The sequence below is a fragment of the Amycolatopsis sp. NPDC033938 genome (assembly GCF_055575975.1).
The window spans coordinates 226830-284374 of record NZ_JBVIRO010000011.1 but is presented as its reverse complement, the minus strand read 5'-3'; the positions used below and the strand labels follow the sequence as shown (position 1 = coordinate 284374).

51 protein-coding genes and 1 tRNA gene are annotated in these 57545 nt (G+C 68.8%); 27 read left to right on the top strand and 25 right to left on the bottom strand.

Going from position 1 to position 57545, the window contains the following annotated elements; genetic code table 11:
- Positions 1-74: 74 nt before the first annotated feature.
- The 4 genes from ACZ5ZX_RS26665 to ACZ5ZX_RS26650 all read right to left on the bottom strand — a co-directional run bounded on the left by ACZ5ZX_RS26665 (position 75) and on the right by ACZ5ZX_RS26650 (position 1724).
- A complete protein-coding gene (locus tag ACZ5ZX_RS26665) occupies positions 75-605 on the bottom strand; it encodes a phosphoribosyltransferase family protein (protein ID WP_465504702.1) in 531 nt (176 codons plus the stop codon).
- A gap of 38 nt (positions 606-643) precedes the next feature.
- Positions 644-718: transfer RNA gene (locus ACZ5ZX_RS26660), tRNA-Val, on the bottom strand.
- A gap of 36 nt (positions 719-754) precedes the next feature.
- Positions 755-1216: a peroxiredoxin gene (locus ACZ5ZX_RS26655; RefSeq protein WP_465504701.1), complete on the bottom strand. Its 462-nt coding sequence runs from the start codon at positions 1214-1216 to the stop codon at positions 755-757.
- Between the two features lie 76 nt (positions 1217-1292).
- Complete coding sequence (locus tag ACZ5ZX_RS26650) at positions 1293-1724, bottom strand: DUF3052 domain-containing protein (RefSeq protein ID WP_061984298.1); 432 nt, start codon at positions 1722-1724, stop codon at positions 1293-1295.
- A 402-nt stretch (positions 1725-2126) separates the two neighbouring features.
- Here ACZ5ZX_RS26650 and aceE point away from each other — a divergent pair, with 402 nt between their 5' ends.
- Together aceE and ACZ5ZX_RS26640 are read left to right on the top strand one after the other, a co-directional pair.
- Positions 2127-4922 (top strand): pyruvate dehydrogenase (acetyl-transferring), homodimeric type, encoded by a 2796-nt coding sequence (gene aceE, locus ACZ5ZX_RS26645; protein WP_465504700.1) that lies wholly within the window; start codon positions 2127-2129, stop codon positions 4920-4922.
- 122 nt (positions 4923-5044) lie between these two features.
- A complete protein-coding gene (locus ACZ5ZX_RS26640) occupies positions 5045-6256 on the top strand; it encodes an alpha-hydroxy acid oxidase (protein WP_465466534.1) in 1212 nt (403 codons plus the stop codon).
- 17 nt (positions 6257-6273) lie between these two features.
- Here ACZ5ZX_RS26640 and ACZ5ZX_RS26635 read toward each other — a convergent pair whose 3' ends face one another.
- Together ACZ5ZX_RS26635 and ACZ5ZX_RS26630 are read right to left on the bottom strand one after the other, a co-directional pair.
- A complete protein-coding gene (locus ACZ5ZX_RS26635) occupies positions 6274-6915 on the bottom strand; it encodes a nicotinamide mononucleotide transporter family protein (RefSeq protein ID WP_465504699.1) in 642 nt (213 codons plus the stop codon).
- Positions 6916-7141: 226 nt separating this feature from the next.
- Positions 7142-7879: a mechanosensitive ion channel family protein gene (locus tag ACZ5ZX_RS26630; RefSeq protein ID WP_465504698.1), complete on the bottom strand. Its 738-nt coding sequence runs from the start codon at positions 7877-7879 to the stop codon at positions 7142-7144.
- 329 nt (positions 7880-8208) lie between these two features.
- Here ACZ5ZX_RS26630 and ACZ5ZX_RS26625 point away from each other — a divergent pair, with 329 nt between their 5' ends.
- The 5 genes from ACZ5ZX_RS26625 to ACZ5ZX_RS26605 all read left to right on the top strand — a co-directional run bounded on the left by ACZ5ZX_RS26625 (position 8209) and on the right by ACZ5ZX_RS26605 (position 13517).
- A complete protein-coding gene (locus ACZ5ZX_RS26625; RefSeq protein WP_465504697.1) occupies positions 8209-9423 on the top strand; it encodes a PucR family transcriptional regulator in 1215 nt (404 codons plus the stop codon).
- A gap of 582 nt (positions 9424-10005) precedes the next feature.
- The gene (locus tag ACZ5ZX_RS26620) at positions 10006-10932 is read left to right on the top strand and encodes an ACP S-malonyltransferase (RefSeq protein WP_465504696.1); all 927 of its coding nucleotides are present in this window, start codon (positions 10006-10008) and stop codon (positions 10930-10932) included.
- Positions 10929-11912, top strand: coding sequence for a beta-ketoacyl-ACP synthase III (locus tag ACZ5ZX_RS26615; protein WP_465504695.1), 984 nt, complete (start codon positions 10929-10931; stop codon positions 11910-11912). The genes ACZ5ZX_RS26620 and ACZ5ZX_RS26615 overlap by 4 nt, the downstream gene beginning before the upstream one ends.
- Before the next feature lie 68 nt (positions 11913-11980).
- Positions 11981-12226 carry an acyl carrier protein gene (locus ACZ5ZX_RS26610; protein WP_004559006.1) on the top strand — a complete coding sequence of 82 codons (246 nt, stop codon included), beginning with the start codon at positions 11981-11983 and terminating at the stop codon, positions 12224-12226.
- A gap of 40 nt (positions 12227-12266) precedes the next feature.
- Positions 12267-13517: a beta-ketoacyl-[acyl-carrier-protein] synthase family protein gene (locus ACZ5ZX_RS26605; protein ID WP_465504694.1), complete on the top strand. Its 1251-nt coding sequence runs from the start codon at positions 12267-12269 to the stop codon at positions 13515-13517.
- Between the two features lie 89 nt (positions 13518-13606).
- Here the strand turns inward: ACZ5ZX_RS26605 and ACZ5ZX_RS26600 are convergent, their stop codons facing one another.
- From ACZ5ZX_RS26600 to ACZ5ZX_RS26585, 4 genes are all read right to left on the bottom strand, one after another.
- Complete coding sequence (locus ACZ5ZX_RS26600) at positions 13607-15967, bottom strand: cation-translocating P-type ATPase (RefSeq protein WP_465504693.1); 2361 nt, start codon at positions 15965-15967, stop codon at positions 13607-13609.
- Between the two features lie 66 nt (positions 15968-16033).
- A complete protein-coding gene (locus ACZ5ZX_RS26595) occupies positions 16034-16627 on the bottom strand; it encodes a hypothetical protein (protein ID WP_465504692.1) in 594 nt (197 codons plus the stop codon).
- Between the two features lie 41 nt (positions 16628-16668).
- Complete coding sequence (locus ACZ5ZX_RS26590; protein WP_145926758.1) at positions 16669-17172, bottom strand: DUF3145 domain-containing protein; 504 nt, start codon at positions 17170-17172, stop codon at positions 16669-16671.
- Between the two features lie 223 nt (positions 17173-17395).
- On the bottom strand, positions 17396-18868 hold the full coding sequence (locus tag ACZ5ZX_RS26585; protein ID WP_465504691.1) for a S8 family peptidase: 1473 nt from the start codon (positions 18866-18868) through the stop codon (positions 17396-17398).
- A gap of 192 nt (positions 18869-19060) precedes the next feature.
- On the opposite strand from ACZ5ZX_RS26585, the gene ACZ5ZX_RS26580 reads away from it, so the two are divergent.
- Positions 19061-20554, top strand: coding sequence for a hypothetical protein (locus ACZ5ZX_RS26580; RefSeq protein WP_465504690.1), 1494 nt, complete (start codon positions 19061-19063; stop codon positions 20552-20554).
- 4 nt (positions 20555-20558) lie between these two features.
- Here ACZ5ZX_RS26580 and ACZ5ZX_RS26575 read toward each other — a convergent pair whose 3' ends face one another.
- On the bottom strand, positions 20559-21932 hold the full coding sequence (locus tag ACZ5ZX_RS26575) for a dihydrolipoyl dehydrogenase family protein (RefSeq protein WP_465504689.1): 1374 nt from the start codon (positions 21930-21932) through the stop codon (positions 20559-20561).
- A gap of 157 nt (positions 21933-22089) precedes the next feature.
- Here ACZ5ZX_RS26575 and ACZ5ZX_RS26570 point away from each other — a divergent pair, with 157 nt between their 5' ends.
- On the top strand, positions 22090-22794 hold the full coding sequence (locus tag ACZ5ZX_RS26570) for an Lsr2 dimerization domain-containing protein (RefSeq protein ID WP_465504688.1): 705 nt from the start codon (positions 22090-22092) through the stop codon (positions 22792-22794).
- Between the two features lie 164 nt (positions 22795-22958).
- Here ACZ5ZX_RS26570 and ACZ5ZX_RS26565 read toward each other — a convergent pair whose 3' ends face one another.
- From ACZ5ZX_RS26565 to ACZ5ZX_RS26545, 5 genes are all read right to left on the bottom strand, one after another.
- On the bottom strand, positions 22959-23714 hold the full coding sequence (locus ACZ5ZX_RS26565; RefSeq protein WP_465504687.1) for a lipoate--protein ligase family protein: 756 nt from the start codon (positions 23712-23714) through the stop codon (positions 22959-22961).
- Positions 23711-25096: an NAD(P)(+) transhydrogenase (Re/Si-specific) subunit beta gene (locus ACZ5ZX_RS26560; RefSeq protein WP_465504686.1), complete on the bottom strand. Its 1386-nt coding sequence runs from the start codon at positions 25094-25096 to the stop codon at positions 23711-23713. The genes ACZ5ZX_RS26565 and ACZ5ZX_RS26560 overlap by 4 nt, the downstream gene beginning before the upstream one ends.
- A complete protein-coding gene (locus ACZ5ZX_RS26555; RefSeq protein WP_037313815.1) occupies positions 25093-25392 on the bottom strand; it encodes an NAD(P) transhydrogenase subunit alpha part 2 in 300 nt (99 codons plus the stop codon). The genes ACZ5ZX_RS26560 and ACZ5ZX_RS26555 overlap by 4 nt, the downstream gene beginning before the upstream one ends.
- Positions 25392-26498, bottom strand: coding sequence for a Re/Si-specific NAD(P)(+) transhydrogenase subunit alpha (locus ACZ5ZX_RS26550; RefSeq protein ID WP_465504685.1), 1107 nt, complete (start codon positions 26496-26498; stop codon positions 25392-25394). Before ACZ5ZX_RS26550 ends, ACZ5ZX_RS26555 begins: the two co-directional genes overlap by 1 nt.
- Positions 26499-26723: 225 nt before the next feature.
- Positions 26724-27380 (bottom strand): TetR family transcriptional regulator, encoded by a 657-nt coding sequence (locus ACZ5ZX_RS26545; RefSeq protein WP_465504684.1) that lies wholly within the window; start codon positions 27378-27380, stop codon positions 26724-26726.
- A 103-nt stretch (positions 27381-27483) separates the two neighbouring features.
- Here ACZ5ZX_RS26545 and ACZ5ZX_RS26540 point away from each other — a divergent pair, with 103 nt between their 5' ends.
- Genes ACZ5ZX_RS26540 through ACZ5ZX_RS26520 form a run of 5 tightly spaced genes read left to right on the top strand, consistent with a single transcriptional unit; the run spans position 27484 to position 31890 of the window.
- On the top strand, positions 27484-28575 hold the full coding sequence (locus tag ACZ5ZX_RS26540; RefSeq protein ID WP_465504683.1) for a ferredoxin reductase: 1092 nt from the start codon (positions 27484-27486) through the stop codon (positions 28573-28575).
- 13 nt (positions 28576-28588) lie between these two features.
- Positions 28589-29704, top strand: a complete 1116-nt coding sequence (locus tag ACZ5ZX_RS26535) for a fatty acid desaturase family protein (protein ID WP_465504682.1) — start codon at positions 28589-28591, stop codon at positions 29702-29704.
- Positions 29705-29714: 10 nt separating this feature from the next.
- On the top strand, positions 29715-29918 hold the full coding sequence (locus ACZ5ZX_RS26530) for a hypothetical protein (protein ID WP_037313821.1): 204 nt from the start codon (positions 29715-29717) through the stop codon (positions 29916-29918).
- Positions 29919-29965: 47 nt separating this feature from the next.
- Complete coding sequence (locus ACZ5ZX_RS26525) at positions 29966-31231, top strand: sensor histidine kinase (protein ID WP_465504681.1); 1266 nt, start codon at positions 29966-29968, stop codon at positions 31229-31231.
- 14 nt (positions 31232-31245) lie between these two features.
- Positions 31246-31890: a response regulator transcription factor gene (locus ACZ5ZX_RS26520; protein ID WP_465504680.1), complete on the top strand. Its 645-nt coding sequence runs from the start codon at positions 31246-31248 to the stop codon at positions 31888-31890.
- Positions 31891-32391: 501 nt separating this feature from the next.
- Here the strand turns inward: ACZ5ZX_RS26520 and ACZ5ZX_RS26515 are convergent.
- Positions 32392-32922, bottom strand: coding sequence for a GNAT family N-acetyltransferase (locus tag ACZ5ZX_RS26515; protein ID WP_465504679.1), 531 nt, complete (start codon positions 32920-32922; stop codon positions 32392-32394).
- Between the two features lie 31 nt (positions 32923-32953).
- On the opposite strand from ACZ5ZX_RS26515, the gene ACZ5ZX_RS26510 reads away from it, so the two are divergent.
- The 4 genes from ACZ5ZX_RS26510 to ACZ5ZX_RS26495 are packed head-to-tail and all read left to right on the top strand — an operon-like array spanning position 32954 to position 34352.
- Positions 32954-33517: a helix-turn-helix domain-containing protein gene (locus ACZ5ZX_RS26510; protein ID WP_465504678.1), complete on the top strand. Its 564-nt coding sequence runs from the start codon at positions 32954-32956 to the stop codon at positions 33515-33517.
- Between the two features lie 10 nt (positions 33518-33527).
- Positions 33528-33788: a DUF3626 domain-containing protein gene (locus ACZ5ZX_RS26505; protein WP_465504677.1), complete on the top strand. Its 261-nt coding sequence runs from the start codon at positions 33528-33530 to the stop codon at positions 33786-33788.
- The gene (locus tag ACZ5ZX_RS26500) at positions 33775-33936 is read left to right on the top strand and encodes a hypothetical protein (protein ID WP_465504676.1); all 162 of its coding nucleotides are present in this window, start codon (positions 33775-33777) and stop codon (positions 33934-33936) included. Before ACZ5ZX_RS26505 ends, ACZ5ZX_RS26500 begins: the two co-directional genes overlap by 14 nt.
- Positions 33937-33941: 5 nt before the next feature.
- Positions 33942-34352: a secondary thiamine-phosphate synthase enzyme YjbQ gene (locus ACZ5ZX_RS26495; RefSeq protein WP_061984342.1), complete on the top strand. Its 411-nt coding sequence runs from the start codon at positions 33942-33944 to the stop codon at positions 34350-34352.
- Here ACZ5ZX_RS26495 and ACZ5ZX_RS26490 read toward each other — a convergent pair.
- Positions 34290-35294, bottom strand: a complete 1005-nt coding sequence (locus ACZ5ZX_RS26490; protein ID WP_465504675.1) for a YhgE/Pip domain-containing protein — start codon at positions 35292-35294, stop codon at positions 34290-34292. The genes ACZ5ZX_RS26495 and ACZ5ZX_RS26490 overlap by 63 nt on opposite strands.
- 127 nt (positions 35295-35421) lie before the next feature.
- On the opposite strand from ACZ5ZX_RS26490, the gene ACZ5ZX_RS26485 reads away from it, so the two are divergent.
- The 4 genes from ACZ5ZX_RS26485 to ACZ5ZX_RS26470 all read left to right on the top strand — a co-directional run bounded on the left by ACZ5ZX_RS26485 (position 35422) and on the right by ACZ5ZX_RS26470 (position 40176).
- Positions 35422-36108: a haloacid dehalogenase-like hydrolase gene (locus ACZ5ZX_RS26485; protein WP_465504723.1), complete on the top strand. Its 687-nt coding sequence runs from the start codon at positions 35422-35424 to the stop codon at positions 36106-36108.
- 9 nt (positions 36109-36117) lie between these two features.
- Entirely contained in the window at positions 36118-37038 is a 921-nt protein-coding gene (locus ACZ5ZX_RS26480; RefSeq protein WP_465504674.1) for a DUF8017 domain-containing protein, read from the top strand.
- Positions 37035-37898 (top strand): DUF8017 domain-containing protein, encoded by an 864-nt coding sequence (locus ACZ5ZX_RS26475; RefSeq protein WP_465504673.1) that lies wholly within the window; start codon positions 37035-37037, stop codon positions 37896-37898. Before ACZ5ZX_RS26480 ends, ACZ5ZX_RS26475 begins: the two co-directional genes overlap by 4 nt.
- 70 nt (positions 37899-37968) lie before the next feature.
- Entirely contained in the window at positions 37969-40176 is a 2208-nt protein-coding gene (locus ACZ5ZX_RS26470; protein ID WP_465504672.1) for a bifunctional lysylphosphatidylglycerol flippase/synthetase MprF, read from the top strand.
- 625 nt (positions 40177-40801) lie between these two features.
- Here ACZ5ZX_RS26470 and ACZ5ZX_RS26465 read toward each other — a convergent pair.
- Both ACZ5ZX_RS26465 and ACZ5ZX_RS26460 read right to left on the bottom strand, forming a co-directional pair.
- Positions 40802-41755, bottom strand: a complete 954-nt coding sequence (locus ACZ5ZX_RS26465) for a DUF8017 domain-containing protein (protein ID WP_465504671.1) — start codon at positions 41753-41755, stop codon at positions 40802-40804.
- Positions 41755-43503, bottom strand: coding sequence for a proline--tRNA ligase (locus tag ACZ5ZX_RS26460; RefSeq protein WP_465504670.1), 1749 nt, complete (start codon positions 43501-43503; stop codon positions 41755-41757). Before ACZ5ZX_RS26460 ends, ACZ5ZX_RS26465 begins: the two co-directional genes overlap by 1 nt.
- A gap of 126 nt (positions 43504-43629) precedes the next feature.
- Between ACZ5ZX_RS26460 and ACZ5ZX_RS26455 the strand changes: the two genes are divergently transcribed.
- Positions 43630-43986 carry a VOC family protein gene (locus ACZ5ZX_RS26455; protein WP_465504669.1) on the top strand — a complete coding sequence of 119 codons (357 nt, stop codon included), beginning with the start codon at positions 43630-43632 and terminating at the stop codon, positions 43984-43986.
- A gap of 28 nt (positions 43987-44014) precedes the next feature.
- Complete coding sequence (locus ACZ5ZX_RS26450; protein ID WP_465504668.1) at positions 44015-44917, top strand: 2-hydroxyacid dehydrogenase; 903 nt, start codon at positions 44015-44017, stop codon at positions 44915-44917.
- Positions 44918-45581: 664 nt separating this feature from the next.
- Here ACZ5ZX_RS26450 and ACZ5ZX_RS26445 read toward each other — a convergent pair.
- Together ACZ5ZX_RS26445 and ACZ5ZX_RS26440 are read right to left on the bottom strand one after the other, a co-directional pair.
- Positions 45582-46517: an aminoglycoside phosphotransferase gene (locus ACZ5ZX_RS26445; protein WP_465504667.1), complete on the bottom strand. Its 936-nt coding sequence runs from the start codon at positions 46515-46517 to the stop codon at positions 45582-45584.
- Between the two features lie 72 nt (positions 46518-46589).
- Positions 46590-47558 carry a GNAT family N-acetyltransferase gene (locus tag ACZ5ZX_RS26440; RefSeq protein ID WP_465504666.1) on the bottom strand — a complete coding sequence of 323 codons (969 nt, stop codon included), beginning with the start codon at positions 47556-47558 and terminating at the stop codon, positions 46590-46592.
- A gap of 59 nt (positions 47559-47617) precedes the next feature.
- On the opposite strand from ACZ5ZX_RS26440, the gene yaaA reads away from it, so the two are divergent.
- On the top strand, positions 47618-48373 hold the full coding sequence (yaaA, locus tag ACZ5ZX_RS26435; RefSeq protein ID WP_465504665.1) for a peroxide stress protein YaaA: 756 nt from the start codon (positions 47618-47620) through the stop codon (positions 48371-48373).
- 87 nt (positions 48374-48460) lie between these two features.
- Positions 48461-49912 carry a trypsin-like serine protease gene (locus ACZ5ZX_RS26430; RefSeq protein WP_465504664.1) on the top strand — a complete coding sequence of 484 codons (1452 nt, stop codon included), beginning with the start codon at positions 48461-48463 and terminating at the stop codon, positions 49910-49912.
- Positions 49913-49968: 56 nt separating this feature from the next.
- On the opposite strand, the gene ACZ5ZX_RS26425 is transcribed toward ACZ5ZX_RS26430, so the two are convergent.
- The 3 genes from ACZ5ZX_RS26425 to ACZ5ZX_RS26415 form a co-directional block, all read right to left on the bottom strand.
- Positions 49969-51492: a phytoene desaturase family protein gene (locus ACZ5ZX_RS26425; protein WP_465504663.1), complete on the bottom strand. Its 1524-nt coding sequence runs from the start codon at positions 51490-51492 to the stop codon at positions 49969-49971.
- A 72-nt stretch (positions 51493-51564) separates the two neighbouring features.
- Positions 51565-53112, bottom strand: a complete 1548-nt coding sequence (locus ACZ5ZX_RS26420; RefSeq protein ID WP_465504662.1) for a S8 family peptidase — start codon at positions 53110-53112, stop codon at positions 51565-51567.
- Positions 53112-54275 (bottom strand): S8 family peptidase, encoded by a 1164-nt coding sequence (locus ACZ5ZX_RS26415; protein ID WP_465504661.1) that lies wholly within the window; start codon positions 54273-54275, stop codon positions 53112-53114. The genes ACZ5ZX_RS26420 and ACZ5ZX_RS26415 overlap by 1 nt, the downstream gene beginning before the upstream one ends.
- A 270-nt stretch (positions 54276-54545) precedes the next feature.
- Between ACZ5ZX_RS26415 and ACZ5ZX_RS26410 the strand changes: the two genes are divergently transcribed.
- Entirely contained in the window at positions 54546-57410 is a 2865-nt protein-coding gene (locus ACZ5ZX_RS26410; protein ID WP_465504660.1) for an ATP-binding protein, read from the top strand.
- Positions 57411-57545: the final 135 nt, after the last annotated feature.

Sequence of the window (57545 nt, the reverse complement as noted above, 5' to 3'; positions counted from 1 at the left end):
GGTTTTCGGTGACCGGATTCGGCATCGCTTATCGGCTGTCATCCGGCAACGCCACCCCGCAGGCGACTGTGCCATCAGGCATCAGGGAGTTCTTCGCTGGTCACGAGTGCACGAAAGCTCCCCAGCATCGCTTTGGCGTCAGAGCCCATCTGGTCGACGACAACAGCACATCCGGTCAACTCGGCACCCGCAACCTCCACCAGCTCTCGAACCGCGAGAGCTTGGCTTCCGGTCTCGATCCAGTCGTCCACGAGCAGGACTCGGTCGGCCGGCCCCAACGACGCCCGCTGGATCCGCAGCGAGTGCCGGAACCCCCGATAGTCCGGCTCCGTTTCCCGGACGAGCTTCTCGCCAGGGAACATCCCGGCGGCCTTACGCACGGGCACAAAGCCCACGCCGAGTTCCAACGCCGCAGCCCCTCCGAGCAGAAATCCCCGCGACTCGATCCCGCATACAGCCGTGACTCCCGTGTCACGGAACGGCGCCACCAGAGCTCGGACGATCACCTTGAAGGCATCGCCATCCCGGAACAGCGGGCACATGTCCGCATGCCCACCAAGCCACCGGAACCGCTCCAGCACAAGATCACGCGCAAGGATCGTCACGACGCTGGAGCCTCACACACTCGTCGGCACAAAGCGACTGGTGGGCGCAGTAGGGATCGAACCTACGACCGCTCGGGTGTAAACCGAGTGCTCTCCCGCTGAGCTATGCGCCCGGGAGGTGGCACCGCGAGGGTGCCACCGGTGAAGACTCAGGCCAAGGAGGCCACGGCCTTCTTCCACGCCTGCTGGTCGCGAGCCTCGCCGGGCTGGTTGACCTCGGCGAACTGCACGACGCCGTTCTTGTCGATCAGGAAGGTGCCACGGGTGGCCAGGCCGGCCGCCTCGTTGAAGACGCCGTAGGCCTTCGCGACCTCGCCGTGCGGCCAGAAGTCCGAAAGGAGGGGGAACTGGTAGCCCTCCTGCTCGGCCCACGCCTTGAGCGAGAACGGCGTGTCCACGGACACACCGATCACCTGGACGCCCTGACCGTCGTAGTCCGCGAACTCGTCACGGAGCTGGCACAGCTCGCCGGTGCAGATACCGCTGAACGCGAACGGGTAGAACACGAGCAGGACCGGCTTCTCGCCCTGGAAGGACGACAGCGTCACGGCCTGCTTGTTGTAGTCGTTGAGCGTGAAGTCCGGGGCTTGCGATCCGACCTCGACGGCCATACCGGCGGTTTCCTCTCAAGAGCGAACAGGGGCCTGCGTCGACAACCCTATCGTGTCGATCGCACGGCCTTCGAGGTCACCGCTTGGTCTTGGACGACTTCGGCGACACCAGCCGGGTACCCGCCCACTTGGGGCCGGCGCTGATGTTGGCCGTCTGCGCCAATCCGACCTGCGGCACCGCTTCGGCGATCTCGCTCGGCTCGACATGTCCGGGCTGTCCCGTCTTCGGGGTCAGCACCCAGATCACGCCGTTCTCGTTCAAGGGGGTCCGGACCTCGATCAGCGTGTCTCCGAGATCACCGTCGTCTTCGCGCCACCACAGCAGCACCACGTCGATGACCTCGTCGGCGTCCTCGTCGAGGATGTCGCCACCGATCTGCTCCTCGATCGCCGCACGAAGATCGTCATCGACGTCCTCGTCCCAGCCGATCTCCTGGACCACCATGTCCGGCTTGATCCCAAGCCTTTCGGCGACGCTGTTCTGATCAGCGTCTCCCGCGGCGACCACTGCTGTCACTCCTCCAACTACGACGGAGCGTGATGTCGCCTCGGCCGGATCGACCGGGCGGGCACCACACTCGGGTACACGATGCCCGTTAGCGAACACTGGTGAGGCGCTGCGCGCAACCGTCCACACCGGATCTTGAACAACTCGTGTCGCAGCGTACGGACATTCGGCCTACTCGCGCGAGGCGAATCCAGGCGCACTTGGGCACCCCGGAGAGCCCTGCTTTAGGGTGGGGGAGAAAACGCGCGCGCGAATACAGGCGCGCGCGAGGCGTGTCGCAATCGGGTCCGCGAACGTTACCGATCAGTAGCGGTGACGTGAACGGAATCCGAGTACGACGATGGAAGGCGAACACGCCCGCGTACGAGCACAACCAGCTACCACCTTTCGCAAGGAGACCCCTTGGCCCCGCAGAACGACGGCGCCTCCGGCAAGGAGACCCCGGCACGCGTCCGCGTCATCCGTGACGGATTGGCGGCGCACCTGCCCGACATCGACCCGGAGGAGACTGCCGAATGGCTGGACTCCTTCGACGAGGCGCTGGCCAGGGGTGGTCAGCAGCGCGCCAGGTACCTGATGCTGCGCATCCTCGAGCGGGCCAGGGAACGCCACGTCGGCGTTCCGGCGCTGACGTCGACCGACTACGTCAACACCATCCCCACCGAGAACGAACCCTGGTTCCCCGGTGACGAAGAGATCGAACGCCGCTACCGCGCGTACATCCGGTGGAACGCCGCGATCATGGTGCACCGCGCGCAGCGTCCCGGTGTGGGCGTCGGCGGGCACATCTCGACCTACGGCTCGTCCGCGGCGCTGTACGAAGTGGGCTTCAACCACTTCTTCCGCGGCAAGGACCACTCCAGCGGCGGCGACCAGATCTTCATCCAGGGTCACGCCTCCCCCGGCATCTACGCCCGCGCGTTCCTCGAGGGCAGGCTGACCGAGAGCCAGCTGGACGGGTTCCGCCAGGAGTACTCGCACGCCGGTGAGGGCGGCGGCCTGCCGTCGTACCCGCACCCGCGGCTGATGCCGGAATTCTGGGAAAACCCCACAGTGTCCATGGGGCTCGGCCCGATGAACGCGATCTACCAGGCGCGGTTCAACCGCTACCTGCGCGATCGCGGCATCAAGGACACCAGCGATCAGCACGTCTGGGCGTTCCTCGGCGACGGCGAGATGGACGAGCCGGAATCGCGCGGCCTCATCCACGTGGCCGCGGGCGAAGGCCTCGACAACCTGACCTTCGTGATCAACTGCAACCTGCAGCGGCTCGACGGTCCGGTGCGCGGCAACGGCAAGATCATCCAGGAGCTGGAGTCGTACTTCCGCGGCGCCGGCTGGAACGTCATCAAGGTCATCTGGGGCCGCGAGTGGGACTCGCTGCTGCACGCCGACCGTGACGGCGCGCTGGTCAACCTGATGAACACCACGCCGGACGGCGACTTCCAGACCTACAAGGCCAACGACGGCGCCTTCGTCCGTGAACACTTCTTCGGCCGCGACCCGCGGACGAAGGAGCTGGTCAAGGACCTCTCCGACGCCGACGTCTGGAACCTCAAGCGCGGCGGGCACGACTACCGCAAGGTCTACGCGGCCTACAAGTCGGCGCTGGAGCACCACGGCCAGCCGACGGTGATCCTGGCCCACACCATCAAGGGGTACGGCCTCGGCCCGTCCTTCGAGGGCCGCAACGCCACGCACCAGATGAAGAAGCTCACCCTCGACGACCTCAAGCTGTTCCGGGACGCCCAGCGCATCCCGATCAGCGACGAGGAACTCGAGCGCGACCCGAAGCTGCCGCCGTACTACCACCCGGGCAAGGAATCGCCGGAGATCGAGTACATGATCGGCCGCCGCAAGGCGCTCGGCGGGTTCCTGCCGGAGCGCCGCCCGAAGGCCGCGAAGGCGCTCGTGCTGCCCGGCGACAAGGTCTACGAAGGCATCCGCAAGGGCTCGGGCAAGCAGGAGGTCGCCACCACGATGGCGTTCGTCCGGCTCGTCCGCGAGCTGGCGAAGGACTCCGAGATCGGCAAGCGGATCGTCCCGATCATCCCGGACGAGGCGCGCACCTTCGGCCTCGACTCGATGTTCCCCACGGCCAAGATCTACAACCCGCACGGCCAGACCTACACGTCGGTCGACGCGAGCCTGATGCTGGCCTACAAGGAGTCCGAAAAGGGCGTCATCCTGCACGAGGGCATCAACGAGGCGGGTTCGACCGCGTCGTTCACCGCCGTCGGCACCTCGTACGCCACACACGGCGAGCCGATGATCCCGATCTACATCTTCTACTCGATGTTCGGGTTCCAGCGGACCGGTGACGGCCTCTACGCGGCGGCGGACCAGATGGCCCGCGGGTTCGTGCTCGGCGCCACCGCCGGCCGCACCACGCTGACCGGTGAGGGCCTGCAGCACGCCGACGGGCACTCGCTGCTGCTGGCGGCGACCAACCCGGCCGTCGTGGCCTACGACGCGGCGTGGTCCTTCGAGATCGCCCACATCGTGCGGGACGGTCTCCGCCGGATGTACGGCGAGACCGGGCCGGACGGCAACGGCGAGAACATCTTCTACTACATGACGATCTACAACGAGCCGTACCAGCAGCCCGCCGAGCCGGAGAACCTCGACGTCGACGGCCTGCTCAAGGGTCTGTACCGCTACGCCGAGGCCCCGTCGGGCGACGGTCCGGAGGCGCAGATCCTGGTGTCCGGCGTGACCATGCCGGACGCGCTTCGCGCCCAGCAGATGCTGGCCGAGGAGTGGGGCGTCCGCGCGGCCGTGTGGTCGGCGACGTCGTGGACCGAGCTGCGGCGCGAGGCCGTCGAGGTCGACCACGACAACCTGCTCCACCCGGGCGACTCCCCGCGTGTGCCGTATGTCACGCAGAAGCTGTCCGGCGTGAACGGCCCCGTCGTCGCCGTGTCGGACTGGATGCGCGCGGTACCGGATCTGATCCGCCCGTGGGTGCCTGCCGACATGCTGACGCTGGGCACCGACGGGTTCGGGTTCTCCGACACCCGCCCGGCCGCCCGGCGGAAGTTCCTGGTCGACGCGCAGTCGATCGTGGTCGGCACGCTGAGCGCGCTCGCCAAGCGCGGCGAGTTCGACCAGGCGAAGGTGGCGGAGGCGGCGCGCAAGTACCGCCTCGACGACGTCGCCGCCGCGGGTCCGCAGTTGTCGGACTCCGGCAGCGCCTAGCCATGTTATGAACGGGACTTTCATTGCAAATTTTGCAATGAAAGTCCCGTTCATTGCATCCGGCACCGGACCAGCTAGGCTGAGACATCGGATGTTTACTGGAAAGCGGGAAGGGTGAGCGTGTGACCAAGCGTCGACTGCCGAAGCCGAGTGAGCTGAAGCAGATCCTGCGGCCGAAGCCGATCGTGCTCAACCCGACCGAACGACGGCTGGCGAGCGCGCACACGATCGCCGACCTGCGGATGATCGCCCGCAAGCGGACACCGCGGGCGGCGTTCGACTACACCGACGGCGCCGCGGAGCTGGAAGACAGCCTCCGCCGCGCCCGGCAGGCCTTCCGCAGCGTGGAATTCCACCCGAACGTCCTGCGCGGCGTGTCCGATGTGGACACGAGCAGGGAGATCCTCGGCAAGCGTTCGGCGCTGCCGTTCGCGTTCGCGCCGACCGGGTTCACGCGGATGATGAACCACGAAGGCGAGTCCGCGGTGGCCCGCGTCGCGCAGCGCAACGACATCCCGATGGGATTGTCGACCATGGCGACGACGTCGATCGAAGACCTCGCGGCGGCCGCGCCCGAGGCCCGCAAGTGGTTCCAGCTCTACGTCTGGCGCGACCACAAGGCGGGCGAAGATCTGATGAATCGCGCCTGGGCCGCCGGGTTCGACACGCTCATGCTGACGGTGGACACCCCGGTCGCGGGCGCGCGGCTGCGCGACGTCCGCAACGGGCTGACCATCCCGCCCGCGCTCACCCTCAAGACGTTCGCCGACGGCGCGATGCATCCGGCGTGGTGGTTCAACCTGCTGACCACCGAGCCGCTGACCTTCGCGTCGTTGAGCAACTTCGACGGCACGGTCGCCGAGCTGCTCAACAAGCTCTTCGACCCGACCCTGAACTTCGACGACCTCGACTGGGTCCGCCAGACCTGGCCGGGCAAACTCGTGGTCAAGGGCATCCAGAACGTCGACGACGCGCGTGACGTGGTCAAGCACGGCGCCGACGCGGTCCTGCTGTCCAACCACGGCGGCCGTCAGCTCGACCGCGCGCCGACCCCGATCGAACTGCTCCCGGCGGTACTCGACGAGATCCAGGGCACCGCCGAGGTGTGGGTCGACACCGGCATCCTCTCCGGCGGTGACATCGTGGCCGCGATCGCGCGCGGCGCCGACGCGGTGCTCATCGGGCGCGCGTTCCTGTACGGCCTGATGGCCGGTGGCGAACGCGGGGTCCAGCGGTGCGTGGACATCCTGCGCGCCGAGATCGTCCGGACCATGCAGCTGCTGGGCGTCCGTACCCTCGCCGACCTCAAGCCCTCGCACGCGACCATGCGCTGACCCTCACGCGTTGCGGGTCAGGCGGAGGCCGTGGTGGCGCTGGAGGGGGCGGTGCGGACCTGCTTCGCCGTGCGGTTCCAGCTCCACCAGCCGTGGACGACCAGACCGGCGAACACGATGTACACCGCGGCCGAGAAGTACAGGCCCGAGGAGAGCTGCAGCGGCACGCCGATCGCGTCGACGACCAGCCACACCAGCCAGAACTCGACCAGACCCGCGCCCTGCGCGGCGAAGGCGACCAGGGTGCCGACAAAGATCGCGGCGTCCGGCCATGGTGCCCAAGAGGCGTCCAGCGCGTCGAGGACCAGCGCCATCGCGGTGGTGCCGATCGCGAACGCCCCGAGCATCGCCAGCCGCTCGGAGAGTCGTCCCTTGCGGACGACGACGCCATAGATCGGATCGCTGCGGCGGGACCAGGCCCACCAGCCGTAGATCGAGATGAGGAGGATCGCGACCTGCCTGGTGGCGAGCCCGCCGAGATGCGCCGAAAGGTAGACCGAGAACAGCAGCACGGTGGCGCCGACCTGGACCGGCCAGGTCCACAGCGTGCGGCGTTGTGCCAGGAAGACCACGGCCAGCGCGAAGATCTGCCCCGCCAGCTCGGCGAAGGAAATCCACTGTCCGAGCACCGTGACACCGTTGTGCAGCAGGAAGTCCACGTCCGCGCCCCTCTCCGTCTACCGCTCCAACATGCTCCGCCGCGTCGCCATTCCCTAGGGAGTGTGAGGTGCGGAACAGAGAACCGGCTGGAGAGCCGCTGAAGTGGCGTAGCCGAGCCCCGCCCAGTACGACGAAGGGGCCCTCTGCCGCGTGTTGAGCGGCGAAGGGCCCCTTCGGGTCCACACGGGCCCGGTGCCTTCCTCGATCACCGGGCCCGCGGGATGCTCAGGAATCTACGCGACCGATGCCCACGGGTGACGTCGGCGGTTCCGAACGGACTTCCCGCTTGCCCGCCGGGGGCTCCAGCTGGCCCTGCAGGTTGGCCAGCCAGCCCTGCCAGCGCTCCTGTGCCGGTTTGATCAGGCCACCGCCGAAGCCGACGACGATCACGCCGCCGATGGTGGCGAGCACGGCGACCAGAACCGGCCCGGTCACGGCTGTCGCGATGTTCACCTGGCCGAGCGCGGCGATGACGCCGAACGCGACGATCATCCAGTACGCGATGGTGCCGAGCAGCCGTCCGGCGGGGCGGGTCGACAGCGCGCCGGTCACCAGGTCGCGGACGACCTTCGCGACGGCGGCCGCGACGATCACCAGCACCAGCGCCACCAGGATCCGCGGCAGGAACGCGATGATGTCGTTGAGCAGCGCGCTGACCGGATTGCTCTCACCGAATACACCGAACGCGAGTTGCAAGGCGATCAGGAGAATGAAGTAGTACACGAGTTTGACGAGGATCCCACCGGCGTCGACATTCGCTTGTTTCAGCGTTCCGGTGAGTCCGGTCTTCTCGATGAGCTTGCCGAAACCGATCTTCGACAGAACCAGTCCCAATGCCTTTGACACGGCCTTCGCGATCAACCATCCGATGAGCAGGATGATCAGGAAACCGACCAGTTTCGGCACGAAGGTGGCGACAAGGTTCCATGCTTGCCCCAGACCGTCTTTCAGCTGCTCGCCCACGGCGAACTCCCTCCTCTGCGATCCGCGCCGCACCTGGCGCGGCTTGCGAGGGATCGTTGATCACGAGCACCTCACCGGCAACTCGGCACCCCACGATCGAGTGAGTGAACTAGCGGGAAAAGATCCACAAGTCCCATACTTGTTCTACCGGTGGGGACCGGGGAGACGAGGCCGTCCGGCGCAGCGAAAAACGCTTGCGTCGGGCGGCCTCGAGTTTTATGCAAACACCTTTCACAATTCGCTCACCGTGACTGTCCACTTCGGACAATCAGGCGGAAAGGCCGCAGGACGACGGGCATCAGGACCGGTCGGACTAGGATCGGCTGACCATGGCTGATGCGACTTCCGGACGGCGTGTGCCCAAGCACCACGGGCTGTCCGCCAAGACCCTCCGGCGGCTCGACCACGCCTCCGGCCGGCTCGCGAGCGCGAGCGTGGCGGTGATGGAGGAACGGCTGAGCTGGTTCGCCCGCCTTCCCGCCGACCAGCGCGCGAGCGTCCTGCTGATCACCCAGGCGGGTGCCGCCGGATTCGTCGACTGGCTCCGCGACTCGAAGGAGGCCCTCTCCCTCACCACCGAGGCGTTCCGCGAAGCGCCCGCCGAACTGTCCCGCTGGGTGAGCCTGCGGCAGGCGGTCGGCATGGTGCGGCTCGCGATCGAGGTGTTCGAGGAGCAGCTGCCGGAATTCGCCGCGAGCGAAGCGGAGCGTGCCGCGCTGATCGAGGGGATCCTGCGCTACGGCAGGGAGATCGCGTTCGCCGCCGCCAACTCCTACGCGGCCGCCGCCGAGGCGCGCGGCGCCTGGGACGCGCGCCTGGAGGCGCTGGTCGTCGACGGCATCGTCCGCGGTGACGCCGAGGAGGCGGTGCTCTCCCGTGCCGCCGCGCTCGGCTGGGATCCGGCCGCGCCCGCCACCGCGCTGGTCGGCACCCCGACCTCGGACGACCCGCCCGCGGTCGTGTTCGAGGTCCGCAGCCGCGCCGCGCGGGTCGGCCGCCCCGTCCTCCTTTCCGTACAGGGATCCCGGCTGGTCGTGGTCGTCGCCGGGCCGACGGACGGCAGCGTCAAGGACCGCGAAATCCTGACCAAGCTCTCCGTCGCCTTCGCCGAGGGGCCGGTCGTCGCCGGCCCGACGGTGCCCACCCTCGCCGAGGCGCACCACAGCGCCACCGAAGCGCTCTCCGGCCTGCGCGCCGTCGTCGGCTGGCCCGGTGCGCCGCGGCCGGCGAGATCGATCGACCTGCTGCCGGAACGCGCGTTGTCCGGCGATCCCGAGGCAGAACGCCTGCTCGTCGAGCAGATCGCCCGGCCGCTGGAGGAGGCGGGCCCGGCACTGCTGCGGACGGTCGAGACCTATCTCGACAGCGGCGGCGTGCTGGAAACCTGCGCGCGGACGCTGTTCGTGCATCCGAACACCGTCCGGTACCGGCTGCGGAAGGCGGCCGAACTCACCGGCCGCCACGCCGCCGAATCACGCGACGCCTGGGTGCTGAAGGTGGCGCTGACCGTCGGGCGCCTTGCCCGGGCGCGAGGGCTCTGGTGACCGGGTCACGTTGGTCGTGAGTGGTCAATGAGGGTTATTGAGGGGTAAGTCAAACGTGGCGTAATCGGCTCGCTGCCTGGCGGCAGGCGAGGACCTCCCCGTTGAGGCGGGGGCGTCGCGCGACTGTCCACAAGGGACACCTTTCGGAGATTTGGCGTCCGATTGATGACGCTATGTGCGGTTCCGCGTGGCGTCGTGAGTGGCAAATAGGGTTAGAACCCTCATTGCCACTCACGACGGTCCAGCGACCCAGGCCGACGTGACCGAAGCTGAGGCGACCAAGGTCTTTTGATCTTTTGAGGTGCCGCGTTTTGCCCGAAGGGCTCGCGAACAGGGCGGCGGGCCGCCTCAGCACCCGCTCCAGCCGACCCCGCAAAGTCACGGCCCGGCGACGTGTTCGTGATCGCGGCATAACCAGTCCAGTGACGGACTTCATAGCGAAAGCTGATTGAACCCGACAAGGCTTTTGGGTTAAGAGCGGAGATCAGGAAGAGCCTTTTGGAGGGTTTCTACAATTACCTCGGCCGGACTTGGTGAGCGTCGGCATCACGACCATGGTGGCCGAGAGTGTTCCCTTGAGAGGTGACAGCAGCAGTCCTCGCCCCCGGTCAGGGTTCCCAAGCCCCAGGCATGCTCTCCCCTTGGCTCGAGCTCGACGGTGCCCGCGCGCGCGTCGAAGCCTGGTCCGAGCGCGCCGGTCTCGATCTCGTCCGTCTCGGCACCGAAGCGGACGCCGAAGAGATCCAGGACACCGCGATCACGCAGCCGCTGATCGTGGCGCTGTCCCTGCTGGCGTTCGAGCACCTGCAGCGTGAGGCGCCGGTCGCCGCGGACGCGCCGGTCGCCGGTCACTCCGTCGGCGAGCTGGCCGCCGCCGCCATCGCCGGGGTACTGAGCCCTGAGGACGCCGTCGCGCTGGCCGCCGTCCGCGGCGCGGAGATGGCGAAGGCGTGCGCGCTGGAGCCCACGAGCATGGCCGCGGTCATGCTCGGCGACCCGGAGCAGGTCGTCGCCTGGCTCGAAGGTCACGGTCTCGCCGCGGCGAACCGCAACGGCGCGGGGCAGATCGTCGCCTCCGGCTCCGCCGACGCGATCGAGAAGATCGTGGCCGAGCCGCTCGAAGGCACCAAGGTCCGCGCGCTCAAGGTCGCCGGCGCGTTCCACACGTCGTACATGGCACCCGCGCGTGAGGCGCTGGCCGCCCACGCTGCGAAGATCACCCCGGCGGACCCCACCCGTCCGCTGCTGTCGAACGCCGACGGCCAGGTCGTCACCGGCGGGGCCGAATACCTCGACCGGCTGGTCAAGCAGGTCACCAGCCCGGTGCGCTGGGACCTCACCATGGACGGGCTGGTTTCCTTGGGTGTCACTTCGACGCTCGAACTGCCGCCGGCGGGGACGCTGACGGGACTGGTCAAGCGACAGCTCAAGGGAACCGTGACCACCACCATCGCACTGAAGACGCCCGCCGAGCTGGCGAAGCTTCAGGGGCAGGAGGACGCTTCGTGACCGACCGATCCACCTTGCGGCAGGCGCCGGGCGCCGCCGGGACCCGCATCCTCGGGGTCGGGAGCTTCCAACCCGAGAAGATCGTGACCAACGACGATCTCTCGAAGATCATGGACACCAACGACCAGTGGATCCGCGACCGCGTCGGCATCATCGAGCGCCGGTTCGCCGAAAAGGACGAGTCACTGGTCGACATGGCGGTCAAGGCAGGCACGGCCGCGCTGGCCGACGCCGGCGTCGATCCGTCCGAAGTGGACACGGTCATCCTGCCCAACTGCACGATGCCCACCCAGATCCCGAACGCCGCCGCCCAGGTGGCCGACCGGATCGGGATCACGCATCCGGCCGCGTTCGACCTCAACGCCGCCTGCGCCGGCTTCTGCTACGGCCTCGGCGTCGCCTCGGACCTGATCCGGGCGGGCAGCGCGAAGAAGGCACTCGTCATCGGTGCCGAGAAGCTCACCGACCACGTCGACCCGGTCGACCGCGCGAACGCGATCATCTTCGCCGACGGCGCCGGTGCCGCGGTGGTCGGCGCGGCCGACACCCCGCAGATCGGCCCGGTCGCCTGGGGCAGCGCCGGCGAGCACGTCGACCTCATCTACATGCGCGACGACAAGTGGATCTACCAGGAGGGCCAGTCGGTCTTCCGGTGGGCGACCACCCAGATCGCGCCGATCGCGCTGCGGGCACTGGAGCTGGCCGGGCTCGAACCGTCCGATGTGGACGTGCTGATCCCGCACCAGGCCAACCTGCGCATCGTCGAAGCCATCGCCAAGAAGCTGCGTGCCAAGGGCGGCCGCGAGGACATGGTCGTGGCCGACGACATCAAGTACTCGGGCAACACCTCGTCCGCGTCCATCCCCCTCGCGCTGGACCACATGCGCAAGGCGGGCACCGTGAAGTCCGGCGACGTCGTACTCGCCGTCGGCTTCGGGGCCGGACTCTCCTACGCGGGCCAGACCTTCATCTGCCCGTGATGAATACTTCCCCTGCGGACGCCGTGTCCGCGGGGCAGCCGAAAGCATCACCGAGAAGGGAACAACCAGTGGCAGACAACGCAGAGATCCTCGCCGGCCTCGCCGAGATCGTCGAAGAGGTCGCCGGTGTGGCGCAGGACGACGTGACCGCCGAGAAGTCCTTCGTGGACGACCTCGACATCGACTCGCTGTCCATGGTGGAGATCGCTGTTCAGGCCGAGGACAAGTTCGGCGTCAAGATCCCGGACGACGAGCTGGCGAACCTGAAGACCGTTGGCGACGCGGTGAACTACGTGTCGGCCAACTCCAAGTAATTCCCAGTTCTTGATTGGCGCCGACCTTGGGGAGACACCAATGAGCAACATCGACGTCGTGATCACCGGGATGGGCGCCACCACGCCGCTCGGCGGGGACGTCGCGTCCACGTGGGACGGTCTGCTCGCCGGGGCGAGCGGGATCCGCCGCATCGAAGCCGACTGGGTCGACGAACTCGACCTGCCGGTGAAGATCGGCGCCATGCTCGCCGTGGACCCGTCCGAAGTCCTGCCTCGGGTCCAGGCTCGCCGTCTGGACCGCTGCGAGCAGGTGGCCCTCATCGCCGCACGTCAGGCATGGGCGGACGCGGGGTTCACGCAGCCGACCGATGAACATCAGGACGTGGTCCCCGAGCGCCTGGGGGTGACCATCGGCACCGGTGTCGGCGGTCCGGTCACCCTGATCTCCCAGAACGACCTTCTGCACAAGCAGGGACTCCGCAAGGTTTCCCCGCTGACCGTGCCGATGCTGATGCCGAACGGCCCCGCCGCGCACGTCGGGATCGACCTGAAGGCCCGCGCCGGTGTGCACTCGCCCGCGTCGGCCTGTGCGTCGGGCGCGGAAGGCATCGCCGCCGGCTACGAGATGATCCGCTCGGGCCGCGCCGACGTCGTGGTCGCCGGTGGTGCCGAATCGTGCATCCACCCGATCACCCTCGCCGGTTTCGCGCAGGCGCGGACGGTGTCCACCCGCAACGACGATCCGACGAAGGCGTCCCGGCCGTTCGACGTGAACCGTGACGGTTTCGTCCTCGGCGAGGGTTCCGGTGTCGTGATCCTGGAGCGGGCGGACCGGGCGAAGGCCCGCAACGCGCGGATCTACGCGCAGCTGAGTGGCTACGGGATCACCTCGGACGCCTACCACATCACGGGCAACCACCCGGAGGGCATCGGCCAGATCGCCGCCATGCGGCAGGCGATGACGATGGCCGGGGTCTCCCCGGCCGACGTCGGCCACGTCAACGCGCACGCGACCTCCACGGTCGTCGGTGACGTCGGCGAGGCCGCGGCGATCCGCAACGCCATCGGCGATCACACCGTGGTGACCGCGCCCAAGGGCGCGCTCGGCCACCTGGTCGGTGGTGCGGGCGCGGTCGAGGGCATCGCCACGATCCTGGCGATCTACCACGGCCTGATCCCGGCGACGCTGAACCTCGAGGACCTGGACCCGAAGGTGCAGCTCGACGTCGTCTCCGGCGAGGCCCGCAAGGTCGAGCTGGGCGCGGCGATCAGCAACTCGTTCGGCTTCGGCGGCCACAACACGGCGCTGCTGTTCACTCCGGCGGCCTGAGGCCGGTTGTAAGTACGTGAAGGCCCCTTCACTGCGTCTAGCGCAGTGAAGGGGCCTTCACGTACTTCTGGGCCGCGGCAAAGGGACGGTCAGGCTTCTGAGCGCTTCACCAGATGCCGCCCGATCCACCAGGCCGCTTCCACCAGCACGATCCCCACCCCGGCACAGGCGAACGCCGAGAGCGTGTACGCGCTGACACTCGGGTCCAGCGCGAAGAACTTCTGCGTGAACGGGATCAGGAACAGCGCGAGGGTCAGCACGACCATCCCGCCGATCAGGCCGATCTTCCACCACCGGTACGGCCGCGCGACGATCCCGAGCACCCACAGCGCGATCGTGATGAGCGTGATCAGCGCTGTCGTCCCCGCCTGGATCTTGTCCACTTCGGACTGTCCCGATCCCTTGTAGACCAGCAGGTAGCTGACGAACGTCGCGGCGGCGATGACCAGCCCGGCCGGTACGGCCATCCGCATCACCCTGCCGACGAACCCGGTGCGGGCGCGTTCGTTGTTCGGCGCCAGCGAGAGCACGAAGGCGGGCAGGCCGATGGTGAACCACGCGGTGATCGTGATGTGCCGCGGCAGGAACGGGAACGGCACCTGCGCGATGCCGACCATCAGCGCCAGCAGCACCGAGTAGACCGTCTTGGTGAGGAACAGGTTCGAGACACGCTCGATGTTGCCGATCACCCGGCGCCCCTCGGCGACGACGTGCGGCAGGGTGGCGAACTTGTCGTCCAGGAGCACGATCTGCGCGACCGCGCGGGTGGCCGGGCTGCCGGCACCCATGGCGACGCCGATGTCCGCGTCCTTCAGCGCGAGGACGTCGTTGACGCCGTCGCCGGTCATCGCGACGGTGTGCCCCTTCGACTGCAGCGCACCGACCATCGCGCGTTTCTGCAGCGGCGTCACCCGGCCGAAGACGGCGCGATCTTCCACCGTCTCGGCCAGCTTTTCGGCATCGTCCGGCAGCTTCCGCGCGTCGACGGGCTTGTCCGCGCCCGGCAGATCGAGGGTGCCCGCGACCGCGCCCACCGAGATGGCGTTGTCGCCGGAGATGACCTTGACCGCGACATCCTGATGCGCGAAGAAGTCCAAAGTGTCCTTCGCGTCGGCGCGCACCTTCTGCTCCAGCACCACGAGTGCCACCGGTTCGATGTCGCCGGGGCCCTCGGCCGCGTCGACGGCCCGTTCGGCCCGGCCCAGCAGCAGGACACGCAGACCACGCGAGCCGATCTTCTCGGCCTCCGCCCGGTGTTCCCCTTCGGGCAGCAGGACGTCGGCCGCGCCGAGCACCCAGTCGCCGTCACCGCCGAACGACGCGCCACTCCACTTGCGTGCCGAGGAGAACGGCATCGTCGTGGAGACCCGCCAGCCCGGATCGGCCGGGTACGCCTCCGCGATCGCCTGCAGGCTCGCGTTCGGCCGGGGGTCGGCGGCGGCGAGCGCGGCCAGCACGGTGTCCACCGGATGTCCCGGGGTGATTTCCCGGACCTCGGAAAGCCGCATGGCGTTCTCGGTCAGCGTGCCGGTCTTGTCCGCGCACACCACGTCGACCCGGGCGAGTCCCTCGATCGCGGGCAGTTCCTGCACCAGACACTGGCGCTTGCCCAGCCGGATGACGCCGACCGCCAGCGCGACACTGGTCATCAGCACCAGGCCCTCGGGCACCATCGGCACGAGCGCCGCGACCATGCCGCGCAGCGCGTCCGGCCACGCCTGGTCGCCCGCGAGCTGGTTGTAGATGGTCAGCGCGCCCGCCGGAATGAGCAGGTAGGTGATGAACTTGAGGATCTTGTCGATGCCCTGCCGCAGTTCCGACTTCACCAGGGTGAACTTGCTGGCCTCCGCGGCCAGTTTCGCGGCGTAGGACTCGTCGCCGATGATGTCCGCGCGGTAGGTGCCGCTGCCGGCGACGACGAAGCTGCCGGAGAGCACCTTGTCGCCGGGCTGCTTGACCACGGGATCGGATTCGCCGGTGAGCAGCGACTCGTCGACCTCCAGCGCTTCGGCCGTCAATGTCGGACCGTCGACGACGATCTTGTCCCCCGGCCCCAGTTCGACGAGGTCGCCGAGTACGACGTCCTCCGGCGCGATCTCGGCACTCTGCCCGTCACGACGGACGGTCGGTTTCGCCTGTCCCACGATCGCGAGCCGTTCCAGCGTCCGTTTCGCCCGGAGCTCCTGGATGATGCCGACCGCGCTGTTCACGATGATCAGTCCGCCGAACAGCCCGTCGATGAAATACCCCGTCGACAGGATGAGCACGAACAGGACCCCGTAGATCGCGTTGATCCGGGTGAAGACGTTCGCGCGGACGATCTCGCCGGTGGTCCGGCTGGTCTTCGTCGAGACCGAGTTCGTCTGGCCCGCGGCGACCCGCTGGGCGACCTCTTCGCTGGTGAGCCCCCTCGAGGCGTCGGTCAGCAAGGCCGGCTGATCAATTGCCATGCCCGCGACTCTATTCCGCCTCCGCCCGCGCACGCGTCAGCCTGAGGGACCATGTCGCCCCTTACTTCAGCATCTTTCGTGTTCGGGATTGGTACCGCCATCGGTGGTGTCCACGCGCCAGGTTCCGTTCTCCAGCCGCAGCGGCAGCACCAGCCGCCAGCGGATACAGCCCTCCGGCAGGTACACCGGCGCGTCGTCGACGTCCTGCGTACTGGTGAAGGCGACGAGTACCCGGAGCGAGCCCGGCGAGCCCGGCTCGATGCGGTAGACGAGGATGCTGCCGTCCCGAGTGGACTGATAGTCGTTCTTCCACTCCGAGGAGGTCTTGGTCTTGGCCCGTTCCCGGCTGACCACCGAAGTCCACTTCGGATAGTCGCGATTGTTGATGGAGTCGAAATACCCCTGCAGCACCTGACGGACGCTCTGGTACTGCGGATGCGCGAAGACGTCGGGCGTGACTTCGACGACAGGCGAACCAGGCTGTGCCTCCGGGGCGACCGGCGACGGCGAGTCGCTGACGACCGGATCGGTGGACGCGGCCTCGGGACGGCGGTAGAGCTCGCGCGCCAGCAACCCGATGCCGACGGTCAGGGAGATCACCACCACGAGGACGGGGATCAGCCACCGCTGGCGAGAGGTGGGGCGAGGCTGGGCGGTCACCCTGAAAGGTTAGCCGCCCGCCTCTTCCGTCTTCACGCCGTCTACCCGACCTGATGCAGCCAGGTGACCGGAGCGCCGTCTCCGGCGTGCCGGTACGGTTCGAGCGCTTCGTCCCAATTGGCGGCGAGGAGCTCGTCGAGCTTGTGCGCCAGGGATTCACCGGTGCGGACCTTGCTCACGAGAGCGCGCAACTGGTCCTCACCCACGACGATGTCGCCGTTGGCACTGGTCCTGCCGTGCCACAGGCCGAGGCCGGGGGCGAAACAGAACCTCTCACCGTCGACCCCCGCACTGGGCTCTTCGGTGACTTCGAACCGGATCATCGGCCACGCCTTGAGCGCGGACGCCAGCTTCGCGCCGGTGCCCGAAGGCGCGCGCCAACCACATTCGGCGCGGAGCTGTCCTGGACTGGCGGGCTGCGCCGTCCACTTCAACTCGACTCGGGCACCCAGGGTGCCCGAAATGGCCCACTCGACGTGCGGACAGACCGCAGACGGCGACGAGTGGACGTACACCACGCCACGGGTGTTGCCACGGGTGCTCACTGCTGACCTCCGCTACTCGACGAGGGGCGTCTTCCCCTACGACCTCGCGAGCTGCGCTGGTCAGGTGGCTCGTGCCGCCGCCCGATACGCGTGAGCACATTGTGCACCCCAACTGTGCTGTTTGGCCACATGAACACCATAAGTCGCACCTGATTGGGACGCGTAACTCACGCGTAGGCCCCTTTCCCTCGGCTCAGCCAAGGGAAAGGGGCCCACACGCGGGTTAACCCTGGGCGCCGAGCGACTGCGCGGCGGCGAAGGTGTCCACCAGGCCCGTGCCCTTGTCGAAGCTCGACGTGTACGGCCCGGCCGCCACGTACGGCGAGCCGTTCGCGAATTTGTACGCCGTGGCCTTGATCGCGGCCTCGATGTCACCCGGGCTCGCGTTCGGCGCGACCTGGAACAGCTGCGCGACGATGCCGGTGATCTGCGGCGCCGCCATCGAAGTCCCGCTGATCACGTTGTAGGTAGCGAGGTCCAGCACTCCCGGCCCGTTCTTGGGCTGCCCGCCCTGCGTGCAGATCGGCTGCGTCGGACGGCAGGACGACAGGATGTTCTCGCCGGGCGCGGAAACGTCGGGCCAGCTCGACTGGGCGGTCTTGAGCCCGCGCGAGGAGAAGTCGGACACGGTGCCGTCGCGGGTGCCGGTCCCCTGGTCGTTGAACGACGCCACCGAAAGCACGCCCGGAGTCTGGTCCTGCCCGGGCGGGTTGGAGAGGTTCGCCGAACCGTCGCCGCCGTCGTTCCCGTTCGCCCACACCGTGACGACGCCTTCCGCGGCGAGCGCGCGCTGCAGCTTCACCGTCGCCGAGTTCGGGTCGAAGGTGCCACCGCCGGTCGGGCCGTAGGAGTTGTTGGTCACCTTGATCGGCGGGCACACCGACGCCGGGACGCCCGCCCCGCACGGCGCCTTGTGGTTCTCCAGCACCCAGTTCAGCGCCGCGTCCGTGCCGAGCACGAGCAACGCGGCCCCGGTCGAAACCGAGACGATCTTCGAACCCGGCGCCGAGCCGCCGACCTTGGTGCCGTCGGTCAGCGTCAGCCGGTTGCCCGCGGCGATACCGGTGACGTGCGTGCCGTGGCCACCGAGGGAAAGGGTGTCGGTGTCGACCGACGTCGGGACGTCGACGATGCAGCCGGTCGTGGTCCCGTCGAGGCAGAGGCTCTTCAGGCTGCGCACCACCCGTGTCTTGCCGTCGGCACCCTTGAACGCGGGATGCGTCGGGTCGACGCCGGTGTCGATGATCGCGACGGAAACACCCCTGCCGTCCACCGGCGCGCCACCGGCGTCCTTGAGCTGCGTCTGTGTCTGAAGGCTTCGCGTCGCCGTGGTGCCGGTGCTGCCGTGTGCCTTGAGCTTCTCGTTCCCTTCGACGTAGGTGACCCCGACCGCCTTGCGGACGGCGCGCACCTGGTCGGCGGTGCCACGGACGGCGACGACGCCGATCTTCCCGAACGAGGTGATCTTCGCGAGCCCGGCTTCGCGGGCGGCGCGCTCGGCGGTGGCGACGTCGCCGGCGTGCACGAACGCGGTCACCCCCGTGGCGCCGGAGACGGCCGACAACAGCCGGGAAAGTCCGGGAGCGACGGGTGCCAGCGGTCCCGCGGCCTGCGCGGGGACCAGGCCCGCGGCAGGAACGGCTAGCAGGGCGACGACGAGCGCTGCACGTCGACGCCAGTGGCGAAATGCGGCCATGTGTTTCTCCTGGTGACAGGGGGCAGGGAACTGTCACCTACCAACGAGTACTACCCGGACGGGTGACGGCGCTCACGTGCATTACAACTTTTCGGAGCAACCTCACCGCCCCTACCTGGGACGTGTCTCCCCATTAGTCCGGATGGAGGCGCTAGTTTGTGCACCGAGACCGACGAGATGGGGAGGGGTTCGGTGCGACTCGTTCGCCTCGCTCAGCAGCCGTCCCGGGTGGCCGAGGACGTACGCGCCGCGCTGGCCTCGCTCGGCCGCGGCAGCAACGTCGTCGGCGGGGTCGCCCTGATCGGCGCCCGCCCGGCCGACGAACGGGCCGTCGAGGCGGTCATCGTCATGCCCAAGGGCGTCATCATCGTCATCGGTGTCGACCTGCCGGATCCGGCGCTGAAACTCGAAGCCCCGCTCGGCGGGCCGTGGAAGGCCGACGGCTGGCCGCTGGTCCACGGCGACACGTCGATCAACCCGGCCACCGACGCGCTCTCGCTGTCCGCCGCGTGCACGCACAAGATCGCCGACGTCGCCCCCGGCGCCGGGCCGATCGGCACGATCATCGCCGTCGGCCCGTACGTGGAGACGGTCGATCAGCCGCCGTCGGACCTCGCGGGCTCGGTCCGCGTCCTGTACCCGACGGCGACGACGATGCTCGCCGCGACGGTTTCGCTGGCCACCGCGGACCGGCCCCGGTCGGTTCAGCAGGCGCGGGAGCTGATCGCCGCGCTCGCCCCGGACGCGCCGCCGATGCCCGAAGAGATGTTGCTCGGCGAGGGATTCAGCGCCTACTCCGACGACGAGCCGACGGTGATCCGCGAGAACCCGCTCGTCGCGATCGCGCCGACGGTTCCCGTGCAGCACCCGGGAAAGGTGAAGAGATCGGCGAAAGCGGCCGCTCCCGCGGTACCGCCCGGCAAAACCGCGCAGGCCGCCCCACCCGTTCACCCCGTTCAACCAGTGCAGACCCCGCCGCGGGCCGCCGCCGCGAAACCGGTCCCCCCGGTCCGGCAGACCCCGCCACCGGTGGCCGCCCCCGCCGAGCCCGCACCGAAGGCGCCTCACCAATCCAAGCCTCACCAGTCCAAGACGGTGAAGTGGCTCCCGGTCGCCGCGATCGGTCTGCTCATCGTGCTGCTGGTCGCGGCCATCGCCGTCGCTTCCGGCGGGGACGACACCGCGTCCACGCAGACCCCACCGGCACCGGCCCCGGCGACCAGCTCCGCCCCGCCCAGCAGCAGCGCCGTGGAGAACATCCAATTCACCTCGCGGGCGTCGGCCGCGGACCAGAAATGCGCGTCGCACGCGTACGGCGACGTCCAGGCGAGCCTTCAGCAGACGAGTTGCTCGACGGTGAAGCGGGCCAGCTTCGCCAGTTCCATCGACGGCCGGGCGGCCGCGGTGACGATCGCCGTCGTCGAGTTCGCGGACACCGCGCAGGCGACCGCGTTCAAGGCGGCCGCCGACACCCCCGGCGGTGGCGGCATCCTCGATCTCGCCACCGAAACCAACCAGTGGCAGGGCGAAGTCCCCGTGTTCGAGGGTGCGGCCTATCAGAGCAGCCAGGACGGGAAGTCGGTCCGGCTGATCCAGGTGGTGTGGGTGCCGGGACCGTCCACTCCGGACGATCCCGGCCTGGTCCGCGGCGCGAAGGCCGCGCTCGAACTCCCCGTCAACGGCTAGCTCCTCAGAGCCCGTACGCCTCCAGCAGGCGTAGCCACACCTCGCTGATCGTGGGGAACGACGGGACCGCGTGCCACAGCCGTGACAGCGGGACCTCCCCCACGATCGCGATCGTCGCCGAATGCAGCAGTTCGGCCACGTCCTGGCCGACGAAGGTCGCGCCGACGAGGACACCGCGCTCGGTGTCGACGACGATCCGCGCCTTGCCCGCGTAGCCGTCCGCGTGCAGTGACGAACCGGCGACCGCGATGTCGATGTCGACGACGCGGTGCGGTTTGCCCTCTTCCGGCCCGGCGAGTCCGACCGAAGCGACCTCCGGGTCGGTGAAGACGACCTGTGGGATGGCGAAGTGGTCGGCCGTGGAGCTGTGCGCGCTCCACGCGGCGGAGTCGACCGGCTCGCCTGCCGCCTGCGCGGCCACCGCGTCACCGGTGGCCCTGGCGGCGTACTTGCCCTGATGGGTCAGCGGCGCCCGGCCGGTGACGTCCCCGACGGCGAACAGCCAGTCACCGTCCACAGCGGACACACGACCGTTGTCGTCGGTCGTGAGCGCCGCACCGGCTTCGAGGCCGAGCACCTCCACACCGAGTCCGTCGGTCGCCGGACGGCGGCCGGTGGCGACGAGCAGTTCGTCGACGACCAACCGATCGCCGCCCTTCAGCGCCAGTTCCTTACCACCGTCCAAAGCGGACACGGAGTCGACACCGGAGCCGGTGTGCACGGTGACCCCGGCTTCGCGCAGTCCCGCGATGACCGCGTCGCCGACGAAATCCGGCAGCCGAGGCAAGGGACGTGCCCCCGAGATGATCAGGTGGACTTCGGCGCCGAGCGTGGCATAGGCCTGCGCCATTTCGACACCGACGACACCGCCGCCGAGTACGCCGAGGCGGCGCGGGACCTCTTCCGCCGAGGTCGCCTCCCGCGAACCCCAAGGAGAAATGGTGTCCAGTCCGGGGATCGACGGCGTCCGCGGGACACTGCCGGTGGCGACGATCACCGCGTGCCTCGCGGTCAGGACGTCACCGCCGTCGACTGTGACCTCCCGCTCACCGGTGATCCGGCCGTGCCCGCGGATCGGGGCGATCCCGGCCCCTTCGGCCCACTTGACCTGTCCGGTGTCGTCTCCCTTGCCGGTGAACCAGTCCCGGCGCGCGAACACCTTGGCCGGGTCGACCGCGTCGCCCACCGGGACACCCGGGACACGTTTGGCGGCGGCGAGGAGGAGCCCCGGCCGCAGCAGTGCCTTGCTCGGAATGCAGGCCCAGTAAGAACATTCGCCGCCGAAGCGTTCGTGTTCGACGAGGGCGACCTGGAGGCCGCCGCGGGCGGCGCGCTCGGCGGCGACCTCACCGACCGGGCCGCCTCCGATCACGATCACGTCAAAAGTCTGTGCTGACATGCATTCAGCGCACACCACCGCGCAGCTTCGCGCAACCTGCCGCTATCCTCGTGTCGCTGCGTGAGTCATCAGCCGCGGGTTCAGGTTGCACCGTGCCGGTTACGCAGTAGAACGATCGAGCGCGGGAGGTTTTTTCATGGCCAGGAACACTGCTGTGCATTTGCTGGACGATCTGACCGGCGAAGCGGCCGAAGAAACGGTCGCCTTCGCTTTGGACGGAATCGCCTACGACATCGACCTTTCGGCCGACAACGCCACCGCGCTCCGGGAAATCCTGCGTGCTTATGTGGAGAACGGCCGCCGGATCGGTGGCCGGAAACTGCGGCCGCGGGTCGTGCAGCGGCCCAAGGGTGCCCGGGTGTCGAAGTCGACCCCGAAGACCGCGGCGACCGCCGCGAAGGCGGAGGCGAAGACCGCCGCGAAGCCGGGTCGCAAACCCGCCGCGAAGGGCGTCGCCGGCCGCAAGCCCGCCGCCGCCAAGGCCGCCGCCGCGAAGGTCGCCGCCCCCGAGACGGAGAGCAAGACCACCGCCAGGAGCACGGCGAAAGCCACCGCGGCCAAGGCGAAGGCGGCCCGCGGCACGGCGGCGAAGACCACCACGGCCAAGGCTCCGGCCGGCCGCGCCAAGGCCGCCGCCGCGACCAAGACCACGGCGAAGACGGCGACGGCGAAGCCCGCCCCGAAGGCCGCGGCCAAGACCACGACCGCGAAGGCGACGGCCGCCAAGGCCGCTCCGAAGGCCGCCGCCAAGACTCCGGTGAAGAAGGCCGTGGAGCCGAAGAAGACCACCCGGGCCGCCCGCAAGGTGCCCGCCGTCACCTTCTCGGCCAAGGAAAAGTAGTTCTCTCGAAAAAGGGCCCCATTCGCGTAAAAAACGAATGGGGCCCTTTTCTTGTGAGCGGCAATGACGGTTTCTAACCATTATCAGGTACCCACTCGGGGCCTGCGGTCTTGCTCGCGGTGAAGTACATGATGGCCCCCTTGCCAGGTACGGGAAGGGGGCCATCATGTACTGGGGAGGCCGCGCTGAGCGCCTTCTGAGTGCCACTGTGGGTACTGATACCGCGTGTGCCGGAGCGAGGTGTGCCACTCCCGCTCCGCCGCCGAGGGTTTCCGGGTGGTGAGTTCACCCAGTTGCGCGGCCGCCGCCGCGCGGACCGCGGCCGTGACGTCCGTGACACCTTTGCGCAGGCCATGGTCGGCGAGCGACGCGACCCGGCTCCGATGCGAGTCGAGCGGACGGGGATCCGCCGGTGCCGCGGTGAGATACCGGCCGACGCGTTCGGCCGCGGTCGAAACGAGCAGGGTCGAATGCGCGAGCAAGCCCGTTTTCGTCCGGAACACGGCGAAACCGCACAGCTTCGAGTCACCGACGAACAGCCCCCGATCACCGAGCCGCGACGGCAGCCCGAGCCGGGCCACCGTCGCGGTCATCAGTTCCCCTAGCGCTTCGAGCGGTTTCTCCGTCTTTCCCGGCGGACCGCTCGCCGGCAGGACGAGAGTGATGTTGAGATTGCCGGGATCGTGGAACACCGTGCCGCCGCCACTGGCCCGGCGCAGCACCGGAACGCCGTCGCCGGCACATACGTCGGCCTTGACCTCGCGTTCGATCTTCTGCCCCCGCCCCACGACCACACAGTCGGTGTTGCGCCAGATCCACAGGACCGGCGCCTCCGGTGCGGCGCGCAGGAGGGCTTCGTCGAACGCGAGGTTGTCGGCCGGGTCGTCGAACGACGCGACGACTTCCGAGGGGCCGGTCACAGTGCTTTGAGTTCCTCCACGATCTCGCCCACCGACGATTTCGCGTCGCCGAAGAGCATGCTGGTCTTCGCATCGTAGAAGAGCTCGTTGTCGATGCCGGCGAAGCCCGAGCTCATCGAGCGTTTGAGCACGATCACCGACCGGCTGTGGTTCACCTTGAGGATCGGCATCCCGTAGATGGGCGAGCCCGGATCGGTCTCCGCGGCCGGGTTCGTGACGTCGTTCGCGCCGATCACCAGCGCGACGTCGGTCTGGGCGAACTCGGAGTTGATCTCGTCCATTTCCTTGAGCTGCTCGTAGGGGACGTCGGCCTCGGCGAGGAGCACGTTCATATGCCCCGGCATCCGGCCCGCCACCGGGTGGATGGCGTAGGCGACCGTGATCCCCTTGGCCTCCAGCAACTTCGCCATCTCGCGGACCACGTGCTGCGCCTGCGCGACGGCCATGCCGTAGCCGGGGACGACCACGACCTTGTTGGCGTACGCCATCTGGATCGCGGTGTCGGACGCGCTGGTGCTGCGGACCGGCCGGACCTCGCCCGATCCACTGCTCGCGACCGCCGTCCCGCCGCCGAACCCGCCGGCGACGATGGCCGGGATCGACCGGTTCATCGCCTTCGCCATCAGGTTGGTCAGGATCGAACCCGAGGCGCCGACGATCATGCCCGCCACGATCAGCGCGGTGTTGTCGAGGGCGAGCCCCATGGCCGCCGCCGACAGCCCGGTGAGCGCGTTCAGCAGGGAGATGACGACCGGCATGTCCGCGCCGCCGATCGGGAGCACGACCACCACGCCGAGTACGCCCGCGGCCACCAGCAGGCCGATCATCAGCAGTTCGGCGTCGCCGCCCGAGGCGATGACGACCGCGAGGACGATCGCGGCCACCAGCACCAGCGCGTTGACCGGCTGCTGCAGTTTGCCCAGGGTGATCGGGCGGCCGGAGATGAGCTCCTGCAGTTTCCCGAACGCGATGTTCGAGCCCCAGAAGGAGATCGAACCGACGATGGCGGCGAAGAGCGACGCGATCGCGACATACGCCGGCTCGTGCGCGTAGCCGTCCGTGGTCCGGAACTCGACCCACGCGATGAGCGCGACCGCCCCGCCGCCGACGCCGTTGAACAGCGCCACCATCTGTGGCATCGCGGTCATCTTCACCTTGCGCGCGGACGGCACGCCGACGACGACACCGATCGCGACGCCGAGTGCGATCAGCAACCAGTTGCTCATGCCGGGGGTCAAGAGCGTCGCGATCACCGCGATGCCCATACCGACCGCCGCGATCCAGTTGCCGCGCACCGCGGTGCGCGGACCGGTCAGCCCCATCAGGCCGTAGATGAACAGCGCGAAGGAAATGATGTAGAGGACGGCGATGAAGGTCGTCACTTGTCACCACCCTCTTCCGGCTTCTTCGCCTTGAACATCGAAAGCATGCGGTCGGTGACGAGGAAGCCGCCGACCACGTTGATCGTGCCGAAGGCGATCGCGATCACCAGCAGGATCTTGTTCAGTACGCCGTCCACCCCGAGACCGAGCACGATCAGCCCGCCGAGCAGGACGATGCCGTGGATGGCGTTGGTGCCCGACATGAGCGGGGTGTGCAACGTGTTGGGCACCTTGGAAATGACCGTGAAGCCCACGAATCCGGCGAGTACGAGGATCGCCAAACTGCCTACCAGCATCACTCGCCCCCTTCTTCTTTTCCGGCCACACAGGCCCCGGCGACGATCTCGTCGGAGAAGTCGAGCGCGAGCTTGCCTTCTTTGTCGACGAGCAGTTCCAGCAGTTCGGTGACGTTGCGCGCGTACAGCTCGCTGGCGTGCGCGGGCATCTCCGCGGCGAGGTTGAGCGGCGAACAGATGGTGACGTCGTACTCGACGACCTCCTCGCCCGGTTTCGTCAGTTCGCAGTTGCCGCCGGACTCACCGGCGAGGTCGACCACGACACCACCGGCGGGCATCCCCTTCACCGCGTCGGCGGTGACGAGGGTCGGCGCCTTGCGGCCGGGGACGAGCGCGGTGGTGATCACCACATCGAACTTCGTGATCGCCTCGGTGAGCCTGCGCTGCTGCTCGGCCCTTTCCTCTTCGGTCAGTTCGCGGGCGTACCCGCCTTCACCGACCGCCTCGATGCCGAGGTCGAGGAATTTCGCGCCGAGCGACTTCACCTGCTCGCCGACCTCCGGCCGGACGTCGTACCCGGTGGTCTGCGCACCGAGCCGTTTCGCCGTGGCCAGCGCCTGCAGCCCGGCGACACCCGCACCGAGCACGAGCACCTTCGCCGGTGGCACGGTGCCCGCCGCGGTGGTGAGCATCGGGAAGAAGCGGGTGAGTCTCTGCGCGGCCAGCAGAACCGCGCGATAACCCGCGACACTGCTTTGGGACGACAGCGCGTCCATGGCCTGCGCACGGGAGATCCGCGGGATCGCCTCGACGGCGAAAGCGCGTACGCCCGCCGTTTCCAGCGCCGCTATCCCGTCCGGATCGGCCCGTGGATTCAGGAAACCGATGAGGATCGTGCCTGTTTTGAGCTTCGCGACCTCGGCCGCGCTCGGCGGCGCCACCTTCACCACGATGTCGGCATCCCACGCGTCGCCGATCTCCGCACCCGCCTGTTCGAAGATCTCGTCGGCGAGCAACGCGCCGGCGCCCGCACCGGGCTCGACCACCACCCGCAATCCGCGTCCGGAGACGCGCTCGACGAGCTTCGGAACCAGCGCGACGCGGCGTTCGCCTTGTCCGGTCTCCCGGACCACACCGACCGTGAGCTGCTCGTTTTCTGCCGCCACAGGCGACCTCCTCGCTGGAGAGGACCACACGAACTCGCACTGTTTACCATGTCCGGCCGACAAGTCCCATGGCTGAACGTGTCCGGGGGGAATCTTTCCGTGACATCGACCATCACGATCGATCCAGCCATCGATCCAGGTGTGCGATGTCATAAGGGGTCCCCATAGGACGGAATTCGTCCTATGGGGACCCCTTATGACACTTACGGAGCAACGGTTTCCGGATTACGGAACACTGCGCCAGTTCGGCACCCCCAGAAAGATCAGCCGCAACCGCCGTTCGGCCGTGCGCACGATCTCGTCGTCACGTGAAGGGCCCTCGAGCAACTCCAGCACCGTGGTCAGCATGGTGGTCACGATCAGGTCGGCCAGCAGGTGAAGATCCTCCGTCGCCCATTCGCGGAGATTGTCGAAACGCGCGAGATCGACGGCGAGTTCACTGACGAAGAGCTTGAGCTCGAAGCCGATCGCCCGCTGGACCGGACCGGTGCCGCCGTAGCGCTCCCTGGTCAGGAAGTGGAAGTGGTCTTCGTGCGCCCGCACGTGCTCGTGCAGGATGCGCACGGACGTCCGGATCATGTCGTTGTACGCCGCGGGCCTGGTGCGTGCCGAGCGGATCATCGTGCGGAGCGTGCGCATCGACTCCTCGACGAGTGCCACGCCGAGTTCGTCCATCGACGCGAAATGGCGATAGAACGCCGTCGGCACGATCCCCGCCTGTTTCGCGACCTCTCGCAGACTCAGCCCGGAGAACCCGCGCTCCGCCACCAGGTCCAGCGCGGCGTCCAGCAGGGCCTGGCGCGTGCGCTGTTTGCGCTCCTGCCGGGAAACGGGCTCTGTTGTCACGACCGACAGCGTAATCGCCTCCGCGGTATCACCCACGTCACATCGCCCTCCTCTCGCGTTGACAAGCGGGACCATCGCCACTTCACTGTTTAGTGTACAAGCGTTCACTGAATTTCAGGAAGAAACCCCGGGAGATGTGATGACGGCACTGGTACCGCGCAAGGCCAGGCGGCTGGCCTCGCTGGCCGAGGCCCTGCTCACGCCCCATGGCATGGACCGTTACCTCGAACTCGTCGATCCGATGCTGGTCCGGCGCGAGATCCGCGGCCTGGTCACCGACGTCCGACGGCAGACGCCCGACACGGTCACCCTGACCATCCGGCCGAGCCGGGCGTGGCGAGGTTTCGTCGCGGGTCAGTACGTGCGGGTGACCGTCGAGATCGACGGCGTTCGCCGGACCCGGTGTTACTCGCCCGCCGGTTCGGAGCACGACCGCACACTGGAGCTGACCATCAAGGCGGATCCGCAGGGCCTCGTCTCACGGCATCTGAACCGCACGGTCACCCTCGGCTCCGTCCTCGGACTGTCCACTCCGGACGGTGAGTTCACCCTGCCTTCGCCGAGGCCTCGCCGGATCCTGCTGCTGAGCGGTGGGAGCGGGATCACGCCCGTCCTGTCGATGCTGCGCACGCTCGCGGACGAACGCCACGAGGGCGACGTCGCCTTCCTGCACTACTCCAACGGTGCCGAAGACGCGCTCTACCGCGCCGAACTCGGCGACCTCGCCCGCCGCCTCCCCGGTCTGCGGGTGGTACACGCGTTCACTCACGCGAAAACCGGCGGCGACCTGCACGGGTTCTTCTCGAAGGAGCACCTCGAGGAGGCCGCGCCGTGGTACCCGGACGCCGAGACCTTCCTGTGCGGGCCGAAGCCGCTGATGGATTCCGTCCGCGAGGCTTTCGACGCCGACGGGCTCGGCGCGCGTCTGCACACCGAGGAGTTCACCCCGCCCGCGCTCACCTTCGACACCGAAAGCGCCGAAGGGCAGGTCCGGTTCGCGCGCAGCGGCCGCGAATTCGAGAACTCCGGGAAACCGTTGCTGGAGCAGGCGGAAGACGCGGGACTGCGCCCGGAACACGGCTGCCGGATGGGCATCTGCTTCTCCTGCACGCAGGTCAAGACCTCCGGCTGCGTGCGCAACGCCAAGACCGGCGAAACCTCCAGCGAAGAGAACGAAGAGATCCAGCTCTGCATCTCCGTCCCCGTCGGGGACGTCGAGATCAACGCTTAGAAAGGACCGGCCCATGACCGGCTTGCAGGACAAGCTCACGCCCGCCCAGGTCGAGGAGTTCGGCCGCGAACTGGACGAGATCCGCCAGCGGATCGTCGCCGACCTCGGCCAGGTCGACGTCGACTACATCCACAACGTCATCAAGACCCAGCGCGCGCTCGAGGTCACCGGCCGCGGGCTGCTGTTCGCCGGGTTCTTCCCGCCCGCGTGGGTCGCCGGGGTGGCCGCGCTTTCGGTGGCGAAGATCCTCGACAACATGGAGATCGGCCACAACGTCATGCACGGCCAGTACGACTGGACGCGCGACCCGGCGCTGAGCTCCCAGAAATTCGAATGGGACAACGTCGCCCCCGCCGAGAACTGGCGCCATTCGCACAACTACATGCACCACACGTACACGAACATCCTCGACAAGGACCGCGACATCGGTTACGGCGTCCTGCGGATGGACCCGGCGCAGAAATGGAATCCGTACTACCTCGGCAACCCGGTGTACGCGGTGGCGCTGGCGTTCATGTTCCAGTGGGGCGTCATGCTGCACGACCTCGAGTTCGACCGCATCGTCAAGGGCGAGCGCAAATGGTCGGACAACAAGGAGGTCGGCCTGAAGATGCTCAAGAAGGCCGGTCGCCAGGTCGGCAAGGACTACGTGCTCTTCCCGCTGCTGACCGGTCCGCTCGCGCCGCTGACCTTCCTCGGCAACGCGACCGCGAACCTGACCCGCAACCTGTGGGCGTTCTCCATCATCTTCTGCGGGCACTTCCCCGCCGACGTGGAGAGCTTCACCGAGGAGGAGACCGAGAACGAGTCGCGGGGGCAGTGGTACCTGCGGCAGATCCTCGGCTCGGCGAACATCACCGGCGGCAAGCTCTTCCACGTCATGACCGGGAATCTCTCGCACCAGATCGAGCACCACCTGTTCCCCGACATCCCGGCGCGCCGCTACCCGGAGATCGCGGGCGAGGTGCGGGCGATCTGCGAGAAGTACGGCCTGCCGTACAACACCGGCCCACTGCACAAGCAGCTGTTCTCGGTGGCCAAGAAGATCGTGAAACTGGCCATGCCCTGGAACGGCGCACCGCGTACTCCCGCTACTGTTGAAAACGACAAGACCCTCCGAGCGGCATAAGGTGGCTGACATGGTCGGTCAGTTCGAAAGCACCAAGGACGTGGTCCAAGAGGTCACCGAGTCGGCGGCCACCCATATCGGCAACATCGCGACGATCATCACCGGCGCGATCCGGGACATCGCCCGCGAAACCGGCGACTGGCTGACGGACGTCATCGAGATGCGTGAGGCGTCCCAGCGGGCGCAGGCGGACGAACAGCACCGCGAAGACTAGGGAAACCTGGATGGCATGAGGCGGGTGGTCACGGCAGGCTGAATGCCGTGACCACCCGCTTCGCCTTGCCCGCACGAGTACTCGGCGCACAGCTGAGCCGCGCGTACTGGGCCGAGCTGGTGTGGGTGCTGATCGGAGCGCCGCTGACGCTGGTGTTCGTGGCGCTCGTCGTGGTCGGACTGGTACTCGGGACCGGACTGAGCCTGCTCACCATCGGGCTTCCGGTGCTCATCGGCGTCCTGGCGGGAGCACGGTTGATCGGCGCCGCGCATATCCGCCTCGCCCACACCTTGCTCGGCACGAAGGTCACGCCACCAGCGCGGCCCGAACTGCGGCCGGGCCTGTGGAACGGGATCAAGAGCAAACTCGGTGATCCGGCGGGCTGGCGCTCGATCGCCTACCTGCTGATCCGGCTGCCGCTGACGCTGATCGAGCTCTTCCTGGTCGCGACGCTGTTCATCTACGCCGTGAGCACGCTGACCTATCCGCTCTTCTGGTTCACCCTGAACGGCGACGCCATGCCGACGTTCGACCTCCGCGTCGACACATGGCCCCTCACCCTGCCGCTCGCGCTGACCGGGCTGGCCGTGCTGCTGACGATGCCGTGGGTGGTCCACGGCCTGGCCGAATTCGACCGCCTGCTGGTGCGCGGCGTCCTCGGCGCCGAGGACCTGTCCCAACGCGTGCGCGATCTCGAACGCAGCCGGGCGACCGCCGTCGACGACGCGGCACGGCGCCTGCGCCGGATCGAGCGTGACCTGCACGACGGCGCACAGGCCCAGCTGGTCGCGCTCGCGATGAAACTCGGCATCGCGAAGGACGAACTCACCTCGGACGGTGCCGACGTCGCCCACGTCACGGCCCTGGTCACCGCCGCACATGCCAACGCGAAGCAGGCACTGGTCGAGCTACGGGACCTCGCCCGAGGAATTCACCCCGCCGCCCTCGACGCCGGTCTCGACGTCGCACTGTCCACTTTGGCCGCCGGTTCGGGTATCGACGCGCGGATCACCGTTGACCTGCCGAGCAGGCCGTCACCGTCGATCGAGACCATCGCCTATTTCACCGTCGCCGAACTGCTGACCAACGCCGCCAAGCACACTTCCGCCGCGATCGAGGTCGAGGTGAGCGTCGTCGGCGACGGCTTGCGGCTCGTGGTGCGGGACGGCGGTGAAGGCGGGGCGCGGCTGGAACGCGGCGGCGGGCTCGCCGGGATCGCCGAACGGCTCGCGACCGTCGACGGCGGGCTCGACATCGACAGTCCACCGGGAGGGCCTACGGTGATCAGCGCGGAGATACCACTACGGAAATAGGACATGGGGGCGGCGTGCGCGTCGTGATCGCGGAGGATTCGGCCATCCTGCGGGCCGGACTCGTCGAGCTGCTCAACCTTCGGGGGCACGAAGTCGTCGCGGCCGTCGCCGACGGCGACAGCCTGCGCGCGGCGGTTCGGGAACACCGGCCGGATGTGTCCATTGTGGATATCCGCATGCCGCCGACGCACACCGACGAAGGCCTGCGCGCGGCGATCGCGCTCCGCGCGGAACTCCCCGGTTGCGCGATCCTGCTGTTCTCCCAGTATGTCGAGACGCAGTACGCGACAGAACTCCTCGCCGACCGCGCCGGTGGTGTCGGCTACCTGTTGAAGGACCGCGTCGCGGAGGTTTCGGACTTCCTCGACGCGCTTCGGCGGGTCGCCGAGGGAGAGACCGTGCTCGACCCGGAAGTGGTCAGCCAGCTCTTCACCGCCACCCGGAAGACCGACGCGCTCGCCGGGCTGACCCCGCGGGAGCGGGAGGTGCTCGGCCTGATGGCCGAAGGGCGGTCGAACTCGGCCATCGCGGCGGCGCTGTTCCTTTCGGCGGGCTCGGTGGAGAAGTACGTGTCGAGCATCTTCGGGAAGCTGGCGCTGCCACAGTCCGAAGGGGACAACCGGCGGGTGCTGGCGGTGCTGCGGTACCTGGAGTCCTAGGCCGGTTTTGGAGTCGGCTACTTGTGCCGGACCTTCATCGCGCCTTCGTCCTGGGTCCCGGGGGACGTGAGTGGTAAGTGTCGTTAGAACCCTCTCTTAGGTACCTACCCGTGGCCTGGCTCGCCATCCTGTACTGGGGAGCGCGTGAAGGCCCCCTTCCCTCGGCTCAGCCGAGGGAAGGGGGCCTTCACGCGCAGCCGTTGTGGCTGGTGGTGCTGTTGAGGCTTGCGATGGCCTTCCGTGCCGGGTGAAGGGAACTTTGGGGGGAGAGGTAACTCAAATGTGGCGTGTCCTGAAGGGCCCCTTTGAGACGTTGAAGGTCTCAAAGGGGTCCTTCATGACATCACGCTTCGACGCTGGGGCGGCGGTGTTCGCGCCTGTCGCGCAGCGGGCGCCGACCGCGCCATATTCGCCTTACCCCTCAAGAGAACGACACTTACCACTCACGAGACGTGCCCGGCTCACCTGCCCGCAGGAAATCGGAGCAGCGAGACCCAAGCCCTACCGAGGCTCGGCCGGCACCCCGTCCACCTCCGGCAGGCACAACTGCATCCACGCCACATCCCGCCAGGCTCCGTGCTTGTACCCGATCCGCCGGTAAGTCCCCACCGGCTCGAACCCCATCGCCTTGTGGAGCCCGGCGCTCGCGTCGTTCGGCACCACCATTCCGGCGCAGAAGTTCCGGAACCCGCGCGACGCCAGCCTGTCCAGCAGTGCCTGGTAGAGCGCGCGGCCGCCGCCCTTCCGCTGACGGCCCCGCTCCAGGTAGACGCTGACCTCGCACGACCAGCGGTAGGCGGGACGACCGCTGAACGGGCCCGCATACGCGTAGCCGATGACGCGGCCTTCGTCGTCTTCGAGCACGAGCCAGGCGTGCGACCGCTGCGCCTTGGCGATGCGCTCGGCCATCTCGTCCGGTTTGGGCGGCTCGGTCTCGAACGAGATCACCGTGTCGGTGACGTACGGCGCGTAGATCTCCGCGCACGCCGCCGCGTCGTCTTCGGTCGCTTCCCTGATCACCATGACGATCATAGTATCCGATGCTGCCACTATAGTGAGCAGCATGTCGGATCCCTTGTCCGCGTCGCTCGCCGCGACGCTCCAGTCCGCGAGAGTCGACCAGAACCTCTCGGCCAACGCTCTCGCCGAGATGTCCGGCGTGTCCAGGGCGATGATCGGCAAGATCGAACGCGGAGAGGCCCAGCCGACGGCCGTCCTGCTCAGCAGGCTTTCGTCCGCGCTCGGGATGACGTTGTCCGAGCTGGTCGCCCGCGCGGAACACGGTGACCAGCGGCTCGTGCGCGCGGCCGATCAGCCGACCTGGACCGACCCGGACACCGGGTACGTGCGCCGCGCCGTCTCGCCGTCGCTCGGCGGACCGCTGGAACTGGTCGAGGTCGTGCTGCCCGCGGGCGCCGAAGTCTCGTTCCCCGCCCACACCTACGCGCTGACCCATCATCAGATCTGGGTGCTCGACGGACATCTGCGGTTCCGCGAGGGGGACGTCGACCACGAACTCGATACGGGCGACTGCCTCCAGCTCGGTACACCCCAGCCGTGCGCCTACGTCAACCCGACGGACCGGCCGGTGCGTTATCTGGTCGCCCTCGCCCGGCGGCACGCCTGATACTCCGGTGATGGACACACGAACCCGGGCGCTCGCGCACGTCGCCGCGAAAGCGCGCGGCGGACACGAGGCAGGGCTTCCCGTGACGCTCCACTTCCACCCCGATCGGTCCACAAGGGACGGACGCCCCGTCTTGGCGGCGCTGGCCGAGGACGGTTTCTACCGCAACCAGTTCGAAACCGGAACGATCGGCGGATCGACCGCGCGTCCCGGCGGCGCACACCGTCGGACGGACCACCTTCTGCTACCCGGACAGCGTGCGGCGACCTGAGGACTTCGGACATGGAACCCGGGTTTCGGCGCTCATCGCGCTCGCCCGCGAAGACGACACAGACCAACTCGGGGAGGGCGTCCACCACGACCAACAGGCGCTGAAACGCGTCTGGCACTACGTCGCCCGCTTCGGGGCACTACCGTGAACGGCATGTACTCCACGGAGATCGAGGTGCGCACCGGCAGCGTGGCCGTGGTGCACGACCTGACCAAGGACGCCGAGACCTTCCTGCGCGACGCCGACGCCGAGGACGGGATCCTGCACGTCTTCGTGCCACACGCGACATCCGGGCTGGCGATCCTCGAAACCGGCGCGGGCAGCGACGAAGACCTGCTCACCGCGCTCGACGACCTGCTCCCCCGCGACGGACGCTGGCGGCATCAGCACGGCAGTCCCGGTCACGGCCGTGACCACGTCCTGCCCGCGCTGCTGCCGCCGTACGCCACGATCCCGGTCCTCGGCGGGGTGCTGACGCTGGGCACCTGGCAGTCGATCTGCCTAGTGGACACCAACCTGGACAACCCGGTCCGGCGTGTCCGCTTCAGTCTTCTGGAGGGCTGACCGGCTCGGCCACAGCGCGAGCACCAGCCCGGCCACGAGCAGCGCGGCCAGCACCCAGGCTCCGGTCGTCACATCCGGCGCGTTCGGTACGCCCTGCAGCAGGCTGCGGAGGCCTTCGGCCGAGAACCGGAACGGCGTCCAGGACCACAGCACCGCGCGGTAGGCGGGGTTCAGCAGTTCCGGCACCTGACCCGCGACGGCGGGCGCGACCAGATACAGCGGGCCGAGGATCGTCATCGCCCGCACGCCCAGCAGCCGCAGCAGACCGGTCTGCAGCGCGGCGAACGCTGTCGCGGTCAGGAAAAGGAAGCCGAGGACGTCCCAGCCGAGCGGAAGCGAGGAGTCCCAGAGTTTCAGGAATCCGGCCAGGACGCCGGTGACCAGCACACCCGCCGAGACGATCTGTGTGCAGCGCGCGGCGACTCCGGCGGCTCGGCCGATCCGGTGGCCGAGAAGGATCAGCACGGCGCCCGCGACCAGACAGCCGACCCATGCCAGCGCGCTCAGCCCGAGCGGAGCGACGCGACCGGCCGCGCTCGCCGCGTGCAGCGTCTCGACCTTCGGCGTCCCGCCCATGGCCTGCGCGACGCCGGTCAGCACCTGCTGGGCGATCTGGGTCCCGGACGGATTCACCGCCCCGGAGACCACGACCGTCGACGGAAGTTCCAGTACGCCGTAGACCTCCTTGTCCTCCAGCAGTTTCCGGCCGTCCTCCGGTGAGGTCACCCGCCAGGACACCTGGCCTCCACCGTGGGACGCGATCCCGTGCGCGGCCGCTTGGAACGGTCCCGATGGCGCGGCCACGGCGACGGGGAGACCGTCGGGCGCGACGGTGGCTTGCGCGCCGAAGGTGAGAAAGCCGAGTACGACGGCGACCAGCGCGCCTGCCACCGCGGCGAGTAAGGCGAACGCCCCGGCGGGGCGCCGGCTCTGGGTCGGCATGACGTCCTCCATTTATTCTTCGCTTGTTGAATTAGGGCCTCAAGGTAGGCCTGCGCGGCCAAGAAGTCAACAGACGTTGAATTAGCTCACCGGTACCGTCGTCGGCGTGACTACTCCGCACCGGCTCGTGCTGTGGGACATCGACCAGACCCTCGTCGACCTGCGCGGTACCGGCGCCGCCTGGTACACGGCCGCGCTCGCCGAGGTCGCCGGCGTCGAACTGCGGGCGCTGCCGAACTTCGGCGGCCGCACCGAACGCGCCATCAGCGCGGACATCCTGACCTCGCACGGCGTCGAGCCCACCGAGGAGAACGTGCGCAAGCTCTGGCTCGCGCTGATCGCCGTCTCCGAAAGCCACGCACCGAGGCTGTCCTCGAACGGCCGCGCGCTCCCGGGTGCCAAGGACGCATTGAACGCCTTCGCCTCGCAGGGCGGCATCGTGCAGACACTGGTCACCGGGAACCTGCCGGAGATCTCCGTGCACAAGCTGACCGCGTTCGGCCTGCACGAACACGTGGACTTCGAGATCGGCGGCTACGGCTCGCTTTCGGCGCACCGGCCCGATCTCGTTCCCGCCGCCGTCGGCCACGCTTCGGCGAAACACGGCACCGAATTCGCGCCGGCGTCGGTCGTCGTCATCGGTGACACCCCGGACGACGTGCGGGCCGCGCTCGACAACGGCGCCGTCGCGGTGGCCGTGGCCACCGGGCAGTTCAGCGCGGAGGAACTGGCCGACGCGGGCGCGCACACCGTGCTCGGCGACCTGACCGATCTGGCAGCGGTTCGTACCGCCGTGCTCGGGAGCGCCGACTAAACTCGATCCATGGCATACCCAGGCGGCAACGGCTGGCCGGAGCAACCACAGCAGCCCGATCAGCGGCAACCCCAGCCACCGGGATATCCGCCCCAGTACGCCCAGGATCCTCAGCAGCCGTACCAGGGCTACCAGCAGCAGGGTTTCCAGCAGTTCCCGCAGCAGACCTACCAGGGTTTTTCCCCGGAACCGCCGAAGAAGGGCAAGAAAGGCCTGTGGATCGGCCTCGGCGCGCTCGTCGTGGTCATCGCCCTCGGCGCCACGCTCTTCTTCGTCCTGCGCGACGGCGACGATCCGCAGCCTCAGCCCACACCGCCGTCCACTTCCGCGGTCGCGTCGAAACCTCCGTCGACCTCACAGAGCGGCGACGTCCCGCAGGACAACAAGGTCCCGGCCAAGACGTTGGGCTGGCAAGGAATCGTCTCCCGGCAGGACAAGACGGCGTTCGACCTGCCGCCAACGGGCTGGGAGACCAAGCCGGGTTACTCCACCGGGAACACCGAGCGCGAGCTGAAGATGGTCCTCCACGAGGCGATGCGGTACAAGCTCGGCGCCTGCCCCGAGATCAGCAGCTCGAACCGGGGAACGGTCGGCTTCGCCACCGCGGACCAGATCCCGGTCGAGAACGCCGCCAGAGGCGCTGTCCGGCTCTGGATCCAGTCCGCCACCGGCAAGACCGACGTGCCGATGCCCGAGGTCAAGCAGATCCCCATCGCGGGCGGCACGATGCAGGCTCTCAGCTCCTCCGCCTCGTACACCCCGAGCGAAGGCGAAGGCTGCCGGGCGCCGAGCGTGAAAGTCACTTCCGCGGCGTTCAAGATCGGTGAGCAGACCGTCTGCTTCGTGATGGTCCTCGACCAGGAAACCCCGGACGCCCTGTCCGAGGCGGACGCGCAGATGATCCTCGCGAGTTTGCGGCCACAGCAATGACCGGCCCCGGTGGGCGCCCCGGCGAACCGCGAACGTGGTTCGTCGATCCGCTCACCGGGGAACCGCTCGAATCCGAGGCCGAACAGACTGGCCCGATTCCCGTCGTCCGGGACGTCCTCCCGCCGCGCCGCCGCTTCCGCCTGCGGCCGGCGCTGGGCGTCATCGGCCTGGTCGTCGTCCTCGCGGTCGGCACGACGGCCACCTATCAGGCCAGGACCGCGACCCCGCCGTCCGCCACGGACCTCGTCCTGCCCGATCCGGTGCTGCCCACCCGGATCGGCCCCGTGATCGCGGGCTGGCAGCCGGTGCTGTCCGACGATCACCCACTCGTGTTCGACGTCCCGCCGGACTGGACGATCGAGGAGCCCGACGTCGCCGTCGCATACGAAACTCCCGCCGGGGAGCTGGTCACCTTGCAGGGCGTCGCCCGGTACCACCGCGATTTCTGTCCCGGCTCAGCGCACTCGTCGCGGGCGATGGCGGGGTTCACCACCATCGACGAGGGCGAGGTCGGCGGCATCGCGCAGGCGGCGGAGGAGACGACCCTCCGGTGGGCCGAAGCCGCATACGGCCCGATCAGCGGCGGGCGGCCCCCGAAGACCGAAACCGGCGCCGCCGGGCCGGTGAGCGTGCTCGATGGCGGCACGATGGCCACGGCCGTGACCACGACCGTCGTCCCCGCCGCCGACGGGCCGTGCGCGGCACCGTCGGTCTCGATCACCGCGATCGCCCTGCCGCCGCGCGCCTTGCCGGGTTCCGGCCGCTACCACGTCCTTCTGGTACTGGCGGACCAGGGGATTCCCGGTGCGATAGCCAGGGACATCGTCCTCAAGATGGGTGGGAGCATCCGCCGGGAGTAGCACTCCCCTAAGGGAAATATGGGTCCCCTGCCCGATGTCCAGAAGGCCTTCGCCCGCTTACCTTGTTTCCATGCCAATAGGGGGAAGCGGGACGGCCGCGCCGGGCCGGACGCAGAAGCTCACCACGGTGCTGAGGCACCGGCTGCCTTTCACGACACTCGTCACGGTCACCATGCTCGCGCTCGCCTTGGCCACGGGCGCGCTCTGGTCCGCCGCCGAGGATCGCGCGGTGTACCCGTACATCGCCTATGGGCTGCCGTCGCTCGAATCAGGCCGGTGGTGGACCTTGCTCACCGGACCGCTGTTCGCGGTCGTCCCGCTGTACTACCTGCCGATGGTGCTGAGTTTCGCGCTGTTCGCCGGATTCGCGGAATGGCGGCTCGGCACCCGCCGGGCGATGGCCGTCGCCATCGGCGGTCAGTTCGTCAGCGTGCTGGTGGCGGTCCAGTTCCTGGCACTGAGCCGCAATTCCGGCTGGGAGTGGGCGGAACGGGTCGCCGGCAGCCTCGACGTCGGGTTCTCCGGCGGCGCGCTCGCCGCGGTCGCGGTCGCCAGCGCCACCCTGCGGCCGCCGTGGCGGCTGCGGCTGCGCGCCGGGCTGTGCGTCTACGCCGGGGTCGCCATCATCTTCGTCGGCACGCTCGCCGACCTCGTGCACTTCTTCGCACTCGTGCTGGCCCTGCCGTTCGGGCGCAAGTTCATCGGTTCTCCGGAGTCCGCCCGCGAACGGCGGCCGAGCCTGCGCGAATGGCGGTTCTACGTCGTCGCCGGGCTGCTGGTGCTCACGGTCGCGGAACTGGTGATGTCCTTCGTACCGGGCAACGGCCCCTTCGGCTCGTCCGAGGAGCTCTCGCTGTCCGGCTGGGAGGTCGGCGTCCTCTGCCTGATCGTGGTGCCGATCATGAACGGACTGCGCAAGGGCAACCAGGTCGCCTGGTGGTGCGCGATGATCCTGACCTCGTTCGTCATCCTGCAGGTGATGGCCTACGGCGGGGTGCTCGCGCTGGCCGAGGTCTTCGGTGAGGACACCGGGCTTTCGGATCCGCCGCTGTTCTTCGTGGACAATCTCCTGTGGACGGTCGAGTTCGCGCTGCTGATCTCCTCTCGCGGCGCCTTCCGGGTCCCGTCGCGGCGGAAGCGCCGCCGTCTCGGCCGGATGGGCAACCCCGCGCTGGCCCGCACGCTGCTCAGCCGTCACGGCGGAAGCACGCTTTCCTGGATGACGACCTGGCCGCAGAACTCGTACTTCGTGGCCGCGGACGGCAAGTCCTACCTCGCCTACCGTCGCCATGCCGGTGTCGCCATCGCGCTCGGCGACCCGATCGCACCCGACGGCGCCGGTGACCGGACGATCGCCGAGTTCATCACGATGTGCGAGAACACCGGTCTCGTGCCGTGCCTGTTCTCCGCCACCGGCGACACCACCGCCAAGACGACCGACCTCGGCTGGAAGCACGTCCAGGTCGCCGAAGACACCTTGATCGAACTGGACACGCTGGAGTTCCGCGGCAAGCGCTGGCAGGACGTGCGGACCGCGCTCAACCGCGCCAAGAAGGACGGCATCGAGTTCCGGCTGGTGCGGCTCGCCGATCAGCCCCGTTCGGTGATCTCGCAGGTGCGCGCGATCTCCGAGGAATGGATCGGCGACAAGGGCATGCCGGAGATGGGCTTCACCCTCGGTGGCGTGGACGAGGCGATGGACCCGGAGACCCGGGTCGGTCTCGCGGTGGACGCCGACGGCGTGGTCCACGGTGTGACGTCGTGGCTGCCGGTCCACACCGGGGCCGGGGCCGTCGGCGGCTGGACGCTCGACGTCATGCGGAAGCGCTCCGACGGTTTCCGCCCCACGATGGAGTTTCTGATCGCGTCCTCGTGCTTGGCTTTCCGCGAGGAAGGCGCGAAGTTCGTCTCGCTGTCCGGCGCTCCGCTGGCGAGCTCCGGCGAACCCGCCCACGCCGTCGAACGGGTACTCGACGCTCTCGGCACGATGATGGAGCCGTTCTACGGATTCCGTTCGTTGCACGCGTTCAAGTCGAAGTTCCAGCCTCGCCACGTCCCGCTGTACCTCGCGTTCCGCGACGAGGCCGATCTGCCGCGGATCGGGATCGCGCTCGGCCGGGCCTACCTGCCGAACACCGGGCTGCTGCGGCTGGCCAAACTCGCCAGGTCCGGCAAGAAGCCTCAGCGCTCATCGGCGAACCCGCGACCGGTGTCGCCGGGGCGGCGCCTGGTGACCCAGGTCGCGGTGGGCGACCAGGGCGTCATGCCCCCGGGATAACCGCCTCACGTGCCTCTTTGGCCGCCGGTCTCGTGAGTGGTAATGACGGTTCTAACCCGAATCGCCACTCACGACCAGCCCAGCTCACCGGCCGCTCGTGGCTGTGTCCTGAAGGCCCCCTTTGAGACGTTTACCGTCTCAAAGGGGGCCTTCAGGACGCCTGCCACCGGCCCGGACCTGGCCCACGCTGCACATCCGAGACGCGCTCAAGGCTGTCCCGGCCGGGTCCAGCAAGGGACTCGTGAGTGGTAATGACGGTTCTGGCCAAGGGTGTTTTAGGTACCTACGGCGGGTGGGTCCGGTGACGGCCGGACCGTGAAGGACTCCTTGAGGGACCCAGAGTCCCTCAAAGTTCCCCTCACCCGCCCCGGACGACCATCACGAGCCTCAGCAGCATCACCAGTCACACCGGCTGCGCGTGAAGGACCCCTTCCCTCGGCTCAGCCGAGGAAACTCGACCTTCACACCTTCCCCAGTACATGATGGCCCCCTTCCCCGCGCCTAGCGCAAGGAAGGGGGCCATCATGCACCTCATGCCAGCAAGTCCGCAGGCCACCAGTAGGTACCTAAGAGAGGGTTCGCTCTAACCCTCATTACCACTCACGAGACCAGCGGGACCGACGTCTCAGCGCAGGGTCGAAGGCGGCGGGGTGATGGTCTTGCGGTCGGCCTCCGGAACACCCCGGTAGGTCTTGAGGATCTTCAGGATCTGCTCGCGGTCCACACTGCCCTGTTCGTCCTGATCCGAATAGACGAGCAAGGCGGCCGCCGACTCTCCCATGTCCACCGCCTGCACGCCGACCAAGGCACGCTTCGGGGTACAGGGCGCGGTGTGCCCGAGGGTGACCTCCGCGATGAGGATGCTCGCGGGGACCTTCTTGCCGTTGCCCAGCGTGAACTCCACCGCCTGGACCGGTTCGGCCACGATCTTGGCCGACGCCGGGCCTCCGTCGGGGTTGTACGCGCTCACCGCGAGATCGTTGAGGGCCTTGTCCGCCGCGGCGGGCGCGTCGGCCACCTTCACGGTCGTCAGCCCGCTGCCCCCGACCCGGCTGCCCTTGACCGCCGGACAGTAGCCCTCACCGAGGAAAGCACTGGAGAACATGGAGATCCCCGGGCCGAGAACGTTCTTCTCCCAGCCGTGGATGGTGGTCGGTTTCGGCGTCCAGTTCGGCGGGACGTCGTAGGCGACCTGGCCGTCGGCCCCGGCCACCGACTGCCAGCCGTCGGTCACCGGCGGCGCGACGACCCGCGGCGAAGGCGTGTAGACGATCGGGGTCCGGGTGGTCGGCGAGTCGCTCGACGACCGGTCCGAGCTGTTGTTCGCGAGCGCCGCGACAGCGATGACACCGAGCGTGGCGAAGAAGCCGTACATGGCCCTTCGCCCGCTTCGCGACATCGGCTGCTTAGCCATCTGCGCGGGCTCAGGTTCGGTCTCGCGTTCCGGTTCCGGCGCGGGTTCGGCAGGCGCAGGCCGGTAGCCGGGCGAGTCCGAGGGCTGATAGCCCCCGAACCCGTCCAGCGCGGCGTTGTCCTCGTAGCCCGGGGAATCCCCGCGCTTCTTGCCGAACCAGCCCATTACGAACGGACGAGTTTGACCAGGTGCTCCACGACCGCGTCGACGGCGATCTCCTCGCGGTCGCCGGTGCGGCGGTCCTTGACCTCGACGACGCCGTTCGCCAGGCCGCGCCCGACCACCAGGATGGTCGGCACCCCGACGAGTTCGGCGTCCGCGAACTTCACACCGGGGCTGGCCTTGCGGTCGTCGAGGACGACCTCGATCCCGGCGGCGTCCAGTTCGGCGGCGAGTTTCTCCGCGCCGGCGGCGATCGTCTCGTCCTTGCCCGCGATGACCACGTGCACGTCGAACGGCGCGACCTCGCGCGGCCAGATGATGCCGAGGTCGTCGTGGTTCTGTTCGGCGAGCACGCCGACCAGCCGCGAGACGCCGACACCGTAGGAGCCCATGGTGATGCGGATGGGCTTGGAGTCCGGGCCCAGCGCGTCCAACTGGAAGGCGTCCGCGTACTTGCGGCCCAGCTGGAAGATGTGCCCGATCTCGATACCGCGCGCGGCGACGAGGGTGCCCTTGCCGTCGGGCGAGGTGTCGCCTTCGCGGACCTCGGCGGCCTCGATCGTGCCGTCACCGGTGAAGTCACGGCCCGCGACCAGGTCGACCACGTGGTGGTCGCGCTCGTCGGCGCCGGTGACCCAGGCGGTGCCGTCGACGACGCGCGGGTCGAGCAGGTACCGCACGCCGTTGTCCTTCAGCGCCTTCGGGCCGATGTAGCCCTTCACGAGGAAGGGGTTCTTGGCGAAGTCGGCTTCGTCGAGCAGCTCGAACTCGGCGGGCTCGAGGGAGGCTTCGAGGCGCTTCGTGTCGACCTCGCGGTCTCCGGGAAGGCCGATGGCCAGCAGCTCCCACTCCTTCGCACCCGGCTGGCGCGTCTTGACCAGGACGTTCTTGAGCGTGTCCGCGGCGGTGAAGGTGCGGCCGAGGCCGGCGTCGTTCAAGAAGGCGACCAGCGATTCGATGGTCGGGGTGTTCGGCGTGTGGTGGACCTTCGCCTCGGGCAGGCCTTCGATCGGCTTGGCCTCGGGCGCGGGCGTGGTGACCGCTTCGACGTTGGCCGCGTAACCCGATTCGGTGCTGCGGACGTAGGTGTCTTCACCCGTCTCGGCGACGGCGAGGAACTCTTCGGAGGCCGAGCCTCCCATCGCGCCGGAGGTCGCCTTGACGACGACGTACTCGATGCCGAGACGGTCGAACAGCTTCGTGTACGCCGTGCGGTGCAGCTCGTACGACTTCGCGAGGCCCTCGTCGTCGAGGTCGAAGGAGTAGGAGTCCTTCATGACGAACTCGCGGCCGCGCAGGATCCCGGCGCGGGGACGCGCCTCGTCGCGGTACTTGGTCTGGATTTGGTACAGGACGACGGGGTAGTCCTTGTACGAGTTGTACTCACCCTTCACGGTGAGCGCGAAGAGCTCTTCGTGCGTCGGGCCGAGGAGGTAGTCGGCGCCCTTGCGGTCCTTGAGGCGGAAGAGGGCGTCGCCGTACTCGGTCCACCGGCCAGTGGCCTCGTAGGGCTCCTTCGGCAGCAGCGCGGGGAACTGGATCTCCTGCGCGCCGATGGCGTTCATCTCTTCGCGGACGACGTTCTCGATCCGGCGCAGCACCCGCAGACCCAGCGGCAGCCAGGAGTAGCCGCCCGGAGCGACTCGGCGGACGTAGCCGGCGCGTACCAGGAGCCGGTGGCTCGGTACCTCGGCGTCCGCCGGATCCTCACGCAGGGTGCGAAGGAACAACGACGACATCCTGGTGATCACTTCTGGGCTCCTCGCTGGAATTACGTGCTGAGACGTTCTGCGCAGCGTAGTCACCCCGCCCCGGGGCGATTCAACCGGTTATCGCGGTGCCCCGTTTTTGTCGGTGGGTGCCGCTAGCTTGTCGCCATGGGAATCGAGCTGGGGATGATCACGATCGACTGCGCGGATCCGCGTGGGCTCGCGGCGTTCTGGACGAAGGCGCTCGGGGTGGAGGTGGATCAGGACTACGAGGGCGAGTTCCTGATCCTGCGCCCCAAGACGGAGAACGGGCCGGTGTTCGCGTTCCAGCGCGTACCGGAGCCCCGGGCGGGCAAGAACCGGGTCCACATGGACTTCGGTACCGACGACAGGGAGAAGGAGGTGGAGAGGCTGATCGGACTGGGCGCGAAGAAGGTGGAGGAGCACCAGATGCCGGGGATGGCCTGGACGGTGCTGGCCGATCCCGTCGGCAACGAGTTCTGCGTCGCCACCCACCAGGGCTGACGCCGATCTCGATGGTCAGAATGGCGGCATGACCGAGCGCGCCATCCTGCCCTGGACCGACATCGAGCTGCCCGAGGGGCTGAACGCCCGGTGGTACGACGGCACCGGCCCCTTGCCGGAGGGCGACCTCGATGGCGTCGAGGTTTACGTGCTGCCGTACGACACCGGAGCGGAGCCGACGAAGCTGATCGCCCGGCTGCCGTCGCTGAAGCTCGTGCAGTCGCTTTCGGCCGGGGTGGAGAAGCTGCTCCCGCTGGTGCCGCCGGGGGTGACGCTCGCCAACGGCCGCGGCCTGCACGACCTCAGCGTGGCGGAGCACGCGCTGGCGTTGATCCACGCCTCGCAGCGGGATCTGCCGCGCTGGTTCGCGCAGCAGGCGACGGGTTCGTGGGATCGGGCGCATACGCGTTCGCTGGCCGACAGCCGGGTGCTGCTGGTCGGCCACGGCTCGATCGGGCAGGCCATCGAGCGGCAACTGCTCGCGGCCGAAGCGGTCGTGACCAGGGTGGCGAGCACGGCGCGCCCCGAGGAGCGGGTACACGGCGTCGGTGAACTGGCGGATCTGCTGCCGTCGGCCGACATCGTGGTCCTGATCCTGCCCGAGACACCCGCGACCATGGGCCTGTTCGGTGCCGCGGAACTCGCCGCGCTGCCGGACGGCGCCCTGGTCGTGAACGTCGGGCGGGGCTCGGCGATCGACACCGCCGCGCTCACCGCCGAGACCGTGGCCGGGCGGTTGCGCGCGGCGCTGGACGTCGTCGATCCGGAGCCGCTGCCCGCCGGGCATCCACTGTGGACAGCGCCGGGTGTGGTCATCACGCCGCATGTCGCGGGCGGGTCGGCGTCGTTCTACCCGCGCGCGAAGCGGCTGGTCACCGAGCAGCTGCGCCGCTATGTCGCCGGCGAGGAGCCGCTGAACGTGGTCGGCTGACGCCGCGTTCAGTCCTCTGTCGAGGGGTGAGTATTGAGGGGTCAGGCGAATCTGGCGTGATCGGCTCGTTGCCGTCAAGGTCCCCTTGCTTACCCTGAAGGTAGTGAAGGAGGCCTTCACGGACCGGGCTTGGGCCTGACCTGGACGAGGGTGGTTCCGCGGGCATCGTCGCCCGGTCTCACCCCTTGATCAACGGAAGATTCGGGACACTCAACGACCGGAATCTTCCCCACCCGACCGCACCGGCAACCCGCCCCTCAAGAGGACCTTTGCTGCTTGGTTGCGGCCAGGTACTCCTCGCTGAGACACGGCGCGCCCTTGACTATCCACCAGAGACATTCTCAGGCAACCGCGTGTCCGATTTGGGCCAGACTTTGAGTGCCCTTCCTCCGGATGCGGTCGTCACCGGGACTGTCGTGCGGCACTGTGTGGATTTTGTGTCATCTAACGCATCAAAATCCACACAGTGAAAGACACCGTCCACCGACGGGACCGGTCACCGGTACGCCGCGCCCGGACACGACACCTTTGCCTTACCTCTCAATAGAACACCATTTAGCACTCACGACCCCCTCGGGAAACCCAGTCCGGAGCCGCGCCAGGGCACGCCCTATTTGGCTTCCCCACCGAATAAATGCATACCCCTGAACGCGCACGTGCGACGCTATTGCCAGTGCGTGCGGTAGGCGAGCCAGTCGCGCATGGCCGCGGCGAGACGGCGCTGCGCCGCGCGGACGCCGGTCGTCGCGGGCGGCTCCGGCAGACGGCAGGCTCGTTCGGCGTGCCCGGCCAGGGCGACGCCGAAGGCGGTGACCGCCCAGACCGGGATGCCGGTGAGCACCGGACGCCGTCGCAACAGGCGGTCGACGTCGGCGGGCCCGTGCCCGGCGTCCAGCAGGTACGGGACCAGCGCCACCAGGTCGAGCCAGCCCGCGCCCCTCGCCGGGTAACGCCAGTTGGTGACGAGCACCCTGCCGGTTCCGGTCCGCACCAGGTACTCGGGCTGGATGTCGTTGTGCAGCAACGTGTCCCCGGCCGCCCAGGGATGCCAGGACGTCTCCAGCTGGACGAGCCGGTCGAGATTGCGGACGGCCCAGCCGTCGAGGTCGTCCGGTGGTTCCTTCGCGAGTTCGTGCCAGCCGCGCAGGAGCGGGCCGAGATCGTCGAGGGCGTCCGGGACGTCGGGAAGCGGGCACGGGGTGAGCGTGCGCCCGAGTGCGCCGAAGGTGGCCAGCACGGCGGAGAGGTCCGGTGATCCGGGGCGCAGGTTCGGCCTGGTGCCGTCGAAGTCGGCGAAGGCGAGCACCAGCCAGTCGCTGTCCACAAAGGACAGCAGCTGCGGCGCGGGTGCCTCCGCGGGCAGCCGTCGCGCGATGGCGGCCTCCGTCCGGTAGCCGCCCGCGCGCGGGCTGTTCGCGGGGATCGCCTTCAGGAAGACCCAGCGATGACCGCGTTCGAGTTCGAGCCTCGCGGCGACACCGCCGTCGAATTCCGGGGTCTGCCACAGCGAACGACGGACCACCGAACCGAGCTCACGCTCCACGGCGTCACGCGTCGCCGACGGCAGATCATGCCAGCCGAGGCGTGCGGAAACCGGCAACGCCCTACCACCCCCGCGATCTCTCAGAGAAGATCGACTGTACCGAAATCCACCCTTTCGGGTGACAAGCGGTCAGGTCGGGATGGGCTTCACGTACCCGGCCCAGCGCTGATGCTCGCTGAACCCGACGCGTTCGTAGACACCGAGGGCGCGGTGGGTGTTGTCCTGGTCGACGCTGAGGGAGGCCCGCTGGAAGCCCTTGGCCTTCGCTTGGACGAGCGTGTGCCCGAGCAGCGCGCCCGCGATCCCGCGGCCGCGGAGGCCGGCGTCGGTCGCGACGTGGCTGACGTACAGGTCCTTCACGCCCGTGGCGGCCTCGTCGGAGGCGAAGAAGGCGCTCAGCACCATCGCGATGGCCCGGTCCCGTTCCGGGCTCAGCAACAGGAAGGACAGGTCCGGCTGGAAGTCCTTGCCGCCGACCACCAGATGCCGCCAAGCCTCCGGGGACTGGTCGGTGCTCCCCCAGTGGTCCGCGAACGTCTCATTGCGGGACCGCAGCGTGAGCTCCTCGTACTTCTCTTCGTAGGCGACGAGCGGGAACTCTTCGGGCAGCGGCTGAGCAGGCGGAATCGACGCGAGGTCGGCACGCATGTCGACGAACCACCGGGCGTGCTCGTATCCGGAGGCCACGAGCACGCCCGAGAGCCAGCGCTGCTTGGTGTTGGCGGCGGCGTGCAGTTCCAGCGGCGCGTCCGGGAAGGACTTCGCGTGGATCCGCTTGCCCGCCTCCTCGAACCAGCCGGTGAGACGCGCGGCGATCGCGTCGTCGCGGTAACCGGGATGGACGAGCGTCTCGACCCGCACCATATGCGCCGGATTCGCCGCGTCGCGCCGCCTGAGCAGACCGTAGGCGACCAGCGTGACGCCGTCCCAGGCGCTGATGGTCGCGGTGGGCAGGTCGACGTTGGGCGAAGAGATCTCTTCGGCGAGGTCCTCCGCGCTGTAGTGCTCGTCGATCGGCTCGACGCGCTCCGCTTCGGCGAAGCTCTCCGCCAGGCGCGGCATATCGTCCATGGTCAGCGGCCGCCAGGTCAGGCTCATGCGGAGGAGGCTAAGCCCGCGCCTCCGGGTGACGCACTCCATTTAGTTACGCTTCCGTGGTGCTCGTGCTGCTCCCCCCTTCCGAAACCAAGGCCGCCGGTGGCACCGGCGCCCCGCTGGACCTCGGCGCCCTGTCGTTCCCCGAACTGAACCCGACCAGGGCGAAACTGGCCGACGCACTGGCCGAACTGGCCGGCGACGTCCCCGCCAGCATCGCCGCGCTCGGCATCACGCCGCGGCAGGTCGACGAGGTCGCCCGCAACGCGGAGCTGTGGTCCGCGCCCACGATGCCCGCGCTGCGCCGCTACACCGGTGTGCTCTACGACGCTCTCGACGTCAAGTCCTTCACCAAGGCGACGCTGGCGAAGGCCGAGAAGCGTCTCGCCGTCGCTTCGGCGCTCTTCGGTGTGGTCGCGGCGACCGACCCGATCCCGGCGTACCGGCTCTCCGGCGGGAACGCGCTGCCGTCGCTCGGGTCCGTCCGCAGTGTGTGGAAGCCGGTGCTCGAACCGGTGCTCCAGGGCATCGAGGGACTCGTCGTCGACCTGAGGTCCGGAACGTACTCGGCGCTCGCGAAGCTCCGGCCGGACGCGGTGACGGTGCGCGTCGTGACCGAGGACGCGAAGGGCAACCGCATCACGGTGAGTCACTTCAACAAGGCGTACAAGGGAAGGCTGGCCGCGGAACTGGTGAAGTCCCGCACGGAACCGTCCACTGTGGAGCAGCTGATCCGGGTGCTGTCGAAGGCGGGTCTCGACGTCGAGCGCACCGGGGACCACAGTCTGGAACTGCTCACCGGCGACGGAGCGCATTAGTTCCGTACCCCTACGGACCCCTTCCTCGGTTGTTCCGCCAGACGTCCCTGCGGAAAGTGATTTCCAGCCATCTGGAAAGGAACCACCGTGAACAGAAGACAACGGCTTCTGGGGATCGCCACCGCCGCCCTCGGCTGCCTCTCGGTCCTCCTGCCCGCGCCGGCGGCCGCCGCGGATCTGACCGCCGTCACCCCGACGGATCAAGCGGTCGTCCCCGGTGGACTGCACACCAGCTCCATCGGCGGCACGCCCGCCTCGGTCCGGGACTACCCGTTCATCATCGCGGGCCTTCGTGAAGGCGGAACGAGGCCGCAGGGGCAGACCTGCACCGGTTCGGTCATCGCGCCGCGCAAGATCCTGATCGCCGCGCACTGCAAGGCCGCGTCCGGGGAGAAGAGTTTCCTTTACGGGCTGGACGATCTCAACGCCGGCGGAGGGACGAGGGTCGGCGTCGTCAGTTACGACACCCACCCGAAGTACGTCAACTTCGACCAGGGTTACGACGTCGCGGTGGTCACCACGGACGCCGACATCCCGGTGCCGGGCGGCCAGTACGCGAAGGTCGCGACGTCGGCCGACACGGAGCTGAACAAGCCGGGCAAGTCCGGGCTGGGGCTCGGCTACGGCAAGAAGGACTTCAACGACGACACCCGCAACGTCGAACTGCACAAGTTCACCCTGCCGATCGTGCAGGGCAGCAACTGCAGCGGTGTCGGCGCGGGCTTCCAGGACGCCACGATGATCTGCAGTGGCTACAGCGACGGCCACGTCACGATCCTTCCCGGTGACAGCGGCGGGCCGCTCATCGTGGACGGCAAGGTCGTCGGCGTCGCGTCGTGGAGCCGTAGCGACTTCAAATGGTACAGCGTGTACGGCAGGCTCAACAACGACATGGGCGACTGGGTCAAGCAGCAGATCGGCGAGCCGCAGAACCCGGAGAAGTTCTCCCTCGCCGTGACACCGTCTTCGCTCAAGGTCGAGCCGGGCAAGTACGTTTCGGCCACGGTGACCAGCAAGCCCGGCAAGAACGGCGCGGAGAAGGTCGAGCTGAGCGCGTCCGGCCTTCCGGAGGGCGCGACGGCGACCTTCCAGCCCACGTCCATCAACTCGGGCGAGTCGGCCAAGGTGACCATCGAGGTTCCCGCCGGGACGGCCGAAAAGGACTACGCGGTCACGATCTCGGGCAAGGGCACCACCGACACCGCGACCACGAACCTGACGCTGACCGTCGGCGCCGGCGGGCCCCAGCCCGGTGAGCTCAGGGTGAGCCTGAGCCCCACCAGTGGGACCTCCCAGCCCGGTTTCTTCAGCAACGTCACCGTTTCCGCCACCGGCGGCACGGGCACGATCAAGCTGTCGGCGTCGGGGCAGGGCCTGCCGTTCGCACCGTTCTTCAACCCGCAGACGATCTCGAGCGGCGGTAGCTCGACCATGCAGGTGGTCGCACCCTTCCAGCGCGGCACCTACCCGGTGACCGTCACCGCGACGGACTCGGCGGGCAAGACCTCCACCGCCGTCTACACCCTCACGGTCCAGTAGTACCGCTTCGCGCGTGAAGGCCCCCTTCCCTCGGCTGAGCCGAGGGAAGGGGGCCTTCACGCGCGAGCCAGCACCGCCATCGCGGCATTGTGCCCGGGGATACCGGACACACCGCCGCCCCGCACGGCCCCGGCACCGCAGAGCAGTACCCGCTCGTGCGCCGTCTCGACACCCCACTGCCCCACCTGGGCGGAATCGGCCGCGTACGGCCACGACAGATCGCGATGGAAGATGTGCCCCGCGGGCAATCCCAGCTCGGCTTCGAGGTCCAAGGGCGTCTTCGCTTCGATGCACGACCGGCCGTCCGGTGAACGCAGCACACAGTCTTCGATCGGCTCGGCCAGCACACTGTCCAAAGAGGACAACGTCGCCCGCAGCGCCTCCTCGCGCGCCGCCTCGTTGCGTCCCGCGAACAGCCGCGCGGGCATGTGCAGCCCGAACAGCGTCAGCGTCTGCACCCGCGCGGCCCGTTCGGTCGGGCCGAGGATCGACGGATCGGTCAGCGAGTGGCAGTAGATCTCGCACGGCGGCAGCGACGGGATCCTGCCCGCGGCGGCCTCCGCGTAAGCCGTCGCCAACTGCCCGTAGCCCTCGTTGACGTGGAACGTGCCCCCGAACGCCTCGCGCGGGTCGACGCCCGGATCGCGCAGCCGGGGCAGGCGTGACAGCACCATGTTCACCTTGAGCTGCGCGCCTTCCGGCGCCTCCGGTGGTTCCTCCCCCAGCATCCGCGCGAGCGTCCGCGGCGCGACGTTCGACAGTACGTGTCCGCCGCGCACCGCGAACTCGTCGTCACCCAGCCGGTAACGCACTGAGCCGCTGGGATCGATCGACAGCACCTCCGCGCCGGTCACCAGCCGCGCCCCGGCGGCCCGCGCGGCGGACGCGAGCGCGCCGGTCACCGCGCCCATCCCGCCCACCGGAACGTCCCAGTCACCGGTCTCGTTGCCGATCACGTGGTAGAGCAGGCACAGGTTCTGCCGGAAGTCGCCGGCGTCGGCGAAAGTCCCGATCAGCGCGTCGGTCAGGACGACGCCGCGGACGGTGTCGTCGTCGAACATCCCGGAGAGTGTTTCGGTGATCGGCCGCTCGAACAGCGCGTCCCACGCCGCCGGATCGATGCGTGAGCGCAGTTCCTCCCTGGACACCAACGGTTCCGTCAGCGTGGGGAAGGTCCGCTCGGCGACCCCGGCGGTCATCGCGTAGAACCGTCGCCACGCCTCGAAGTCCTTTGTGGACCCAGTGAGCGCGGAGAACGACGCCGCCGTACGGCCGTCGTCGCCCGTGTCGACAAGGAGACCTCCGTCGCCGACAGGCGTATACGACGACATTCGCCGCCGTCGCAGCTCCAGACCGAGCCCCAGGTCCGCGATGATCTCGCGCGGCAGGAGGCTCACCAGGTACGAGTACCGCGAGAGCCGGACGTCGACGCCGGGGAAGGCCCGGAACGAGACCGCCGCCCCGCCGACCTCGTCGCGGCGTTCGAGCACCAGCACCGAACGGCCCGCCTTGGCCAGGTAGGCCGCCGCCACCAGTCCGTTGTGCCCGCCACCGACGACCACGGCGTCGTAGGACTCCATCCCGGCCTCCCCCCGCGAAACGACAATGCGCCGCGGTCATCGTGACCGCGGCGCACCGCCGTTCGCAAGGACTCAGAAGGTGATGGAGAATCCTTCGATCGTCCCGCTGTCGAACCGGTAGACGTCACGGACCCGCAGCTTCCAGGTCCCGTTCGCCGGTTCGGACGAGGCGTTCACCGTGTACGACGTGTGCACACCGCTCGCCTCGCCGATCCCTCCCGCCTGCTTGAGGCCGAACACCGCACCGCTCGGCCCGATCAGGTCGATCGCCAGGTCACCGGTGTAGGTGTGCGCGATGTCGACCTTGACCGGCAGCGTCGCCGACGCCTTGCCGTCGCAGCCGTCCTGCGTCACCGAACTGGTCACCGCGTCACCCGCGTCCGGAATGGACACCGGTGTCGTGTTCGACTTGACCCCGCACGTCGGCGTGGGGCCGCCACCGCCGATGAACGACACGTTCAGCAGTTTGTTGACCGTGCCGGACGGCAGTCCCTTGAGCACGCCGTCGGAGGCGTTGTTCACCAGCGCGTCCCGCGTCTGCTGCGGGGTGGCACCGGCGTTCGCGGCGAGATACAGCGCCGCCGCCCCGGCCACGTGCGGCGTGGCCATCGACGTCCCGCTCATGTTCGCCGAACCACCGTTGGACGTGGACAGCGACGTGATGTTGCTGCCAGGGGCGAAGATGTCCACGCACGAACTGTGGTTGGAGAACGAGGACTTGTTGTCGTTCTCGTCCGAGGCGCCGACCGTGATCGCCTCGGGGATACGGGCGGGGCTGACGTTGCAGGCGTCCTGGTTCTCGTTGCCCGCCGCCACCGCGTAGACGAAGCCCGCCGCGATGGACTTCTTGATGACGTCGTCGCCGAGCCCGACCTGGTCCATCCGCAGGCTCAGGTTCGCCACCGCCGGTTTGGTGCCGTTCGCGGTCAGCCATTCGGCCGCGTCGACGATGGCGGAGTCGGGACCGTTGCCGGAGCAGTCGTTGCCCAGCACCTTCAGCCCGACGAGCTTGACCTTCTTCGCCACGCCGTAGGTCTTGCTGCCGATGGTGCCCGCGGTGTGACTGCCGTGCCCGTTGCAGTCCTTCCCGTTGCCGCCCACGAAGTCCTTGCCGATGGACGCGCGCCCCTCGTACTCGGGGTTGTCCGGGTTGATCCCGGTGTCGAGGTCGTACGCCGTGACGCCCTCGCCCGTGTTCGGGTACGTGAAGCTCTTGTCGCGAGGCAGGTTCTTCTGGTCGATCCGGTCGAGGCCCCAGGTGGGGTTGGTCTGGGTGCCGACGGCACGCGCGGTGCCGTCCTGGTAGACCGCCTTGACTTCCCGGTCGGCCGCGAGCCGCCTGGCCTGCCGCTCCGACAGACCCTTGACCGAGAATCCGCGGAGCACGTTCTTGTACGCGGACCGGACCTCGCCGCCGTAGCGGCCGGTCAGCGCGGCCGACGACTGTTCGACCGCCAGCGTGCCGACGTCGTGGAGCACCACGATGTACTGGTCGCCGTAGTGCTGGTTCGCCTGCACGACAACGCCTTCCGCCTCCGTGGCGAGGGCGTTGCCCGAGGCGAACGCCGCCAGCGCGGTGGCCGCGACGGCCACCAGGCCGACCCGAACGCCGCGGCGCATCAGAGACCCGCCACGTTCAGCAGCTTGTTCGTCGAACCGGAACCCGGGTTGAGCACGACGCCGGAGGTGGCGGCGTTGGCCAGACCGGACGCGACGGCGGCCGGGGTCGCCGACGGGTTCGACGTCAGGTAGATCGCGGCCGCGCCGGCGACATGCGGCGTCGCCATCGAGGTGCCGCTCATCTGCTGGGTGCCGCCACCGTTGCGCAGCGAGGTGATGCTGGTGCCGGGCGCGAAGATGTCAGTGCAGCTGCCGTAGTTCGAGAACGAGGACCGGCGGTCGTCGCTCTGGGTGGCGTTGACGGTGATGGCCTCACGCACGCGGGCCGGGCTGGTGGAGCAGGCGTCGGTGTTGGAATTCCCGGAGGCCACCGTGTTCGTGATGCCCGCGGAGACGGCGCGGCGCACGGCGGCGTCGACCCCGGAGTCGGCCGGTCCGCCCAGGCTCATGGTGAGCACCGACGGGCCCTTGGCGTTCCTCACGACCCAGTCGATCCCGCTGATGATCTGCGAATACTGGCCGCTGCCCTGGCAGTTCAGCACACGCACCGAGACGATCTTGGCGCCCTTCGCCACGCCGTAGGTGGCACTGCCGACGGTTCCGGCGACGTGCGTGCCGTGGCCCTGGCAGTCACGGGCGTCGCTGTCGTTGTCGATGAAGTCGTAGCCGCTGGTCGCGCGGCCGCCGAACTCGGTCTGGCGGTAGTCGACGCCGGTGTCGAGGACGTAGACCGTGGCCCCGGCACCGTCGTTCGGGTAGGTGTACTTCCGGTCCAGCGGCAGGTTCTTCTGGTCGATCCGGTCGAGGCCCCAGGTCGGGTCGGTCTGGGTGCCGGTCATCCGCGCGACCGCGTCCTGCTGGACGAAGTCGACGTTGGGGTCGGCGGCGAGCCGTTTGGCCTGCGCCTCGGTCATTTTGGCCGAGAAGCCGTTCAGCGCCGCGGTGTAGGTCGCCTTCACCTGACCGCCGTATTTGGCCGCGAGGCCGGCGTCGCCGCTCTTCAGCGACACGATGTACCCGTCCGTGACGGCTCCCGGCACACCGGCGCCGCGGATCTGCCCCTCGGCGGCCGTGGCCGGTCCGGCGAAGGCCACGGAAGCCGCGACGGCGGCCCCGGTGAGCACCGCACCCGCGATCCGGTGACGTCGAAGTTCTCCACGCATTTCCTGAGCTCCGTTCACTCGAACAGGTGGTTCGCGCCGGCGGGGGTCCGGGCCGGCGCCGTGACGTGCGGTCACGTCGGAATCACTTTCGGGTGGTGGGACCTGCACGAACAAGCGAGGCAACGGTCCGTAGGACTACGTATCTAATAGGGAAAGCCTCCGTCCCTACGAAAGTTCTGTGACCGTCCGAGCGGGTTCCGTGATCACTGAGCGCGCGCTTAAGCTGCGTTCACTCGAACGGTGTTGTTCGTGAAGCGGGGGTGACCCGGCATGGTGATCGGTGGATGCCGACGCAGGACGAGTTCGCCGGTACTCGTCGGCCGTGATGCGGAGCTACGCGCGATCCTCGACGGCGCGATGCGGTCGCCCGCGGTGATCATGCTCGAAGGTGAAGCGGGCGTCGGGAAGACCCGGCTCGCCACCGAACTGCTGGCCTGTCCCGAACTGGCCGGACGGCCGGTCCTCACCGGGAGCTGCCAGCCACTGCGCGAACCCTTCCCGTACGGCGTCGTCTTCGACGCGCTCAAGGACGTCCGCCCGCCACGCGACCTCAACCCCGTGACCGGCGTACTCGGGCCTTATCTGCCGGAACTCGCGGCCTTCCTGCCCCCGCCGCCACCGCGGCTCGGCGACCCGAGGGCCGAACGGCACCGGCTCTTCCGCGCCGTCCGGGAACTGCTCGGCTCGCTCGGCCCGCACGTCCTCCTCATCGAAGACCTCCACTGGGCGGACGACGGCTCCCGCCGCCTCCTGCGGTTCCTGATGACCGACCCGCCCGCCGGGCTGACCCTCCTGCTCACCTACCGGCGTGAGGAAACCCCCGGCGGGATCCCGCTCGGCAGCGCCTGCCGCCCCGCGCCCGGCACCGAGCACGTGCTCGTCACACTCCGCCCGCTGAACCGTGACGGCGTCCAGGCGCTGGTATCGGCGCTGCTGGGCGGAGCGAACGTCTCGGCGGAATTCGCCGCGCGGCTGCACGAGCGGACCGCGGGGATCCCGTTCGTGGTCGAGGAGGTCGTCCACGCGATCGGTGGGATCGAAGGCGCGGTACACGCCGACGGCGCGACCGCACGGCGGCTGCTCGACGCCGTCGAAGTCCCGGCGCTGCTGCGGGAAGCGACGGTGGAACGGCTCGCCGCGCTGCCGACGGCCGCCCGGCGGATCACCGAGGCGGCGGCCGTACTCGGCACACCGTCCACTTCGGACCTGTTGACGGCCGCGGCCGCGCTCACCCCCGGACGCGCCCACCGCGCGCTCGTCCTCGCACTCGAACGCAATGTCCTGGTGGAAACCGGCGAAGGCGAATACGGCTTCCGGCACGCGCTCGCCCAGCAGGCCGTCTATCGCACCATCCCCGGCCCCGATCGCCAGGAACTGCATCGGCGTGCCGCCCGGCTGCTGCGCGACCGCCTCCCGCAGTCACTGGTGCGGCTCGCCGAACACTGCCGCAAGGCCGGCGACCGGGCCGGTGCCCTGAAGTACGGCGAGGCGGCCGCCGATCAGGCGTCGACGGTCGGCGACCTCGCCACCGCGACGGACCTGCTCCGTACCCTGCTCGACGAACCCGGCCTCCAGCCGTCCGATGTGGACAGACTGGCGGTCAAGTTCAGTTCGGTGGCGTGCAACGGACTCGCGCAGGCGGAGGTCGTCCCGGCGCTGGAACGGCTGCTCACCGACGGCAGGCTGTCCGGCCGTCTGAGCGGCGAAGTCCGGCTGGGACTCGGGCTCCTGCTGGTGCGTCAGGCAGGCGGGCTGGAGGCGGCCAGGACCGAGATCGAGATCGCCGTCAACGATCTCGCCGACCGCCCCGACCTCGCCGGACGCGGCATGGGGGTGCTCGCCCAGCCGTGGGTCGGCGCGACCCCGCTGCACGAGCACCGGCGCTGGATGGACCGGGTGGACGGGCTCATCGAACGGGCGACCGACCGGCGGCTGAAGATCATCCTGATGGCCAACAACGTCGCGTCGCGGCTGCACATCGGGGACGCTCGCGGCTGGGCCATGCTGGACCGGGCGCCCACCAGCGTCGGTTCGGCCGACGAACAGCGGCATCTGGCCCGGCTGCACTGCAACAGCGCCGACGCCTGCGCCTGGATCGGCCACCACCGGCGCGCCAGGAGCCTGCTGCGCAGCGGGATGCAACTGGCCGCCGACTGCGGCGCGCCGTACGTCGTCAGCACCGCGCGCGCGACGGCGGTCCACACCGACTGGCTCACCGGGAACTGGGACGGCCTCGCCGAACGGGCGATCGCGCTGATCGACGAGTACCGCGACCTCCTGCCGGTGACCAGCGAACTGTGTCTCGTACTCGGTCTGCTCGCCGCCGCCCGCGGCGAATGGGACGAAGCCGCGGCCCGGTTCGCCGGAACCGCGGCGGACCAGCCGGAGAACGCGTTCACCCCGGTCGCGATCGCCGCGCACGCCGGGATGGCGGGCATGCTGCTCGCGCAGGACCTCGGCGAGGCCGCCGTCGCACAGGCCGAGAAGGGACTGGAACTCTTGCGCGCCAAGGGTGTCTGGGCCTGGGGCGCCGATCTCGTCATGGCCGCCGCCGACGCGTACTGCGCCACCGGACGGGACACCGCCGCGCAAGCGCTGACCGACGAGTTCGAACGCGAGATCTCCGGCCTCGACGCGCCGTCGACCCGCGCGGCACTGGCCGCGAACCGCGGGATCGTCGCGGCGTCGCGAGGAGAGCACGCCGAGGCGATCCTGGCCTTCGAGCAGGCACGCACCCGGTTCGACGCCCTCCCGGCGCCGTATCACGCGGCGCTGATCGCGGAGCGGGCCGCGCGCTGCCGCCTGGCCGGGAACGAGGACGTCGCCGAAACCTTCTCCGCGCTCGCCGAGACGTTCGACCACCTCGGCGCCACTCGCGACGCCGCCCGCTGCCGCCACGCGTTCCGGTCCACCGGCGCGGTCGCCCCGTCCCGCCGCGGCCGCCGGGGCTACGGCGACGAACTGTCCCCGCGCGAACGCGACGTCGCCCGGCTGCTGTCCGCCGGGCACACCAACCGGGAGATCGCCGAGGTGCTGTTCCTTTCGCGGCGCACGGTGGAACAGCATGTCGCGAGCGTGCTGCGCAAGCTGAAGGTGCGGTCGCGGAGCGAACTGGCCGGGCTGCGTTCGGCGTAGGCGGTGAGCATCGTGGCAGTAGGGCTTCGGTGCGGGTGGTGGGGGGTGGGGGGGGTGGGGTGTGATCCAAAAAACGCACACACACAACCACGCCGCAGCCCCAACCCCCACACGCGGCGCACAAAAACATAATAA

What these genes read in the sequence shown, in the direction of transcription:
- ACZ5ZX_RS26585 (WP_465504691.1), bottom strand. Translation starts at nt 18,868, where the DNA reads ATGGCCGCATTTCGCCACTGGCGTCGACGTGCAGCGCTCGTCGTCGCC.
- ACZ5ZX_RS26455 (WP_465504669.1), top strand. Translation starts at nt 43,630, where the DNA reads ATGGGAATCGAGCTGGGGATGATCACGATCGACTGCGCGGATCCGCGT.
- ACZ5ZX_RS26605 (WP_465504694.1), top strand. Translation starts at nt 12,267, where the DNA reads ATGAGCAACATCGACGTCGTGATCACCGGGATGGGCGCCACCACGCCG.
- ACZ5ZX_RS26415 (WP_465504661.1), bottom strand. Translation starts at nt 54,275, where the DNA reads ATGCGTGGAGAACTTCGACGTCACCGGATCGCGGGTGCGGTGCTCACC.
- ACZ5ZX_RS26510 (WP_465504678.1), top strand. Translation starts at nt 32,954, where the DNA reads ATGTCGGATCCCTTGTCCGCGTCGCTCGCCGCGACGCTCCAGTCCGCG.
- ACZ5ZX_RS26475 (WP_465504673.1), top strand. Translation starts at nt 37,035, where the DNA reads ATGACCGGCCCCGGTGGGCGCCCCGGCGAACCGCGAACGTGGTTCGTC.
- ACZ5ZX_RS26555 (WP_037313815.1), bottom strand. Translation starts at nt 25,392, where the DNA reads ATGCTGGTAGGCAGTTTGGCGATCCTCGTACTCGCCGGATTCGTGGGC.
- ACZ5ZX_RS26470 (WP_465504672.1), top strand. Translation starts at nt 37,969, where the DNA reads ATGCCAATAGGGGGAAGCGGGACGGCCGCGCCGGGCCGGACGCAGAAG.
- ACZ5ZX_RS26410 (WP_465504660.1), top strand. Translation starts at nt 54,546, where the DNA reads ATGGTGATCGGTGGATGCCGACGCAGGACGAGTTCGCCGGTACTCGTC.
- ACZ5ZX_RS26570 (WP_465504688.1), top strand. Translation starts at nt 22,090, where the DNA reads ATGGCCAGGAACACTGCTGTGCATTTGCTGGACGATCTGACCGGCGAA.
- ACZ5ZX_RS26440 (WP_465504666.1), bottom strand. Translation starts at nt 47,558, where the DNA reads ATGAGCCTGACCTGGCGGCCGCTGACCATGGACGATATGCCGCGCCTG.
- ACZ5ZX_RS26515 (WP_465504679.1), bottom strand. Translation starts at nt 32,922, where the DNA reads ATGATCGTCATGGTGATCAGGGAAGCGACCGAAGACGACGCGGCGGCG.
- ACZ5ZX_RS26495 (WP_061984342.1), top strand. Translation starts at nt 33,942, where the DNA reads ATGTACTCCACGGAGATCGAGGTGCGCACCGGCAGCGTGGCCGTGGTG.
- ACZ5ZX_RS26425 (WP_465504663.1), bottom strand. Translation starts at nt 51,492, where the DNA reads ATGGAGTCCTACGACGCCGTGGTCGTCGGTGGCGGGCACAACGGACTG.
- ACZ5ZX_RS26480 (WP_465504674.1), top strand. Translation starts at nt 36,118, where the DNA reads ATGGCATACCCAGGCGGCAACGGCTGGCCGGAGCAACCACAGCAGCCC.
- ACZ5ZX_RS26530 (WP_037313821.1), top strand. Translation starts at nt 29,715, where the DNA reads ATGGTCGGTCAGTTCGAAAGCACCAAGGACGTGGTCCAAGAGGTCACC.
- ACZ5ZX_RS26420 (WP_465504662.1), bottom strand. Translation starts at nt 53,112, where the DNA reads ATGCGCCGCGGCGTTCGGGTCGGCCTGGTGGCCGTCGCGGCCACCGCG.
- ACZ5ZX_RS26540 (WP_465504683.1), top strand. Translation starts at nt 27,484, where the DNA reads ATGACGGCACTGGTACCGCGCAAGGCCAGGCGGCTGGCCTCGCTGGCC.
- ACZ5ZX_RS26505 (WP_465504677.1), top strand. Translation starts at nt 33,528, where the DNA reads ATGGACACACGAACCCGGGCGCTCGCGCACGTCGCCGCGAAAGCGCGC.
- ACZ5ZX_RS26535 (WP_465504682.1), top strand. Translation starts at nt 28,589, where the DNA reads ATGACCGGCTTGCAGGACAAGCTCACGCCCGCCCAGGTCGAGGAGTTC.
- ACZ5ZX_RS26625 (WP_465504697.1), top strand. Translation starts at nt 8,209, where the DNA reads ATGGCTGATGCGACTTCCGGACGGCGTGTGCCCAAGCACCACGGGCTG.
- ACZ5ZX_RS26450 (WP_465504668.1), top strand. Translation starts at nt 44,015, where the DNA reads ATGACCGAGCGCGCCATCCTGCCCTGGACCGACATCGAGCTGCCCGAG.
- ACZ5ZX_RS26600 (WP_465504693.1), bottom strand. Translation starts at nt 15,967, where the DNA reads ATGGCAATTGATCAGCCGGCCTTGCTGACCGACGCCTCGAGGGGGCTC.
- ACZ5ZX_RS26655 (WP_465504701.1), bottom strand. Translation starts at nt 1,216, where the DNA reads ATGGCCGTCGAGGTCGGATCGCAAGCCCCGGACTTCACGCTCAACGAC.
- ACZ5ZX_RS26490 (WP_465504675.1), bottom strand. Translation starts at nt 35,294, where the DNA reads ATGCCGACCCAGAGCCGGCGCCCCGCCGGGGCGTTCGCCTTACTCGCC.
- ACZ5ZX_RS26465 (WP_465504671.1), bottom strand. Translation starts at nt 41,755, where the DNA reads ATGGGCTGGTTCGGCAAGAAGCGCGGGGATTCCCCGGGCTACGAGGAC.